Below are 56267 nucleotides of genomic sequence, written 5' to 3'. Positions count from 1 at the left end.
CCGGCGGCAACGGCGGCGACGCCGGCATGATCGCTCCGGTTCCGGCCGCGTACTTCCACGTGCCGTTCGGCGAGAAGGACAACATGCACTTCGGCGTGTCGCTGACCGTGCCGTTCGGCTTCAAGACCGAATACGACCGTGACTGGGTCGGCCGCTACAACGGCGTCAAGACCGAACTGCAGGCCATCGACCTGGGTGCGGCCTTCTCCTACGACGTCAACCCGTACCTGTCGTTCGGTGCGTCGGTGTTCGCCGAGCGCCTGAATGTCGACCTGACCAGCGCCGTCGACGGCGGTACCGCCATCAACGCCAGCGCCCAGCAGCGCGCTGCCGCCGCTGCACTGGCCGCTGGCCGCACCCCGGCACAGGCCCAGGCCGCTGCCCAGGCCGCTGGCCGCCAGGCCGCACAGCTCGGCTTCTCGCCGGGTACCGCTGATGGTTACCTGCGCATTAAGGGCGACGAAGTGTCCGTCGGCTACACCCTGGGCATGACCGTCAGCCCGGTGGAAGGCACCAACATCGCCTTCAGCTACCGCTCGGAAGTCGAACACAAGATCACCGACGGCAAGGCCGACTTCACCATGACCCCGGCTGCTGCCGCGTTCCTGGCGCAGGCTGCCCCGGGCACCTTCGTTGACAGCAACGGCCGGGCGACCATCACCCTGCCGGCCAGCGCCACCGTCAGCTTCACGCACCGCGTGAACGACCAGTGGAAGATCATGGCCGACGTGTCGCGCACCGCATGGAGCAAGTTCGACGAAGTGCGCGTCGACTACGACTCCAACCAGCCCGACAGCGTGCTGCCGTTCCACTACCGCGACACCACCTTCGCTTCGATCGGTACCGAGTACCGTCTGAACGAGCAGCTGACCCTGCGTGGCGGTCTGGCCTATGACCAGACCCCGACCACCGACGCCCACCGTGACGTCCGCGTGCCGGATACCACCCGCAAGTGGCTGTCGCTGGGCCTGACCTGGGCGCCGTCGGAGAAGATGGAATACAGCGTGGGCTACACCCACCTGTTCACCAAGGATCCGAACATCAACTCGACCTCCGCTACCGCCAACAACGTTGTCGGCAAGTACAAGGTCACCGGCGACGTGCTGGCTGCGTCGATGCAGTACAAGTTCTGATTCCGGCGATTGCCTGAAGCAGTACGAAGGAGGCCCCGCGCAAGCGGGGCTTTCTTTTTTCCGGGGATCTGCATCCACGCATGGCGTGGATCTACGCGACAATGGCCTGATGGCCGATCGCCGATACCTGAAGAAGATGACCCGCTACTGGGCCGCCGAAGAGGCGAGGGCCACCGTGGCGCTGCAGGATGCGCTCGCATCGGAATGGTTCGACTACTGGCACACCCACTTGGACTGGAAGGGGCGTGGCAATCGCCATGGCAGTGATCGCACCGCCGTTGCCGCCGCGTTGCTGCGGCTACTCGAGCGCGCGGTGGCCTGCAGGCGGCAGGACACCCAGTGCTGGGTGGTGTTGGCGCCGGATAGCGGCCAGAGCGCGCTGTTCCTGCATTCGCCGAATCCGCAGGGTACGCCTTGGCCGCATCCGTTCGATGGCGTGACCTGGGATATCGAAGCACCGGATTGGCTCGCGCCTGTGATGGCGCCGCACCATCAACTGGGCCGCTGGGGTAGCGCAGAGCCCCGGCTGCTGGTGCGCGTGCGCGCTTGATTTCCATCCACGCATGGCGTGGATCTACTGGCTCAATCCCGCGGGGCGTGGATCTACGCGACAATAGCGCGATGAACCTGTCCGACCCGAATTTCCAGCTGGAGCTGGCTGCCAACATCGCCGTTGCCGGCTCGATCCTGCTGGCCGGCCGCAACAACGTGCATACGTGGTGGCTGGGCATCGTCGGCTGCGCGTTGTTCGCTGCGGTGTTCGAGCGCTCCCACCTGTACGCGGACATGGTCCTGCAGTTCTTCTTCGTGGTCATCAGCGTGTTCGGCTGGTGGCAGTGGCTGCGTGGTGACCATGGCGCGCCGTTGCCCATCACCCGCTTGCCAGCACGCGCGTGGAGCTGGCTGCTGCCGTTGGCGGTGCTGGCGACCTTCGGTTACGGCTGGATGCTGACCCGGCTGACCAACGCGTATGCGCCCTACATCGACTCGGCGGTGCTGGTGCTGAGCGTGATCGCACAGATCCTGATGATGCGGCGCAAGCTGGAATCGTGGTGGGTGTGGCTGCTGGTCAACACCATCGCGGTGCCGCTTTACTACAGCCGCGGGCTGCACCTGACCTCGATCCTGTATGTCGGTTTCTGGATCAACGCGCTGGTGGCGCTGCGTCACTGGCGGCACCTGATGCGCGCCGAAGCGGATACGGGCAGGGCGGCCGATGGCATTGCCTGAGCGGGTACCGCGCGGGTTGGTGGTCGGCAAGTTCTGCCCGCTGCACCTCGGCCACGAGCGCCTGATCGAATTTGCTTCTGCCCGCTGCATCCAGCTGCTGGTGATCGGCTGGTCGCAGCCGGGCTTTGCCGGCTACAGCGCAGAGCGCCGCGAGCGCTGGCTGCGCGCGCGCTTTCCGCAGGCGACGGTGGCGGTGCTGGATGATGCGCGGCTGGCGGCGTTGTGCAGGCAACAGGGTGTTCCCGTACGTGCGCTGCCGCAGGACAAGGACAGTGAGCAGGTGCAACGCGCGTTCACCGCATGGCTGTGCGTGGCGTTGTTTGGCGGACCGGTGCAGGCTGTTTTCACCGGTGAAGACTACGGCGATGGTTTCGCTGCAGCCCTGGCGCAGCATTTCAATGCGCCGGTGCAGCACCATCGGCTGGAGCGTTCGACCGACATCGGTCAGGCCAGTGGTACCGAACTGCGCGCCGATCCGCATGCGCATCGACAGGGCCTGAGCCGGTCGGTCTATGCCGACCATGTGCAGCGGGTGGCCTTCATCGGCGGTGAGTCCACGGGCAAGAGCACGCTGGCGCGGGTGCTGGCCGAACGCCTGGGTACGGCATGGGTGCCGGAGTTCGGGCGTACGTTGTGGGAGCAGCAGGGCGGCGAGCTGCAGGCGCAGGATCTGCTGCGTATCGCTGCGACCCAGCCGCAGCACGAGCACCAGGCCGCGCAGCATGCGCATCGCTGGTTGTTCTGCGATACCACGCCGTTGGTGACGCTGGGCTACAGCGGCTGGATGTTCGGGACTGCGCCCGAACCACTGCAGCGGGCCGCGGCGCGTGCGTACGACCTGCTGTTCCTGTGCGCCCCGGATATCCCGTTCGAGCAGGATGGAACGCGTGTGGGCGAGGAGTTCCGCATGCGCCAACACGCGTGGTATCTGCAGCAGTTGCAGGCGCGTGGAATGGCGCATGTGCTGCTGGAAGGCGACCTGGAGATGCGTATCGCGCGGGTGCTGGAGGAATTGGTGAGGCGTGCGGACAACCGGTTCAGTGTGGTGGCGGAATGAGCTGCCAGGGGCTGGCAGGCCCGCATCCGCCCAACATGAAAAAACCCCGCTTTCGCGGGGTTTTTCGTTTACTGCATGACGCCTGGGATCAGTCGCCCAGGGTCAGCAGCGAGGCATTGCCGCCGGCAGCGGTGGTGTTCACCGTCACCGTCTTTTCGGTGGCGAAGCGCAGCAGGTAGTGCGGGCCGCCGGCCTTGGGGCCGGTGCCGGACAGGCCCTGGCCGCCGAACGGCTGCACGCCGACCACCGCACCGATCTGGTTGCGGTTGACGTAGACGTTGCCGACGTGGACGCCGTTGCTGATGCGGTCGACGGTTTCGTCGATGCGCGAATGCACGCCCAGGGTCAGGCCATAGCCGGTGGCGTTGATCTGGTCGATCACCGCGTCGAGCTGGTCGCCCTTCCAGCGGATCACGTGCAGGACCGGCCCGAAGATTTCCTTCTGCAGCTGGCCCAGGTCCTTCAGTTCGTACGCACGCGGTGCGAAGAAGGTGCCGTTGGCCGCTTCGGCGGACAGTTCGGCCGCAGCGATCAGGCGCGCTTCGCGGTCCATGCGCACGGCGTGGTCCTGCAGGATCTTCAGTGCATCGGCGTCGATCACCGGGCCGACGTCGGTGGACAGCAGGCCGGGGTTGCCGACCTTCAGTTCCTTCATCGCACCGGCCAGCATGGTCATCACCTTGTCGGCGATGTCGTCCTGCACGAACAGCACGCGCGCGGCCGAGCAGCGCTGGCCGGCCGAGGTGAAGGCCGAACCGATGGCGTCCTTGACCAGCTGTTCCGGCAGTGCCGAGGAGTCGGCGATGAAGGCGTTCTGGCCGCCGGTCTCGGCGATCAGCACGCCGATGGCGGCGTCACGTGCAGCCATCGCGCGGTTGATCGCACGGGCGGTGTCGGTAGAGCCGGTGAAGGCCACGCCGGCCACGCGCGGGTCGGCGGTCAGCGCGGCGCCGACGGTGGCGCCATCGCCCGGCAGGTACTGCACCACGTCAGCCGGCACGCCGGCATCGTGCAGCAGCTTCACTGCGTAGTAGCCGATCAGGTTGGTCTGCTCGGCCGGCTTGGCGATCACGCTGTTGCCGGCGGCCAGTGCGGCAGCCACCTGGCCCAGGAAGATCGCCAGCGGGAAGTTCCACGGGCTGATGCAGACGAACACGCCGCGGCCATGCAGCTGCAGTTCGTTGGATTCGCCGGTCGGGCTGGGCAGCTTCTCGGCGTGACTGAACTGCTCGCGTGCCTGCTTGGCGTAGTAGCGCAGGAAGTCCACGGCTTCGCGTACTTCGGCGATGCCGTCGGGCAGGCTCTTGCCGGCTTCCTTCACGCACAGCGCCATGAATTCGGGCATGCGCGCTTCCAGCTGGTCAGCGGCGTGCTCGAGGATGGCGGCGCGGCTGGCGGCCGGGGTGCGGTTCCAGGCCGGCTGTGCGGCCACGGCATTGGCCAGCGCCTTCTGCACGGTGGCGGCATCGGCGGCCTGCCACTGGCCGACCACTTCACGGGTGTCGGCCGGGTTGGTCACCGGCAGCGAGGCACCGGTCGGGTTCGCGCCCGGCACCAGCGGTGCGGCCTGCCAAGGCTTCACTGCAGCGTTGAGCTGCTCGGCCAGGGCGCGCAGTTCGTTGTCGTTGGCGAGGTTGGCGCCCATGGAATTCTTCCTGTCGTGGTTCTGGCTGCGCAGCAGGTCAACCGGCAGCGGGATCTTGGGATGCGGAATCGATTCGAACGAGGACACCATCTCAACCGGATCGCGGACCAGGTCGGCGATCGGCACGCGCTCGTCGGTGATGCGGTTGACGAAGCTGGAGTTGGCGCCGTTTTCCAGCAGGCGACGCACCAGGTACGGCAGCAGGTCTTCATGCGAACCGACCGGCGCGTACACGCGGCAGGGCAGGCCAAGGCGATCGGCCGGCACTACTTCGGCGTACAGGTCATCGCCCATGCCGTGCAGCTTCTGGTGTTCGTAGACGCCACCGTTGGCGATGCTGCGCACTGCGGCGATGGTGTGCGCATTGTGCGTGGCGAACATCGGGTAGATCGCGTCGGCATGGGTAAACAGACGCTTGGCACACGCCAGGTAGGACACGTCGGTGTTCTGCTTGCGGGTGAACACCGGGTAGCCGGCATAGCCTTCGATCTGCGCGCGCTTGATCTCGGCGTCCCAGTAGGCGCCCTTGACCAGGCGCACCTGCAGGCGACGACCGGCGCGACGCGCCATGTCGGCCAGGTGGTCGATCGTGTACGGCGTACGCTTCTGGTAAGCCTGCACGACCACGCCGAAGCCATCCCAGCCGGCCAGCGAGGCATCGCCGAACACCTGCTCGATGATGTCCAGCGACAGTTCCAGGCGATCGGACTCTTCGGCGTCGACGGTGCAGCCGATGCCGTAGCTCTTGGCCAGCTGCGCCAGTTCCAGCACGCCGGGCACCAGGTCCTTCAGCACGCGCGCGCGCTTGGCGTGCTCGTAGCGCGGGTACAGCGCCGACAGCTTGATCGAGATGCCCGGTGCGTTGTTGACGTCGCCATCGGCACGGCCACCGCGCGACTTGTGGTCACCACCGATGGCGTGGATCGCACGACGGTAGTCTTCCAGGTAACGCAGGGCGTCCTTCATGGTCAGCGCGCCTTCGCCGAGCATGTCGAACGAGTAGCGGTAGCTGGCGCTGTCGCCCTTGTGCGAGCGTGCCAGCGCTTCGCCGATGGTGCGGCCCATGACGAACTGGTGGCCCATGATCTTCATTGCCTGGCGCACGGCCAGGCGTACCACCGGCTCACCGACGCGGCCGACCAGGCGCTTGAACGCGCTGGGCGCATCGGCGCGGGTGGCGTCGTTCATCTGCACCAGCTTGCCGGTCAGCATCAGGCCCCAGGTGGAGGCGTTGACCAGCACCGAGTCGCTGCCGCCCAGGTGTTTTTCCCAGTCGGCATCGGCCAGCTTGTCGCGGATCAGCTTGTCGGCGGTCTCCTGGTCCGGAATGCGCAGCAGCGCCTCGGCCACGCACATCAGCAGCACGCCTTCCTCGCTGCCCAGGTCGTACTGGCGCATGAAGGCTTCGATCGCGCCCTGGTCCTTGGCGCGCACACGCACCCGGGCGACCAGGTCGGCGGCCAGCGCCTGCACCTTGGCCTGCTCGTCGGCCGGCAGGCGCGCCTGCGCCAGCAGTTCGCGCACATGGCTGGCCTCGTCCTTCAGCCAACCATCGGTGATGGCCTGGCGGAACGGGTTGGGGGACGCCGGCAGTTCCGGCGACAGCAGCGCCGAGTGACGCGGGGCGTCACTGGCGGCAATGGGAGAGGAGGGTGCGTTCATGCCGGTCCGGCCAGTGGAAAACTTGGCGATTTTAATCATTTTTTCGACTTCAGGAAGGCCCGCGCAGCCACCTTCATGAATGCTGATAGCCCCTAGCGGTGGTGGATTCAGCGTGTTCAGCAAAGTCGGGCCGTTTTGTGCCGAATTCGTCATTCGCGCCGCTGGGCCCATGCTGTATTGCAGCATCGGAAAAAGTGTGAATGCACCCTTGCTACCGGCGAGAGGGCAGGGCTACCATCGAGACGTTTCCCGCGGCAGGAACGCGGTTGCGACATGATCGAGGTGCTTACAGCTCCGGATGGGTCAGGTACGCAGCTGCGACTGCGTCCCCCACGGGCGCTCGATGCCCGGCAGTTCGTCCTGTTGTTTGCTGTGTTGTCGGGAGTGATGTGGCTGGTGTCCGCCTTCGGGTGGGTGGCCGGCAATGCATTCGCCCCCCTGTTCGCGCTGCTGTACAGCCTGTTGCTGGCAGCTGCGTTGCGCGCGTTGTGGCGCAGTGGTGAACGGCAGGAGGAAATCCGGGTAGTGCCGGCGTGCGTGGAGGTCATCCCCGTGCCCGGTGGATCGCCGGTGTTCCGGGCTCATCCGCACTGGGTGCGCCTGCTCACCGACGACCAGAGGGTCCGGCTGGCATCCAGCGGCCGGCAGGTGGAGGTGGGGAGTTTCCTCGCGCCGGCCGAACGTCAAACGCTTGTTGAAACGCTTGAAGATTTGCTCGCCGCCAGCGATGGCGGCAACCGACGACGCTAAGGGTCTAGGCAATGAAGCAAAGCAGAGGGTGGGGCACGAAGTGCGTTGCAATGGCCGCCGCGATGGGGGCCCTGCTGTCGATGACGGGGACGGTGCTGGCCCAGGCGGCCGATCCAAAGCCGTGGCAGTTGAACATGGGCAAGGGGGTGACCCAGACCTCGCGCCTGGCCTGGGAATCGAACAACCTTTCGCTGATCGTCTGTACGGTGATCGGCGTGATCGTGTTCGGCGCGATGGCCTACGCGATGTTCAAGTTCCGCAAGTCCAAGGGTGCGGTCGCTGCCACCTTCAGCCACAACACCAAGGCCGAAGTCATCTGGACGGTGATCCCGGTGATCATCCTGGTGGTGATGGCGTGGCCGGCCACGGCCAACCTGATCAAGATGTACGACACCCGCGATGCCGAGATGACGGTCAAGGTCACCGGCTACCAGTGGATGTGGAAGTACGAGTACCTGGGCGAGAACGTGACCTTCACCAGCCGCCTGGACCGCGAGTCCGACCGCATGCGGCAGAGTGGCAAGGTGCCGACCCGCGAGAGCCATCCGCACTACCTGCTGGATGTCGACAACCGGCTGGTACTGCCGGTGGACACCAAGGTGCGCTTCGTCATCACCTCCGACGATGTGATCCACGCCTGGTGGGTGCCGGCGCTGGGCTGGAAGCAGGACGCCATTCCCGGCTTCATCAACGAAGCCTGGACCAGCATCGAGCAGCCCGGTGTCTACCGCGGCCAGTGCGCGGAGCTGTGCGGCAAGGACCATGGCTTCATGCCGATCGTGGTCGAGGCGGTGTCCAAGGAAGAATTCAAGCAGTGGCTGGCGCAGCGCAAACCCGCGCCTGCACCGGCAGCCCCTGCCGCGCCTGCCGAACCCACTGCACCTGCCAGTGAAACGCCGGCGCAGCCGGCGGCACCGGCAGCCGCCGAGGCCGGCAACACGCCTGCGGCGGCGGCCAGCGGAGCCTGATGTAACTGCCCGCGGCCGTATCGCGGCTGCGGCGACAACCGATCCTGAGAGGTGTTTTGCAATGGCGCACTCGGCAGTTGGGCACGACGATCACCATCACCCGCAGAGCTTCTTCGAGCGTTGGTTCTTCTCGACCAACCACAAGGACATCGGCACGCTGTACCTGGGTTTCAGCTTCATCATGTTCGTCATCGGCGCGTTCATGAGCGTGCTGATCCGGCTGGAACTGGCCCAGCCCGGCATCCAGTACATCCGTCCGGAAATCTTCAACCAGCTGACCACCGTACACGCGCTGGTGATGATCTTCGGCGGGGTGATGCCGGCCTTCGTCGGCCTGGCCAACTGGATGATCCCACTGCAGATCGGCGCGCCGGACATGGCGCTGCCGCGCATGAACAACTGGTCGTTCTGGCTGCTGCCGGTGGCCTTCAGCCTGCTGCTGCTGACCTTCCTGCTGCCCGGTGGCGCGCCGGCCGGTGGCTGGACGCTGTACCCGCCGCTGTCGCTGCAGGGCGGCTACAACGTGGCGTTCACCGTGTTCGCCATCCACGTGGCCGGCATCAGTTCGATCATGGGCGCGATCAACATCATCGCCACGGTGCTGAACATGCGCGCGCCCGGCATCGACCTGCTGAAGATGCCGATCTTCTGCTGGGCCTGGCTGATCACCGCGTTCCTGCTGATCGCGGTGATGCCGGTGCTGGCCGGTGCGGTGACGATGCTGCTGACCGACAAATTCTTCGGCACCAGCTTCTTCAATGCGGCCGGTGGTGGCGACCCGGTGATGTTCCAGCACATCTTCTGGTTCTTCGGCCATCCCGAGGTCTACATCATGATCCTGCCCGCCTTCGGCGTGGTCAGCGAGATCATCCCGACCTTCAGCCGCAAGCCGCTGTTCGGCTACCAGGCGATGGTCTACGCCACAGCGGCGATCGCGTTCCTGTCGTTCATCGTCTGGGCCCACCACATGTTCACCGTGGGCATGCCGCTGGGCGGTGAGATCTACTTCATGTTCGCCACCATGCTGATCTCGATCCCGACCGGGGTGAAGGTGTTCAACTGGGTCAGCACGATGTGGCGCGGCTCGCTCACGTTCGAAGCCCCCATGCTGTGGTCGGTGGCGTTCGTCATCCTGTTCACCATCGGTGGGTTCTCCGGCCTGATGCTGGCGATCGTGGCCGCCGACTTCCAGTATCACGACACCTACTTCGTGGTCGCCCACTTCCACTACGTGCTGGTGACCGGCGCGGTGTTCGCGCTGATCGCGGCGGTGTACTACTGGTGGCCGAAGTGGACCGGGCGCATGTACAGCGAGAAGTGGGCCAAGGTGCACTTCTGGTGGTCGATCGTGTTCGTCAACCTGCTGTTCTTCCCGCAGCATTTCCTGGGCCTGGCCGGCATGCCGCGCCGCATCCCCGATTACTCGGTGGCGTTCGCCGACTGGAACCTGATCAGCTCGATCGGTGCGTTCGGCATGTTCGCCACGCCGTTCATGATGGCTGCGATCCTGCTGTCCTCGCTGCGCAATGGCGAGAAGGCCGAGGCCCGCTCCTGGGAAGGCGCGCGCGGTCTGGAGTGGACGCTGCCGTCGCCGGCACCGGCGCACACCTTCACCACGCCGCCGACCATCCGCCCGGGCGACCTGGCCCACGACGATATCGGTCATTGAGGTGATGCATGCATAACGAGAGCCCGATCACCCCGGCCAGAGCCGAGCCACGCCTGGCCGCAAGCGCATCGCCAAGCCAGCGGCCGGGCACCGCGCCGCTTTATGCGGAGCAGCGCCAGCGTGCCAGGCGCACCGCGCTGTGGGTGGGCGCGATCGCCGTGCTGGTGTACGTCGGCTTCATCCTCAGCGGCGTGATCGGTCGATGAGCGAAACACCGGCCACCGCTCCGTCACGCAGCGCCGGCCTGCCGCGCCTGATCGGCGTTGCGGTGGTGGTGTTCCTGCTGACGTTCTCGCTGGTACCGCTGTATCGCATCGCCTGCGAGAAGGTATTCGGCGTGCGCCTGGAACGTGGCCCGGGCAGCGAAGCCAGTACCGGTGCTGCCACCGGCAAGCGTACCGTGCGGGTGGAATTCGATGGCGGGGTCAATTCGCGGCTGCCGTGGTCGTTCCATCCCGAACAGCTGACCATGGATGTGGTGCCCGGCGAGCTCAACGAGGCGCTGTACTTCGCCCGCAACGACAGCCAGCAGGCCGTGGTCGGCAGCGCGGTGCCGTCGGTGGCGCCGGCACGCGCATCCGGGTTCTTCAGCAAGACCGAGTGCTTCTGCTTCACTGCGCAGACCCTGCAGGCCGGCGAGAAGCGTGACATGCCGGTGCGCTTCATCGTCGATCCGGACCTGCCGCCGGAAATCCGCACGATCACCTTGTCCTACACCTTCTACCGCAACGATGCGTTGTCCGATCGGCTGGCGCCCGCCGCCACGTCGGAAGGCGCCCACGCTGCTCCCTGACCCGGATACCGACCATGGCCCAGACACCTACCGACGCCAACGTGTACTTCGTCCCGGCCCAGAGCAAGTGGCCGTTCGTCGGTTCCATCGCGATGATGGTGACCATGGTCGGCGTGGCCAGTTGGCTCAATGACGCCAGCTGGGGCCGCTGGACGTTCTACATCGGCGTGGCGATGCTGGTGCTGACCCTGTTCTGGTGGTTCAGCGATGTGGTGCGCGAGTCGCAGGCCGGCAACTACAACCGGCAGGTGGATGGTTCGTTCCGGATGGGGATGGTCTGGTTCATCTTCTCCGAAGTGATGTTCTTCGGTGCCTTCTTCGGTGCGCTGTTCTACACCCGCCACCTCGGCCTGTCGTGGTTGAGCGGCGAAGGGCGCGGGGTGATGACCAACGAGCTGCTGTGGCAGGGCTACTCGGCCGGCTGGCCGACCAATGGCCCGGCAGCGATCGGTGGCGCGTTCCAGACGATCCCGGCCTGGGGCCTGCCGCTGATCAATACGCTGATCCTGCTGACCTCGGGCGTGACCCTGACCATCGCCCACCATGCGCTGAAGGCGGGCAACCGCCGCCAGCTGTTGATCTGGCTGGGCCTGACCGTGCTGCTCGGCCTTGGCTTCCTGACCCTGCAGGCCGAGGAGTACATCCACGCCTACAAGGAATTGAACCTGACGCTCGGCTCGGGCATCTACGGTTCGACCTTCTTCATGCTGACCGGCTTCCACGGCGCACACGTGCTGCTGGGAACGATCATGCTGATCGTGATGTGGCTGCGGTCGGCGAAGGGACACTTCACCCGCGACAACCATTTCGGCTTTGAAGCGGCCGCGTGGTACTGGCACTTCGTCGACGTGGTGTGGCTGATGCTGTTCCTGTTCGTCTACGTGCTTTGACCGCGCAGGCGTCGGCAGCGTCAGCCGCCGGCGCTGCCTGGTCTGATGGGGCGTCAGCCGCCGATGCCGTGCGGTTTGATCCAGCCCATGTAGATGCTCACGATCACCAGTACGATCAACGCCACCGACACTCCGATGCGGCGGGTCAGTGCATTGACCGTGCGCTTGGTCTGGCCGCGGTCCACCAGCAGGTAATACAGGCCGGCGCCCAGATTCCAGACGATGACGATCAGAAACGCGATTACCAGCAGGGTCTTCAGCGAATCACTCATGCGCGGCTCGAGGGCAGGGTGGATGTGCCTATCTGACCGCGTTTGTGCGGACTTGTCATGATGCGCCAGCACACGCGCCTGATCGGCTGGCTGATGGCGTTGCTGGCGATGGCCGGATTCACCGCGCTGGGGCTGTGGCAGCTGCAGCGGATGCAGTCCAAGCAGGCGTTGCTGGATGCACAGGGGCCAGCCGTGGCGCAGGCGCTGCCGTTGGCGCAGGCGCTGGCGGCGCAGGGCGCGCTGCATGGCGTGGCCGATCACGGTCGCTTCCTGCCGGGCGTGGTGCTGCTGGACAACCAGACCCGCCACGGCCGCGCCGGAGTGAAGATCTATCGTCCGTTCCGCAGCGATGCGGGCAGCGTGTTGCTGGTGGACCTTGGCTGGCGCGCGCTGCCGCCGGACCGCAGGTTGCCGGTGGTGCCGGCACCGCCGTCGCCGGTGGCCGTGCGAGGCCTGTTGGCGCCGCCCCCTTCGTCCGGGCTGGCGCTGGGGCCGGCGTTCACTACCACCGATGTTGCAGGGCGCTGGCTGGCCAGTCGCCTTCCCGCCGATGGCCTGGCTGCGGCACTGGGCCTGCCATCGTTGCCCGAGCGCGTGCTGCGGCTGGACCCGGCGCTGCCGTTCGGCGATGAGCGCGATCTCGACCTGCTGCCGAACACGCTGCCGCCGCAGCGCCACCTGGGTTACGCCGTGCAGTGGTTCGGGCTGGCGCTGACCGTGCTGGTGGTGGCGCTGGTACTGGAATGGCGCAGAAGACGGCCCGTTGCCCGGTAGTGCCGGCCGCTGGCCGGCATCCCTTTCCCAACCATGAGAAAATGCCCTGCATGAACACTGCTACCTCCCCGCAGGCGCGCGGCAACGGCCGCCGGACCCTGGTGCTGCTGTTCGCCGTTTTCTTCGGGGCGATGGCGCTGGCCGCCCTCCTGCGTTTCTCCGGATGGCAGCCGACCGCACATCGCAACAGCGGGCAATTGCTGAAGCCGCCGGTGGATCTGCGCCAGCAACCGCCGACGCTGGCCAATGGCGCGGCCTACCCCTGGAACCCCGAGGCGCGCACATGGCGCCTGCTGGTGGCCCCGGCCGGAGCCTGCGACGCGCAGTGCGTCACTTTGTCGCAGGGACTGGGCAAGGTGTGGCAGCTGTTCGGCCATAACGCCGATAATGTCGAGATCCTGTGGCTGGGAACGCCACCGGCGTCGATCGCCTCGCTGCCCGCGCTGCGGCCGCTGGCCCCGTCGCCAGCCCTGCGCGCGGCGCTGCCTGGCGTCGATGATCCGGCGGGCCTGCCGGTCTACGTGATCGATCCGAACGGCTTCGTGATCATGCGTCATGCCCCCGGGAGCGATCTCGGCGGCCTGCGCAAGGACATGGCCACGTTGCTGAAACTGAAGTGAGTCCCGTTTGATGAGCCTTTCCGCGCGTCCGGCGCTGCACCGCAATTTCCACCGCCTGGCGTGGTTCGCCATGATCATGACCGCGAGCACGATCATGTTCGGTGCCTTCGTGCGCCTGTCCGATGCCGGCCTGAGCTGCCCGGACTGGCCGACCTGCTATGGGCAGGCGACCTGGCCGCAGCACGTGGAAGAGACCATCGGCCACCCGGCAGCGGAGATCCGTCCGCTGGAAACACACAAGGCCTGGCGTGAGCAGGTGCACCGCTTCCTGGCCGGCGCGCTCGGCATCGAGATCCTGACCCTGGCCCTGCTGGCCACGCGCAAGCGGCGTTTCGGAAGCACGGCGGTAGTCACCGCCTGCGTGCTGGTGGCCGCGGGCATACCGCTGTACATGATGGGCTGGCATGGAACCGCCAGCGCACTGGCGCTGGTCGGCGAGGCCATCCTGCTGATCGCGGCGCTGCGCTGGAGCAACATCGACCTGGCGCGCGCTGCGCTGCTGACATTGGCGGTGGTGATCTTCCAGGCACTGCTGGGCATGTGGACGGTGACCCTGCTGCTCAAGCCGATCGTGGTGATGGGTCATCTGCTGGGCGGCATGCTGATGTTCGGCCTGCTGGTGTGGATGGCCTGGCGTGCCACGCACATGCCGATCACCCTGGCTGAGGCGCCGAAGCTGAAGTGGCTGCTGCGCATTGGCGTGGCGGTGCTGGTCACCCAGATCGCGCTCGGTGGCTGGGTCAGCGCCAACTACGCGGCGCTGGCGTGCGGCGGCGGCAGCGCCTCGCTGGACAACTTCCCGCGCTGCGCCAACCAGTGGTGGCCGCAGCACAACTTCGCCGAGGGCTTCACCCTGTGGCGCGGTATCGGCGTGGACTACGAAGGCGGCGTGCTCGACGGTGCCTCGCGCATCGCCATCCAGATGGCCCATCGCCTGTTTGCCATCGTCGTTGCCGTTTACCTGCTGTGGCTGGGCCTGCGCCTGTTCCGGCTGCCGAGCATGCGCGGCTGGGCTTCGGCCCTGGTCGCGCTGCTGGTGCTGCAGGTCACCCTCGGCATCCTCAACGTGAAGCTGGCGCTGCCGCTGGAAGTGGCAGTAGCGCACAACGGCGTTGCCGTTGCCCTGTTGTTTGTATTGGTCAGCCTGCTGGCCCGCCTGCGTGCCCCGGACTGATCCCATGTTTTCCAACTATCGCCAGTACTGGGACCTGACCAAGCCCAAGGTCGTCGCCCTTATCGTCTTCACCGCCCTGGTCGGCATGGTCCTGGCCATTCCCGGCGTGCCCAGCTGGGAGCAGGTGCGTGCCGGTCTGCTCGGCTTCCTCGGCATCTGGCTTGCCGCGTCCGCCGCTGCAGCCATCAACCAGCTGCTGGATGCGCACATCGACGCGCAGATGGCGCGCACCTCGTGGCGTCCGCTGGTGGTGGGCAAGGTCAAGCCGTGGCAGGTGCTGGTATTCGCCGGCGTGCTGATCGTGCTGTCGATGGCGATCCTGGTGCTGTGGGTGAACTGGATCACCGCGGTGCTGACCTTCGCCTCTCTGATCGGTTATGCAGTGATCTACACCGTCTACCTGAAACGTGCGACCTCGCAGAACATCGTCATCGGTGGTCTGGCCGGTGCGATGCCGCCGATGCTGGGGTGGGCGGCGGTAACCGGCATGCAGGGGCAGTCGGACTGGGCGTACTCGTCGCTGCTGGTGCTGGTCATCTTCATCTGGACGCCGCCGCACTTCTGGGCGCTGGCGATCTTCCGTCGCGAGGATTACGCCAAGGCGGAAATCCCGATGCTGCCGGTCACCCATGGCGTGGTGCACACGCGCAAGCAGATCATGGCGTACTCGGTGGTGCTGGCGCTGGTCTGCCTGCTGCCGTACCTGGTTGGCATGAGCGGAGCGTTCTACCTGGGCGGGGCGATCGTGCTCAACGCGGTGTTCCTCTGGTACGCCTGGCGCATGCTCAACCCGCCGGACGAGCTGTTCTCGATGAAGATGTTCAGTTACTCCATCGTCTACCTGATGGCGCTGTTCGCCTTCCTGCTGGTGGACCACTGGATCCTGCCCTGGTTGTAGCGGCTGGATCCGCCGGGCATGGCCCGGCGCTACCACCGCGTCCGGTAGCGCCGGGCCATGCCCGGCGATGTTCCACAGGTCAGGGCGCGCGCTTGGCATACCGTTGCGCGATCACCCCGCAGACGATCAGCTGGATCTGGTGATAGATCATCACCGGCAGCACGATCGCGCCGAGGCTGCCCCCGGCGAACAGCACCTTGGCGATCGGAACGCCGGTGGCCAGGCTCTTCTTCGAGCCGCAGAACACGATGGCGATCTCGTCTTCGCGGTTGAAGCGCAGGCGGCGGGCGATGAAGGTGATCAGCGGCATGGCGATGCCCAGCAGTACCGCCGCCACCACCGCCACCGCGAACAGCGACAGCAGCGGTGTCTTGCTCCACAACCCCTCGGTAACCGCTTCGCCGAATGCCGAGTACACCACCAGCAGGATCGTGGCCTGGTCGGTGTAGCGCAGCAGCGCGCGCTGCCTCTCAACCCAGCCGGCGATCCACGGGCGCAGCAGGTGGCCGGCCACGAACGGCACCAGCAGCTGCAGCATGATGCCGCCGATGGCATGCAGCGGGTCGTGCACGCCGCCGGAGGTGCCGGCCAGTGCGGTCAGCAGCAGGGGCGTGAGGAACACGCCGAGGATGCTCGACAGCGAGGCACTGCACACGGCTGCCGGCACGTTGCCGCGCGCCATCGAGGTGAACGCGATGGACGACTGCACGGTGGAGGGCAGGGTGCACAGGAACAGCACGCCCAGGTACAGCTCAGGTGTCAGCAGCCAGCCGGACAACGGCTTGAACAACAGCCCCAGCAGCGGGAACAGGATGAAGGTGCAGGCGAGGATCGTCAGGTGCAGGCGCCAGTGCAGCATGCCGCCGATGATCGATTCGCGCGGCAGGCGCGCGCCGTGCAGGAAGAACAGCGCGGCGATGGCGACGGTGGTGACATCGTCGAGCACCAGGGCGGCGGCGCCTTTCATCGGCAGCAGCGAGGCCAGGCCGACGGTGCACAGCAGGGCGAGGGTGAAGTTGTCCGGTCGCAGGCGCGACCACCAGCGGGTCATGGTGGATGGGCTCCTTGGTGCGGGGGGATTACCCCGGGAATCAGGGGGTGGGAGAAGGGATCGCCAGACGCTCGCGGGTGGCCGCTTCCAACGACTTCAAGCCGGCTCGCTGGCCCAGTTGCAGCGCCTGTTCCGGGCTGGCGTGTTCGTAGCGTGCGTTGACCAGGCCGAGCACGGCACCGGCGCGGTTGCCGGAAGCGCAGTGCAGCAGCACCGGCCCCTGGCTCTGCTGCAGCGCCTGGTGCACGGCGCGCAGGTTGGTGGCATCCAGGCCCTCGGCGCCGGCTACCGGGATGCGCACATAGCGCAGGCCGAGCGCTTCGGCCTCGCGTGTTTCATCGAAGCCGCGATCTTCATCGGGTTGGCGCAGGTCGATCACCGTGCGCACGCCTTGGGCAGCCAGTTCGTGCAGTTGCGCGGCCGTGGGCTGGCCACCGGCGTAGAGGCCGGGGCGGACTTCAGCAAGAACAGGGTCCGCAGCCCAGGCCGGCAGGATCGGGCAGAGCGACAACAACAACAGCAGGCAGGTCAGGCGCAGCAGCATGCTCTCTCCGGGAATGTGTTCTGCCGCTACAGGCGCAGATTGGCGCGTGCCTTCAGCAGCTCGCGCATCTCGTACTTGTCAGTATCGTCCAGACCCTGTTGTCGCTGCTTGCCGTTGAGGTCGTCGATCCGCTGGAACAGCAGCTGCTTCTCCAGCTGGCCGACCGCGTCATGCAGTTCCACCGTCCACATCGCTTCATCGCCCGCCAGCGTCTGCGCGGCCAAGGTGTGCAGCGAGGCCTGTTCTTCGCGGCCGTCGAAATGCTCCAGCAGGGCGCCGGTACTGATGTCCGGGCGCTGCTCGACCAGCCCCAGAAGCTCCAGCAGCAGCTCCACGCCCGGCAGGCGCAGGCCCTGGAAGTGGTGCTTGCCGCCCAGGGTCAGGGCCAGCGACGGCTGCTGCAGCAGGACGGCGATCGCGCCACGCACCAGGCTGCGCTTGGCCGCCGGCTGGATCGTGCGCGGAGCGGCGCGTTGCGGCATCTGCGGCCGGCCCGCCTGCGCGTTGCCGCCCAGGCCGGTCAGCTGTGCCAACTGCTGCTTCATCAGGTCGCCGAAGGCACCATCGGGAATCTGCGCCAGCATCGGCTTGGCGCGCTCGGCCAGCCGTGCCTTGCCATCCAGCGTGCCCAGGTTGATCTCGCGGGTCAGCTCGTCGAAGAAGAACTGCGACAGCGGCGTGGCCTGCTTCAAGCGTTCGTCGAAGGCCTCGGCGCCTTCCTTGCGCACGATGCTGTCCGGGTCTTCGCCGTCGGGCAGGAACAGGAAGAAGGCCTGGCGGCCGTCCTTCATGCGTGGCAGCACCGATTCCAGCGCCTTCCAGCCGGCGCGGCGGCCGGCGGCGTCGCCATCGAAGCAGAAGAACACGTCCGGCGCGTTGCGGAACAGCAGCTCGGCATGGTCCGGCGTGGTTGCCGTGCCCAGCGTCGCCACCGCCTGGGTGACGCCGAACTGGAACAGCGAGACCACGTCCATGTAGCCCTCGACCACGATCAAGCGCTCGATCTTCTGGTTGGCCTGGCGCACCTGCCACAGGCCGTACAGCTCGCGGCCCTTGTGGAACAGCGCGGTCTCGGGCGAGTTGAGGTACTTGGGGCCGTCATCCTTCTCGAACACGCGCCCGCCGAAGGCGATCACCCGGCCACGGCGGTCGAAGATCGGGAACATCACCCGGTCGCGGAACTTGTCGTAGACGTGGCCGCGGTCGTTCTTGGAGAACAGGCCGGCGCGGTCGAGCAGCTTCATCCGCCGCTCGTCCTTGCCCAGTGCGTCGCGCAGGCCGCTGTAGCCATCAGGTGCATAGCCGATCTGGAAGCGCGCGCGGTTCTCTTCATCCACGCCGCGGCCATCGAGGTAGCTGCGGGCTTTCTCGCTGCCTTCCAGGTTCTTCTGGAAGAACTTGGTTGCCGCGTCCAGCGCCGAATACAGCTCGCGGCTGTCATCCTGCTGCTGGGCACTGCGTGGATTCTCGCTGCGCGGCACTTCCATGCCGGCACGCTTGGCCAGTTCATCCACCGCGTCGAGGAATTCGAGGCGGTCGTAGTTCATCAGGAAGCTGATGGCCGTGCCGTGCGCGCCGCAGCCGAAGCAGTGATAGAACTGCTTGGTCGGCGAGACGGTGAACGAGGCCGAGCGTTCGTCATGGAACGGGCAGCGCGCGGCGTACTCCTTGCCCTGGCGCTTCAACGGCACGCGGCTGCCCACCACCTCGACGATGTCGGAGCGGGCCAGCAGGTCGTCGATGAAAGCGTCGGGGATACGGGCCATGGGCAACGAGGCAGGGCGTGGCGGCAGCCACGCGGAAGGGGGAAGTCAGTCCCCCTAGTTTACCCCTTGCCGGCCACGTTCCCGGGCGCGTTCGCCGCAGTGCCAGGGTCGATGCCGGCAGCGAGCAGATGATGGCGTGCGCGCAGGCGTTCATCGATCACCGCGGTCATCAGCGCGCCGACGAAGAAGACCACGGTGGCGTAGTAGATCCAGACCAGCGAGATCACCAGCGCACCCATCGAGCCGTAAGCGCTGCCCGGTGCGACGGTGGCGATGTACACGCCGATGCCATAGCGGCCGAGCGCGAACAGCGCCGAGGTGATGAGGCCGCCGATGAAGGCCTGGCGCCACGCCACGCGCCGGTCCGGCAGGTAGTGATACATGAAGGCGAAGCCGACCGCGTACAGCAGCAGGCTGGTCAGGTAGCCGATGGCCGGCAGGATCGAGGGCAGCTGCGCAAAGGCCACCTGCAGCACGGTGGTGGCGGTCATCGACAGGATCAGCAGGAAGCCCAGCGCCAGCACGACGCCGAAGGAGAACACGCGCTTGCGCAGCCAGGCCTTGATGCCCTCCAGGCGTTCGCCGCTGGTGCGGAAGATCAGGTTCAGTGCGTTCTGCAACTGGGCAAACACCGCAGTGGCGCCAACGAACAGCAACAGCGTGCTCCACAGCCCGGCCAGCGATCCGACGTCGGGCTGGTTGTCGGCATTCTTCAGCACGGTTTCGGCCACGGTCGCGGCACTGCTGCCGGCCACCGAGCTGATCTGGTCGACCAGGGCCTGCTGTGCCGGCGGATACAGCGAGGCGGTCAGCCACAGCAGCAGCACCAGCAGCGGCGCCATCGACAGCAGGGCATAGAAGGAAACCGAGGCGGCCTGGGTCAGCACGTCGATTTCGACGAAGCGCTTGACGACGGCCATCGGGAAACTGTCCTGCAGGCGCTTGATGTACTTGTGCAGGGACGCGGGGCCGCCGTGCGGCGCGCGGTCTTCGGGGGCGTGGGACGTTGGATCAACCATGCCGGAGTTGTAGCAGCACCACGTCGAAGACGCGGTGAAGCAGGTGCGCAGGAGCGCGTCCCGGAGTCCCTTCGCAGTGCGGAAGGGACCCGGGTCTGGCGTTGCTTACGACAGCGCCTGCTTGACCAGCTTGGACACCAGGCCCATGTCGGCCTGGCCGGCCAGCTTGGGCTTCAGCGCGCCCATCAGCTTGCCCATGTCGGCCGCGCTGCTGGCGCCGGTTTCGGCGATGGCCGCCTGGATGGCCGCGACAATCTCGGCTTCGCCCATCTTGGCCGGCAGGTAGGCTTCGATCACCACGATTTCGGCGCGCTCGATTGCCGCCAGGTCTTCGCGGTTGGCCGCTTCAAACTGGCTGACCGAGTCCTTGCGCTGCTTGACCATCTTGTCGAGCACGGCGATCACGGCGGTGTCGTCGAGCTCGATGCGCTCGTCGACTTCCTTCTGCTTGATGGCGGCGTTGATCAGGCGGATGACGCCCAGCTTGTGCTTCTCGCCGCCCTTCATGGCGGCCTTCATGTCTTCGGTGAGCTGCTGCTTCATGCTCATGACGAACCTCGTGGTGGTAGTGGGGCAGGGCGGATGCCCGGGCCCGGAAACGCAAAAAGCCGGCGACGCTCGCGCGTGCCGGCTTCGACTCCATCGCGGCAGGGAATGCCCACCGCAATGAAGATGCGTCCGATCAGTACAGGCGCTGACGCTTGGTAACGTCGCGCGACGAGCGGCGCAGCTGACGCTTCACAGCAGCGGCGGCCTTGCGCTTGCGCTCCTGGGTCGGCTTTTCGTAGAACTCGCGCTTGCGGGTTTCGGCCAGCACACCGGCCTTTTCGCAAGTGCGCTTGAAGCGGCGAAGAGCAAACTCAAAGGGTTCGTTCTCGCGGACTTTGACGCTGGGCATGGAATCTCCGGGACACAGTAGAACCGGGTCACGCCCGGCGAGCCGCACATTATAGTGGCGAATAAACAAACTGCAAGCCACAAATCCTGAATAGGGGCAAGTTGTTGGATTGCAGTGAGGCCTGCCAGTTCCCCGAGGGGTTGGCAGGGGCGTCATAATAGCAGGCATGCGAGTCCTTGGCATCGAATCTTCCTGTGACGAGACCGGCGTGGCGGTGTATGACACCGACCTGGCCGGCAGCGCTGCCCTGCGCGCCCATGCGGTCTACAGTCAGATCGCCCTGCACGCCGAGTACGGCGGTGTGGTGCCTGAACTGGCCAGCCGTGACCACGTGCGCAAGCTGCTGCCGTTGATCCGGCAGACGCTGGCCGAGGCCGGGCTTGGCGTGAACGACATCGACGGGGTGGCCTACACCGCCGGCCCCGGCCTGGTCGGGGCGCTGCTGGTGGGCGCCGGCGTGGCCCGGTCGCTGGCCTGGGCGCTGGAGGTCCCCGCCGTGGGCGTGCACCACATGGAAGGTCACCTGTTGGCGCCGCTGATGGAAGACGATCCGCCGCAGGCCCCGTTCGTGGCGCTGCTGGTGTCCGGTGGCCATACCCAGCTGGTGGCCGTCGATGCCATCGGCCAGTACCGGCTGCTGGGCGAAACCTTGGACGACGCCGCAGGCGAAGCCTTCGACAAGACCGCCAAGATGATGGGCCTGCCGTACCCCGGCGGGCCGCAGCTGGCCGCGCTGGCCAAGCAGGGCACGCCGGGCGTCTACCGCTTCACGCGGCCGATGACTGATCGCCCGGGCCTGGATTTCAGCTTCTCCGGCCTGAAGACCCAGGTCCTGATGGCCTGGCGCGACAGCGACCAGAGCGAGCAGACCCGCGCCGACATCGCCCGTGGCTTTGAAGACGCCGTGGTCGAGACCCTGTGCATCAAGTGCGAACGCGCGCTGGAAGCGGCCGGCACCAATGTGATCGTGGTGGCCGGCGGCGTGGGTGCGAACAAGCGCCTGCGCGCCCGCCTGCAGCAGATGGCCGAGCGCCTCGGCGGCCGCGCCTGCTTCCCGCGGCCGGCGTTGTGCACCGACAACGGCGCGATGATCGCCTTCGCCGGCGCGCTGCGCCTGCTGGCGGGCCAGCACAGCCCCCCGAAGGTGGACGTCACCCCGCGCTGGGACATGGCGACGCTGCCGGCGGTGTAAAGCCCCGCAACCGGTAGCGCCGGGCCATGCCCGGCGGACGCATTATGGACGCCCTGCCAACGGCGAGACCGCCAGCACCGTGGTGGCCCGTTCATGGCGCTGCAGCCATGCCAGCGTGTGCGGGCACCGGGCGTGGATCAGCCGCCCGATCGCGGCCAGGTCGGCGCCGATGTCGCGCTCAAGGATCGGTTCGTGGTGGGCGATGCGGTTGCGCAGGTGGCGGATGCGGTCGATATCTGCGTGGATGGCTTTCCTGGTGACACTGGGATGGGCCGAAGGCGCATGGCGTAGAACACCGCTGAGTGCTGGTATCCACAGCGAAGCGTCGAAGCGGCAGGTGAAGAGCTGCTGCCAGAAAACCATCGGCAGGTTGGCGACGATCTCGGGCGTGTCGGTGGTACGGCCGGTGACCAGTTCCAGTGCGGTTCTCGCCGAAGCGGATGAAGATGCCGGCAACCTGCGACGGAAGGCATCATTCCACGGCCATCGAGGCCCATGTTGCCGGGCCAGCGCCGATGCGGCTGCGTTGCGGATGACCACTTCGCACAGATGCACCGGCATCATCAGCGCACCGCACATCCGCATGTTCCACAGGTACAGGGATTCGGCGGTGACACCCGGGCTGCAGGCCGATGCAATTCTCTCGTAGGTCGACAGGCGCTCCGCTGACAGAGCGCGCCTCAATGCATCGTATGCAGCCATCGTGATGTGCGGTGGTGAAGGAAGGGTCGATGCTGGCCAGAGACGGCGGCGATCACCATCGGGGAACGCCGTTGCCTGCGTGACCGATTTCCTGTGTTTCGGCTCGGACGAATTCCGTGAGTTGCTTTGTCGCAATTGGCCTTGACCGGCGATTGGGTCCTTGCCTAACCTCAGTGCCTGCGCCACCGGGACCCGCGGCTTGAGAAAGCTCCCCCCGGGGACAAAACGGTAGTACCAAAGGGCCCCGCTAGCAGGGCCCTTTGTCTTTTCCAGACCTTGCGAATGCCCGGCGACCCTCCTCCGTTCCGGGCAGGCTCACTGCCGTCCCGTTACCATGGCCGCCTGTTTTCCGGCTGGTAACCGCAATGGACAAGGTTTTCATCGAAGGGCTGACGATCGACGCCCTGATCGGCATCTACGATTGGGAGCGGCGGATCCGCCAGGACCTGGTGTTCGATCTGGAGATGGGGTTCGACAACCGTCGCCCGGCCGCCAGCGATGACATTGCCCACACCCTGAACTACAAGGCGGTCAGCAAGCGCCTGGAGCAGTTCGTGCGCGAATCGGAGTTCGGCCTGGTGGAGACCCTGGCCGAGCGCTGCGCGCAGATCGTGCTGGACGAGTTCGACGTGAAGTGGCTGCGCCTGAAGCTGAGCAAGCCCGGGGCGGTGCGCGGTGCACGTGCGGTCGGCGTGATCATCGAACGCTCGCGGGACTGACACGCCGGTAATGCCGGCCGTCGGCTGGCAACCCCCGGTAGTGCCGGCCGCTGGCCGGCAACCTCAACAGCAATGAAGAAGGAGACAACCGATGGTGGACGCAGTGGTGGCGGTACAGTGGCTGGAAAAGCTGCAGAACACACTGGAACCCTATCCTGGCGCCTACCTGGCGTTGATGATCTCGGCGCTGCTGGTTGCCGCCGGCCTGGCCAACTGGGTGACCAAGCGCATCCTGCTGCGCGGCCTGCGTCGCCTGCTCAACCGCCTGCCCGGCGCCGATACCGGCCGCGGCAGCCATCTGATGCGGGTCATTTCGCGGCTGTCCAACGTGGTGCCCAGCCAGGTGATCGCCTCGGGCATCCGTATCGTGCCGGACCTGCCGCCGGGCCTGGTCGGCTTCATCATCGGTGCCTGCCAGGCGTGGGCGATCCTGACCGTGGTGATGGCGCTGTCGCATGCGCTGGATGCGGCCAACGACCTGTACGAACGTCGCCCCGAGGCGCGCAACAAGCCGATCAAGGGGTACCTGCAGGTCGCCAAGATCATCATCTTCGTGATCGCCGGGCTGTCGATCGTTGCCACCCTCGCCGGTGTCGACCTGCGCTACCTGGTCACCGGCCTGGGCGCGGCCACCGCAGTACTGATGCTGATCTTCCAAGACACCATCCTGTCGCTGGTGGCCAGCGTGCAGATCAGTGGTGATGGGCGTATCCGTATCGGCGACTGGATCGAGATGCCCAGCCAGAATGCCGACGGCGATGTCATCGATATCGCCCTGCATACGGTGACGGTGCAGAACTTCGACAAGACCATCACCACCATCCCGACCAAGAAGCTGGTGACCGAGTCGTTCAAGAACTGGCGCGGCATGCAGGAGGCCGGTGGCCGCCGGATCAAGCGCGCGCTGTTCCTGGACCAGCACAGTGTGCGTTTCATGGAGGAGGACGACCTGGCCTTCCTCGGCCAGTTCGCCCTGCTGGGCGACTACCTGCGCGGCAAGCAGCAGGAGCTGGGCCAGTGGAACGGGCGCCTGCGCGAGCAGGGCGTGGCCGAGGTCAACAGCCGCCGGGTGACCAACCTGGGCACCTTCCGCGCCTACGTGGAGCGTTATCTGGCCAGCCACCCGGGCATCCATACCGATATGACCCTGCTGGTGCGCCAGCTGCAGCCGACCACCGAAGGCCTGCCGCTGGAGCTGTACTGCTTCACCCGCAGCACCGCCTGGGGCGAATACGAGGCGGTGCAGTCGGACATCTTCGACCACCTGCTGGCGATCCTGCCGGCCTTTGGCCTGCGGGTGTTCCAGGCGTCCAGCGACGCGATGTTGATGGCCGGGCAGCGCCAGTTGGCCGGCTCGGAGTAAGCTGCGATGCCCCCGGCCGGACCGTACGGATCCGGCTGGTGGCTGAAACTGAATGACGAAACCTCTCGCCAAATCGTCCGGGATCGCTAGAATGCCGGGCTTGTAAACGTTTTCATCAAGGACTGCCGGTGGCCTCCGATCGCATCGAATCCCTCATTGCCCAGATGACCGTCGAGGAAAAAGTCGGCCAGCTGGGTGTCTTCGCGGACATGGTCCGCCCGTTCGCCCCGGACGTGAACCCGGAAGCCAACGTGCGCAATGCCGACCAGGTGCTGCAGCAGGTGCGCGAGGGCAAGGTCGGCTCGCTGTTCAACGGTGTCGGCGCCGAGCTCGGCCGCCGCATCCAGCAGGTCGCCACCGAGGAGAGCCGCCTGGGCATCCCGGTGATCCTGGCGGCCGACGTCATCCACGGCATGCGCACGGTGTTCCCGATTCCGCTGGGCGAGGCCGCCAGCTTCGAGCCGGATCTGGCCGAGCGCACCGCGCGCGCCACTGCGGTTGAAGCTACCGCTGCCGGCCTGCACTGGACCTACGCACCGGCAGTGGACATCGCCCGTGACCAGCGCTGGGGCCGCGGTGCCGAAGGTGCCGGTGAGGACGTGGTACTGGGCTGTGCCTTCGCCGCTGCCCGCGTGCGTGGCTTCCAGGGCAGCGACCTGCGCGCCGCCGACTCGCTGCTGGCAACGCCCAAGCACTTTGCCGCCTATGGCGCGGTGATGGCCGGCATGGAATACAACATGGTGGACATTTCGCCGCAGACCCTGCGCGATGTGCACCTGCCGCCGTTCAAGGCGGCCTTCGATGCTGGCGCGATCACCGTGATGTCCTCGTTCAACGACATCAACGGCGTGCCGGCCAGCGCCAACGCCGAGCTGCTGACCGACATCCTGCGCGGTGAATGGAAGTTCCCGGGCGTGGTGATCTCCGACTACACCGCCGACATGGAACTGGTCGCGCACGGTTATGCCGCCGACGACCGCGATGCCACCGCCAAGGCGTTCACCGCCGGCCTGGACCTGAGCATGCAGAGCGGCTTCTACGCCGAGCACCTGCCGGGCCTGGTGGAGAGCGGCGAGGTGCCGATGAGCGTGCTGGATGAAGGCGTGCGCCGCATCCTGTGGCTGAAGGAAGCCATCGGCCTGTTCGACGACCCGTACCGTTCGCTGGACCCGGCGCGCGAAGCCGATACCTCCCATATCGACGCCCATGACGAACTGTCGCGTGATGCCGCGCGCCGTTCGATCGTGCTGCTGAACAACCGCGACAACGTGCTGCCGCTGCAGAAGAACGGGCAGAAGATCGCGCTGATCGGCCCGTTCGTGCAGGACCGCGACAACATCGAAGGCTGCTGGACGCTGTTCGGCGACAAGCAGCGCTACGTGGATCTGGAAACCGGCGTGCGCGCGGCCATCGGCGATGACGCGCTGCTGGAAGTGGTGCCGGGATGCGAACTGGAAGCCGCCATTGCCGGTGGCACCGAGGCGGCCGTGGCCGCTGCGCTGCGCGCCGACGTGGTGGTGCTGGCGCTGGGCGAGCCGCAGCGTTACAGCGGCGAGGCGCAGTCGCGCGTGGAGATCACCCTGCCGCCGGCACAGCAGGCGCTGGCCGAAGCGGTGGCGATGACCGGCAAGCCGCTGGTGGTGCTGCTGCGCAATGGTCGCGCGCTGGCCCTGCAGGGCGCCGTGCGCAATGCGCATGCCGTTGCGATCACCTGGTACCTGGGCACGCAGACCGGCCATGCCGTGGCCGATGTGCTGTTCGGCGATTACAGCCCCTCCGGCCGCCTGCCGGTCAGCTTCCCGCAGGTGTCCGGCCAGCAGCCGTACTTCTACAACCACCCGCGCACCGGTCGCCCGGAACTGCCGACGATGTCGGAATTCAAGGCACGCTGGCGCGAGATTCCGAACGAGCCGTTGTACCCGTTCGGCCATGGCATCGGCTACACCACCTTCGCCTACGGCGTGCCGCAGCTGAGCAGTGCGCGCGTCGGCTGGGACGACACCCTGACCCTGACCACCACGCTGACCAATACCGGCAGCGTGGCTGGCGAGGAAGTGGTGCAGCTGTACATCCACGACCGCGTGGCCAGCCGCGTGCGGCCGGTGCGCGAGCTGAAGGACTTCCGCAAGGTGGCCCTGCAGCCGGGCGAGTCGGCCGAGGTGGTGTTCACCCTGACCCGTGAACAGCTGGCATTCACCGGCCGCGACGGCGTGCTGCGTGCCGAGCCGGGCCTGTTCGACGTGTGGGTGTGCGCCTCGTCGATGGCTGGTGACGCGGTGCAGTTCGAACTGCTGAAGGCCTGATCGGTAGAGCATCCACGCATGGCGTGGATCTACTGGCAATGAGTAGCGCCGGGCCATGCCCGGCGTCCTCACCCATGGCGAACACGCCGGGCACCGCCCGGCGCTACCATCGGAGCCTGATCCGATGGAGACCGCGCATGCGCACGATGGCCTACCTTGTTCCTGTCCTGTTGCTGGCAGCGTGCTCGCAGCCGGCACCGCCGCCCGGACCTGCCGCCGATGCGCCTCCGCCGATGACGGGCGCGACGCCGGCCGAAGCGGCCGCCAGCACCACGCCCGATGCGGTCGCCGCGCCACAGGCTGCGGCGGAGCACGCCAAGGATGCGGCTGCGACGCCGGCCGATGCTGCCAACCCCGCAGCACCTGCGGCGGCAGACGACGCCCGCGCGCGCATCGAGACGCTGCTCGGCGATGCGGCGCAGTATGAAAAAGTATTCACTGCCTTCAAGACCGCAGTGGTCGGTGGCGATCGCGCGGCGGTGGTTGAAGAAGTGCGTTTCCCGCTGAACATCAGCGGTGGCAGGAAGATCACCGGGCCCGGTGAATTCCAGCGCAACTACGAAAAGATCATCACCCCGGCGGTGGTCAAGGCGGTGTCCGCGCAGGACTTCGGCACGGTGTTCGTCAACCAGCAGGGCGTGATGGTCGGCGATGGCCAGGTCTGGCTGACCGGCCAGTGCCTGGACAAGGCCTGCACGCGCACCGAGGTGAAGGTCGGCACCATCCAGTAACGAAAACGGCCCCGTATGCAGGGCCGTTCCAGATCGGTAGTGCCGGCCGCTGGCCGGCAACCAGGGCTCCTGCAGGTGCCGGCCAGCAGCCGGCACCACCCGGCCGTCAGGCCTTCGGCGTGAGCTTCAGCAGCCGTGCCTTGCTGCCGTCTTCCAGCAGCCACAGCGCGCCGTCCGGGCCCTGTTCCACTTCGCGGATGCGCTCGCCCATGTTGAAGCGTTCGGCCTCGCGCGCGCTGTCGCCGTCGAAGGCAACCCGCACCAGCGAGGTGGACGACAGCCCGCCGATGAAGGCGCTGCCCTTCCACTGCGGGAACAGGCTGCCGCTGTAGAACATCAGGCCGGCCGGGGAAATCACCGGGTTCCAGGTCACCTTCGGTGCGGCGAACTCCGGGCGGGTGTCATGGTCGGGAATCGGACGGCCGTCGTAGTGGTCGCCGTTGGACACGATCGGATAGCCGTAGTTGGCACCGCGCACGATCAGGTTCAGCTCATCGCCGCCGGCCGGGCCCATCTCCTGCGCCCACAGCTTGCCGTTGGCATCGAAGGCGATGCCCAGCACGTTGCGGTGGCCGAGCGACCACACCTGCGCGGCCACGCCGCCCTGCGAGGCGAACGGATTGTCGGCCGGCAGGCTGCCGTCGTCGTTGAGGCGGATGATCTTGCCCAGGTTGCCGCTCATGTCCTGCGCAGGATCGAACTTCTGCCGTTCGCTCGAACTGATCCACAGCTTGCCGTCCGGGCCGAAGGCCAGGCGGTGGCCGTAGTGGCCTTCGCCGCTGACCTTCGGCGTCTGCCGCCAGATCACCTTCAGGTCCTTCAGCTGGCCGCCACCGTTGGCATCGAGGGCGAGGGTGGCACGGGCCACGGCCGCGCCGCGCGTGTCCAGCGTGCCTTCCTCGGCGTAGCTGACGTACACCACACGGTTGCGGGCGAAATCCGGATGCAGGATGACGTCACCGAACCCACCCTGGCCGCCGTAGGCGACCTTCGGCACACCGGTGATTTCATGTTTCTGGCCGCTGGCCAGGTCCAGATGCTGCAGCTTGCCGCGCTTTTCGGTGACCAGCAGGCTGCCATCGGGCAGGAAGGTCATCGCCCACGGCTGGTCGAACCGGCTGACCTCGGTGGCGGTGAAGGGGCGTTGGTCTGCGCTGGCCGCGGCGGTCGCCGGGACCTTCTGGCCAGACGCATCAGGGCCGGCCGCGTTGCAGGCGGTGGTGGCGAGGATCGGCAGCAGGCCGAGGGCGAGCAGCAGGGGCGTGCGGGTCATGGGTATCTCCAGCGGAAGGGGATGCGGATGGCCAGGCTCTCCCTTGTATACCACCGGGGCGGTGACGGTCGTGGCCCGAAGGTCCTGCTCCCCCCTGTGCGGCATGGCGCGGATCGTCTAGGGTGTTGTCGCCCGGGCAAAGCATTGCCCGCCTGTCTGCCAAGGACCTGCAATGAACGCACCCCTCATCCATCGACCCTCGCCCGCCTTCATCGCCGCCTCGTGGGTGGCCCTGCTGCTGGGCGCGGTGGCCTACCTGGTCGGCCTGTTCAATGCCGAGATGCCGCTGAACGAGAAGGGCTATTACCTGACCCTGCTGCTGTTCGGCCTGTTTGCAGCGGTATCGCTGCAGAAGAGCGTGCGCGACCGCGTCGAGGCCATTCCGGTGAGCGGCCTGTACTACGCGCTGTGCTGGTTCGCACTGCTGTCGGCGCTGTTGCTGCTGCTGGTCGGCCTGTGGAACGCCACCCTGGTGCTGAGCGAAAAGGGCTTCTACGGCATGGCGTTCGCGCTGTCGCTGTTTGGCGCGGTGGCGGTGCAGAAGAACACCCGCGACCTGATTGCCGCCAACGCGGCCGAGCCCAAGCGCGCTTCGTCGATCCCGCCGCTGCCGGAACAAGAATGACCGGCTGAGGCAGCGCCTAGCGCCTGCCCGGCCCAGGCCTGCAACGCAGAAGGCGCCGAGCAGGGGCTCGGCGCTACTGGGCCTGCATCAGTCAACTGCTGGAGGGGTCAACCGTGGCGCGTCAGCCGCGGATCGGCTACATGGGCTTCATCCCAACCGCGGCGGACAGCGGCGCGGGCCTGATCCCATTCCAGGCGGCTCTTGCCGCGCTCCGTCGCCCAGCGGGACTGCAACTCCGCTTCGACCTGTTCGTAGGCGCGGATCACCTGATCGGCGCGGGTTTCGTTGAAGCGCGCTGCGTGGCCGATCTGATAGGCCGGCTCGTAGTCATCGAACAGCAGGCTGGCGTCGTAATACGGTTCGGCGCTGTAGCGGTCGCGCCAGTAGTCGGAAATGGCCTCGCGCGGGGTGCTGTCTTCCGGCACGCGACCGGGGATCTGGTAATCGGGGCTCATGGACAGAAGGCTCCGTAGTGGACGAAGCCTGATCGTGCCCATCGGCCGGTTAACGCGCCGGACCGGCAGCGTGATCGGCAGGTCAATCAGCAGCGGCATCCTTGCGCGGCAGCTTGTAGATCACCGCGCCAACGGCGAAGGCGACCAGCGCCGCGACGATGTTCTGCCAGCTGGCACTGGCAAACAGGGCCACGCACAGCAGCAGGGCCAGCACCGGAATCAACGGGCCGCCGGGCAGCTTCAACGCGCCGGGACGGTCGGCATAGCGCTTGGCCAGTACCAGCACTGCGGCGGCCGTGCCGATGTAGGCGAACAGGCGTGTGGTCATCGACAGCAGTGCCAGCTGCACGAACGACCCGGACAGCGCCAGGCCGAGGGCGATCAGGCCCTGGCAGAAGATCGCCGCGGCCGGGGTACGGAAGCGCGGGTGCACCTGCGCCAGCACCTTCGGGCCGTAGCCATCGCGGGCCAGGGCGAACAGGAAGCGCGGGCCCATCATCATCGTGTTGCTGTTGGTGCCGAGGATGGATATGGTCGCGCCCACGGTGAGGATCAGCGCCAGCGCCTCGCCGCCGAAGCTTGAGGCCGCATCGGCCAGCGGCGTGGCCGAGCCGGCCAGGCCGGGCAGCGTGCCCTGCGCCACGATCTGCACCGCCGCGTAGATCACGGTGACGGTGACGATCATGGTGATCAGCGCGAACGGGATGTCGCGGCGTGGGTTGCGGTATTCACCGGCTGCGGCCGGAATGTTCTCGAATCCGGCGTAGGCATACAGCAACAGCAGCGCCGCCTCGCCCATGCGCTGCAGGTCGTGCGGGTCCGGGCGCTGGCCGGAGAAGGCCAACTGCGGGTCGATGTAGAACGCGCCGATGGCCACGAACAACAGCAGCGGCAGCATCTTGCCGATCACCAGCACGATGCCGGTGCGGGCGGCCGAACGCACGCCGATGATGTTCACCCCGGTGAGGAAACCGAGCGAGACAACGATGATCGCGATACGGCCCATGCCTGCGCCTGCCCACGGCCAGAACCGCGCCACAGCGTCGGCCAGCGCATTGCTGAGCGCTGCGGCCGAGCTGATGCGGGTCAGCCAGATCATCCAGCCGATCTCGAAGCCGGCGAAGCGGCCAAAGGCTTCGCGCGCGTACAGGTAGCTGCCACCGGGCTCATCGAAATAGCTGGCCGCCTGCGCGTAGCACAGCACCAGCAGGGCGACGAGGATGCCGGCGGCGACCACGCCCCACAGGCTGAAGGGACCGAGCAGGGCGACCGTGGCCGCCGGCAGCAGGTAGATGCCGCTGCCGACCACATCGTTGATGGACAGGCCGACGATCTGCCAGCGGCTGACCGCGCGCTGCAGTTGGGGTTCGTCGGCGGCGCTCAACGTACGGCTCCTTCAAGCGCGGGCAGCTTCCACTGTGCCTGCAGGCGCTGGTATTCGGCCCTTGGCAACAGGACGAAGCGTGGCGTGTCCTGCGGGCGCAGCCAGTCCAGCAACGCCTGCATGCGCATCTCTGGCATCGCAGTGCAGCCAGCGGTGGCCTCGCCGGGCTGGCGCCACAGATGGGCGAAGATGCAGCTGCCCTTGCCGGGTTGGTTGTCCGGGTTGTGCGCGATCACGAAGCCTTCCCGGTAACGCACGTCACCCTGGTTGTGCAGGTCCAGCCGCATCGGTTCGGTGGAACCGGCTATGGCGGCGCTGCCCACCTTCTTCGCATCGACGATGCGGTTGTAGAACGGCGATGCTGGCACGTCCATGCAGTAGCTGCTCTCGAGCATCGGCTGATAGGTCATCGCCGTGCCGGGCCGGGTGATGGCATAGCCGAACGCGCTGCCCAGCGCGAACACACCGGCCGGACTGCGGCCATCGCCCTCCTGTTTCTGCGGACCGCCGGTCTGGGCAGGATGCAGGCCCAGGCCCCAGGCACTGCCGGTGCGACCCAGCGCCACCGGGAAGGCCTGGCCGTGCCTGCGCCAGTGCTTGCCGTCGCGCACGAAGGCCTGCAGCTGGCCCTGCGTGCTGTCCCAGGTCTCGCTGGTTACCACGATCAGTTGGCGAGCGTTGTCCAGCGGGGCAGCGTGGAGAGCAGCTGCGGCAACGAGCAGCAGCGCGGCAGATGCAAGGCGGGCCAGCAGCAGGTTCATCGGGCGCTCCGGTCAGGAATCCAGCAGGTGGTCGATCCGTTCCAGGTTCACCGCCAGCTGCTGCTGGCGATCCGGATTGGCGTGGCAGAGCAGCACGAACAGGAAATCGAGCAGGGCATGCATGGCGCTACGGTACAGCAGCTGCGCCACCTGCGGCGCGCGGTCGTGCGCGCACACCACCAGTGCCGCATCGGCATGCGCACGCAGCGGGTTGGCGGTGTGGCGGGTGATCGACACCACCTTGCCGCCCATGTCCTGGAACTGGCGCGACAGCTGCGAAAGCTGTGGCAACTTGCCGAACTCGGAGAACATCAGCAGCACATCGCCCGGGCGCGCGGCGGACAGGTTGGCCAGCATCAGGATCGGATCGGTATGCGGCACCACCAGCAGGCCGAGCAGCGACAGCCGCATGGCGAATTCGCGCGCGTACAGGCCATCGTCACCGAGGCCATGCACAAACAGCTTGGGCGCGCCGTCGAGCAGCTGCACGATGCGCTCGATCTCCTCGCGTGGGTTGGCCTGGCGGGTTTCTTCCTCGGCCTGGGCCTTGCTGCGGCGCAGGGCGTCGCCCAGGCGCAGGTAGTCATCGCTGATGTCCGGTTCGGCGGGCGCCTGCTGTGGGTCGGCACCGGCGCGGGCGACGTCCTCGCCGATGGAATATTTCAGGTCCGGGTAGCCCTTGAAGCCGAGCTTCTGGCTGAACTTGACCACGCTGGACTGGCTGATGCCCAGCGCGCTGGCCAGCTGCTGCGAGGAGTAGTCGCGCAGCAGGTGCGCGTTGTCGAGGATGAAGTCGGCGATGCGGCGTTCGATGGCCGACATCTGCCCGCGCTCGGTGCGGATTTTCAGCAGGGGCGGCATGCGGGGCGTCCGGGCATGTGTAGGCGCGTTGCGGTTGGCGGCGTAGAGCAGAGTATGTGGTGGCTCGGGCGGGTGCCAGCCGCGAAGGGGGCACGGAGTGGGGCAAAAGCAGGAGCAAGGACATCCACGCATGGCGTGGATCTACCCGGAGCTGCAGTTGAGTCCGCCTTCAAGCGAGCCGAGCACCGCAGGTCCGGCGAGGGCGAAGAGGCGCGGGTGTCTGAGCGCAGCGAGTTCCGCGCCGTCCCTCGGCGGACCGAGGAGCGCAGGGCACCGGCGTGCGCAGCACGTCGGCTCGCGGCCGGCGGAGCGTTTCCTTTGGTTACTTTTCTTTTCGCGAAAAGAAAAGTAACGCCCGACCCAACGTCAGTTGTACGCCAAGCCAGCCGCAAGGCAGAAATCAACCCAGCATCTCCAGCCCCCGCACTTCGGTAATGCCCAACCCCGGCACATCGCTGATGCTGATCTCCGACTCGTTGAAGCGCACCCCGCCGCTGACCGGATCGAACTGCCCCAGTGAGGGGCCATCCAGGTCGACCTTGGTGATCACATCGCTCTTGGCTACCGCCAGGTGCACCGCTGCAGCCACGCTGATGCTGGATTCGATCATGCAGCCGATCATGCACGGCACGCCGTAGATGCCGGCGATGTCGGCAATGCGGATTGCGTTGGACAGGCCACCGGTTTTCATCAGCTTGATGTTGATGATGTCGGCGGCGCGCTGCTGGATCAGGTCCATCACCTGGCTCGGGCTGAACACGCTCTCGTCGGCCATCACCGGGGTGTTGACCCGATCGGTCACGTACTTCAGGCCGCTGATGTCGGCGGCCTTGACCGGCTGCTCCAGCAGTTCCAGCACCACACCTGCATCTTCCAGCGTGCGCATCGCATGCACCGCCTGCTTGGCGGTCCAGCCCTGGTTGGCATCCAAGCGCAGCAGCGCACGGCCTTCGACGGCGGCATGGATCGCCTTGACCCGTTCGATGTCCACGCCGATGTCCTTGCCGACCTTGATCTTCAGCGACTCGAAGCCGCGTTCGATCGCCGACAGCGAATCGGCCACCATCTTGTCGATGTAGTCCACGCTGATGGTGATGTCGGTGGTGATCACCGGGTCGCCACCACCGAGCATCTGGTACAGCGGCGCGCCATGCAGCTGCGCCCACAGGTCGTACAGGGCGATCTCCACCGCCGCCTTGGCGCTGGTGTTGCGCTCCATCGCGGTCTGCACCAGCGTGCACAGGCGGTTGAGGTTGACCACCTCCTGGCCGATCAGGCGCGGGGCGATGAAGTGCCGGATCGCTTCGATGATCGAGCCGTGGGTATCACCGGTGATCACCGCGGTGGCAGGCGCCTCGCCGTAGCCGGTGTGGCCGCTGTCGGTGCGGATCAGCACCACCACGTCCTCCACGGTTTCCACCGTGCGCAGCGCGGTCTTGAAAGGGGTCTTCAGCGGCACGCGCAGCATGCCCAGTTCGATGGCGGTGATCTTCATTCAGGGGTTCTTGGCACGCAGGCGTTGGATGTTGGTGATGCGATCGATGTAGCGGACGCTGTCGCTGGCCATCATCGGCTCCAGCGGGGTGACCGATACGCCATTGAGGTGGGCCTGCACACGCTTGCCGTCGGCGCCGAACCAGCTGCCGCCCGCGGTATCGTGGATCACCCAGGTGCGGCCATCGACGTGGCCGATGGCCATCATCACGTGGCCGGGGATGTAGACCAGGTCACCCACCTGCAGATCGGTGACGGCGCGGTCGCGCACGGCCTTGCCGTCCTTGGCGGTGAACGGCAAGCGGTCCAGCGCGGGACTGACCGCCTGTGCGCTGGTATTGCGTGGCAGCAGCACGCCGAAGCTGCGGTAGATCTCCGATACGAATCCACTGCAGTCGCGGGTGTCGTAGTCGTGGCCCCAGCCGTAGCGCTCGCCGAGGAACTTGAACGCTTGCTGCAGCAGCAGGCGCGGAGTCAGCGGCAGGTAGTCGGCGGCGGTGTCCTGTGAGCGCGGCAGCAGCGCCGGCACCAGCTTCAGGCGGCCATCGGCCTCGCGCACCGGCAGCTGCACCACCCACGAGGCGTGCGCTTGTTGCCCGTTCACTGGCTCAGCGACGGGCCAGTCGGCCAACACCGGCAGGCGCACGCCCATGTCCAGCTGCAGGCGCGATACGCGCGGTTCTTCGGGTGTGTAGGCGGTGTGCGCTGTGGCGGCGGTGACGACGCGGTACGGGCCCTTCGCGCCGTAGCCGAGCACCGTGGCCTTGTCACCGCTGGCCACCGCGTCGGCTTCGATCCATGCGCTGTAGCGCTCGCTGTGCACGAACAGCCAGCGGCCGTCGGTGCTGCGGTGGACGATGGCAACCCTGTCGCCGGGGAACAGTGCCGATTCCTGGAAGCGGTCGATGTCGGTATCGCCGACGGTGCTGAAGACACGCTGGCGGGTGGGGAAGGTGCGCAGCGCGGCGCGCTTCACCACCAGAGCGTAGTCCGGCGACACCTGCGCCGGAACTGCGTCGAGACCGAGGTTGGTTTCGATCGCACTGCGCACGTCCGGTGCGATGGTGCGGCCCTTGTCGTCATACAGCGCCCGCGTGGGCCAGCTCGACAGCGTGGTGATGCTGTCACGCACCTGTCCCGCGCTCAGCTGCGCAGGCAGGGTGGCGATGTCCTGGATGTGCTTGTCCTGCGCGCGCATCCGTGCGTTCTGCGCCTCGATCTGCGCGCGGTCCAGGATAGGTGCGTCGGCATTGTCCAGCCGTGCCGCCCAGTAGTCCGCGGTGAGATAGGCCTCGTGCAGGCCGATCACGTAAGGCAGCGGGGCGCCGGGGTCGGGTACAGGCGTGGCCGCCTGGGTGAATGCGGGTGCGCCCAGCAGGCCCAGGGCCAGTGCCAAGGTCAACCGGTGCGGCCAGTGCCGACGCGGTTCGCGGGAAGCCAGGATCATGCGCTGCACACCCTCCTCGAATGCCTGTTGGAATATTTATTCCTTTCGGCCCCGAAAGCAAGAATAAATTATTGACCGGTCTTCCGGCCCGTGTTACACAGCCGTTACCACCCGCGCTTGGGAAGTGTCGCTGTGGATCCTGCCGTTCGCAAACCGTCTCTGCCTGCCGCTGCCGGCCTGTGTGCCGCGCTGCTGCTGTGGGCGTCGGCGACACCGGCCGCGGATCCGCGCAGCGCCATTGATCGCGAACGGGAAACGCAGCTGATCGATCTGGTCGACAGCGGTCGTTTCAGCGATGCCGATGCGTTGCTGGCGACCGCAGGCGATGCTGCCGAAAGCGCGTTCCAGCGCGAGCGCATGCGCCGCATCAAACTGGATTTCTCCCTTGACCAAGCCGCTGCCAAAGCAGCGGTACGCCGCTGGATTCCCGACCTGACCAACGAGGAATTCGCGCGCTGGGACCAGCTTGGCCTGATCGAGCATCTCGACATCGATGGCACGCGCTGGTACTTCAAGCGCGCACCATCGAACCTGTTCCTGCTCAGCGATGAAGCGCGTGCACGCCGCCGCGCGGATGCGCCGATGCCGGCGCCGGGCCCCAACGAGGTGCTCAACGCGCATCACGCGCGCGTGGTTGCCGCCGCCGAACAGAGCGGCATGGCATCCGTGCTGCCGCAGCGCATCGAATTCACCCAATCGTTGACGGTCAAGGCGGATGCCGTACCGGCCGGCGAAACCGTACGTGCCTGGATTCCGTACCCGCGCGAGATTCCCGGCCAGCAGGAGCGCGTGCAGTGGATCGGCAGTGCACCAGGCAAGGCTCGAGTCGCCCCGGCCAGCACCCAGCAGCGCACCGCCTACCTGGAAGCCAAGGCGGTGGCCGGGCAGCCGACGTACTTTGAAATCCGCTACGCGGTGACGATCTTCGCGCGCCGCACGGCAATCGATGTGACAAAGGTGCAGGCTACGCCGGATGATCCAGCATTGAAGCCCTATCTGGCCGAGCAGCTGCCGCACGTGCGCTTCACGCCGGCGCTGAAGCTGTTCTCCGAGCAGGTGCTGCAGGGCGAGACGCGCCCGTATGAAGTGGTACGCAAGCTGTTCGCCGCGGTCGACCGCATTCCATGGGCCGGTGCGCGCGAGTACTCGACCCTCAGCAACATCAGCGACTACGCGTTGCGCGCCGGTCATGCCGATTGCGGGCAACAGACACTGCTGTTGATCGCCCTGCTGCGCATGAACGGCATTCCCGCGCGCTGGCAATCGGGCATGGTGTTCTCCGACGATGGCAGCGGCTACAACAACCTGCACGACTGGGGCCAGGTCTACCTGGCGCCCTATGGCTGGCTGCCGATGGATGTGACCACCGGTGCGCTGGCCAGCGACACGCCCGCGCTGCGTGACTTCTACCTCGGCGGCCTTGATGGCTACCGCATCGCCTTCAACGACGATTTCGGCCAGGCGTTCGTGCCGGCCAAACAGCACTACCGCTCGGAAACGGTCGACTCGCAGCGCGGCGAGGCCGAGTGGTCAGGCGGCAACCTGTACTTCGACCAATGGAGCTACGACTTCCAGTGGCGGGTACTGCCAGCCGGGCAACGCTAGCGCGACACACCACCCCACCACCATTCAATTCTTGCAGGAGAGAGCAGGGGATGAAGGCTTACAACATCAAGCGGGCGGCCTTGTGCGTCGCCCTCGGCGCGTGCATGGCCACGCTGGCGCCCAGCGCATTCGCACAGGACGGAGCCGTGGTCGGCCGCCTGACCAGCGATGCCGGACAGGTGCCTGCCGGTGCCACCGTTACCGTGCGCAACCCCGCCACTGGCTTTGTGCGTTCGGTGCAGGCCGACAGCAAGGGCAGCTACCGCATTCCGTTGTTGCCGGTCGGCACCTATGACATGGAGGTCAGCCTGCCGGGTGGTGCTGCCAGCCGCGTCGGCCAGGTCACCGTTAGCCTGGGCAGTGCAACCACGGTGAATGTGCCGCTGGGCGCGGTCAGCACGTTGGGCACCGTTGAAGTACGCGCGCCGCAGGTGGTGTCGATGGTGGACGTGAAGTCCACCGAGTCGGCCACGAACATCACCCGCGAGGAACTGTCGCGGCTGCCGGTGGACCGTGACATCACCGCGGTAGCGCTGCTGGCGCCTGGCGCGGTGAAGGGCAAGGGCTCGCTGGGTGGACAGGGCATCTCCTTCGGTGGTTCGTCGGTGGCGGAGAACACCGTCTACATCAACGGCCTGAACGTCACCGATTTCTACAACCGGGTCGGGTTCTCGTCGGTACCGTTCTCGTTCTACCAGGAGTTCCAGGTGAAGACCGGCGGCTACTCGGTGGAGTTCGGTCGCAGCACCGGCGGCGTCATCAACGCCGTCACCCGCTCGGGCAGCAACGACTTCAAGGCCGGTGCCGAACTGGTGTTCGAGCCGCGCGCTTGGCAGTCGCAGGCGCGCGACCGCTATGACGGCGACGGCAGCCGTTACATCACCGCCAGCCGTGACGACTACTCGCGCAGTGCGCTGAATGTGTTCGCCTCCGGTGCGCTGGTGCAGGACCGGCTGTTCTTCTTCGGCATGTACGAAGCGCGCGACTACAGGCCCAATTCGACCAATGATGCCGGTACCGTGTTCAACCGGGGTACCGCCGATGATCCGTTCTGGGGCGGCAAGCTGGATTGGCAGATCACCGACAACCAGATGCTGTCGCTGTTCGGATTCTCCGACAAGAGCGACACCGTCACCGACGTCTATCGCTACGACCATGACACCGGCACTGTCGCAGCCGAGCGCAACAACCAGATCTACAACACGGTGGGCGGCAGGAACTGGTCGGGCACCTACAGCTGGCAGGTCAACAACGATCTGACCATGAAGCTGATGTATGGCGAGAACAAGCGCAACCGCACGCAGAGCTCGTTGATGGACGAGAACTGCAACCGCGTGTTCGACAACCGCACTGCCAGCCAGGGCGTGCCTTCCAACCTGCAGGGTGACCGCAGCTGCACCAGCAGTTCGCAGCTGGAGTCGGCGCTGGATACGCGCAAGGCCGCGCGCGCCGACTTTGAATGGTCCATCGGCAACCATCTGCTGCGCTTTGGCCTGGACCGCGAAGAAAACACCTCCGACTACGAGCGCGCCTATCCCGGTCCCGGTGGCCTGCGCTACGACATCTACTACCGCACGCCGGGCAGTTCACTCAACGGCGGCACCGTGCCCGCCAGCGGCCTGGTCGCGCGTACCCGTCGCTACGAAGTGGCCGGTTCGTTCGAGACCATCAACTCAGCCTACTACCTGGAAGACAACTGGCAGGTCACCCCGAACTTCCTGCTCAACATCGGCGCGCGCGTGGAAGGGTTCGACAACAAGGGCGGCGACGGCGACAGCTACATCAAGATCGACAACATGATCGCACCGCGCCTGGGCTTCGCCTGGGACGTTCGTGGTGATGGCACCACCAAGGTGTTCGGCAACCTGGGTCGTTACTACCTGCCGGTGGCCAACGTCATCAATATCAAGCAGGCCGGTGGCTTCCTCGATGAGCGCACCTGGTATGAGTTCCTGGGCTACACCGGCGCCGCCAACAACGTGCCGAACCTGGGCGGCCAGATCGGTCCGGTCGACAATTCGCAAGGCGATGGCAGCGTCCCGGACCTGCGCGCCGAAGTGAACCGGGACATGGATCCGGTCTACCAGGATGAGGCGATTCTAGGCTTCCAGCACATGCTGAGTGAATCGTGGTCGGTTGCCGCAAGCGTCACCTACCGGCGCCTGAGCAACGCCATCGATGACATGAACATCACCGCCACCGGCCAGTGTGGTGCGATCGACGGCGTCTGGATCATGGGAAACCCCGGGCGCACGAACACAGTCTGGGGGGACACCAATTGCGATGGCAGCAACGATGGCTGGATCGACATCGACACCTCCAAGGAAGGCTGGGCGTTGTATGACGACGACGGCAATTACGTGGGGCAACGCGGCTGGGTGAAGCCCAAGCGTGACTACAAGGCGCTGGAACTGCAGGTCGATCGCGCGTGGGATGGCAAGTGGGGCTTCAATGCCTCCTATACGCTGGCCTACGGCCGCGGCAACGCCGAAGGCCCGGTCAACTCCGATACCGACTTCGCCGACGCTGGCCGCACCGAGAACTTCGACAACCCATGGGTGAACTACCGCGGTTATGGCTATCTGGCCAATGACCGCCGCCATCAGTTCAAGTTCCGCGGCAGCTACGCGTTGACCGAGAATCTCAGCGTGGCCGCCACCCTGGGCGTGCAGTCGGGCAGCCCGATCACCCGCTTCGGTGCGGGCAATCCCTTCGACGACACCGACTTCCACAGCTATTACGTGTGTGTGTCCAACTGCCAGTCGACGGTCCCCTCCGAACGTGTGTTCGTGCATTCGCCGCGCGGTGGCGATGGCCGTACCCCGTGGACCTACGATCTGGACGTCAGCGTTTCCTACAAGGTGCCGATCCCCACTGACCTGCGCCTGAAGCTGGCGGTGTACAACGTGCTCAACCAGCAGCGCGTGGTCACCGTGGACCAGGACTACGAACCGCAGGACAGCATCGGCACGCCGAACCCGATGTATGGTTATGGCATGGGATTCCAGTCGCCGCGCTATGCGCAGTTGACGGTGACCTGGAATTATTGAGGATGCATCTGCGCGCCGCCCTGCGGGGCGGCGTGGCTTGATGAACGCCGTACCTGCCTGCGCGCTGCCTGACGGAGACTGACTTGCATCGTCTGTTGCTACTGGCTGCAGCACTGGCCAGCCCCACCGCCCCAGCAGGGGCGGTGGACACCGCACGCCTGGACGCCGACATCGCCTTCGTGGGCCAGCACGAGCACCTGCCGGGGCTGGCGATGGCGGTGGTCGAGGATGGCCAGGTGGTCTATCGCCACACCGAAGGGGGGCGCGGTGACGGCGGCCGCATCGATGAAGACACGCTGTTCAAGATCGCCTCCAACAGCAAGGCGATGACCGCCGCGCTGCTGGCCACGTTGGTGGAGCAGGGCAAGCTGCGCTGGGACGACCCGGTACGCCGCCACCTGCCGGCGTTCGGCATGCATGACCCGTGGGTGGGCGAACACCTGCAGGTGCGCGATCTGCTGATTCACAACAGCGGCCTCGGCCTGGGTGCCGGTGACCTGATGCTGTGGCCCGAGCCCAATGCCTTCACCCGCAGCGATGTCATCGCCGGGCTGGCACACCTGAAGCCGGTCACCAGTTTCCGCAGCGGCTACGCCTACGACAACCTGATGTACGTCGTTGCCGGTGAGGTGGCTGCGGCCGCCGGTGGCAAGCCGTATGACCAGCTGATGCGCGAGCGGGTGTTTGAACCGCTGGGGATGACCCGTTGCCAGGTGGGCGCATGGTCGGTGAAGCAGGTCGGCAATGTCGCCCAACCGCATATGCGTCGCGATGGCCGCAATGTGGTGGCCGGTGCCGATGGAACGCTCAGCCCCGATCTGACGTCGATGGCGGCCGGTGGCATCCGCTGTTCGCTGCGCGACATGACGCGCTGGATGCAGGTGCTGCTGGACCCGGCGCTGGCACCGGCGTGGTTGAGCGCCGAGCAACGCCGCATGCTGTGGACGCTGCACATGCCGATGCCGTTGGGCGAACGCCAACGCAAGTGGGACAACGCCCACTTCTATGGCTATGGGCTGGGCTGGCGGGTGTCGGACATGGACGGGCACTGGAAGGTCGCGCACACCGGTACGCTGTCGGGCATGTATTCCTCGCTGGCGCTGCTGCCGGATCGCAAGGTCGGCGTGGTGATGCTGATCAACGGCGAGGCCGAAGAAGCCCGCACCGCGTTGATGCAGTCGACGCTGAAACAGTTCACCGCGCCGGATGACGCGCAACCTGTGGGGTACTACCTGGCCGAGCTGAAGGCCGAACGGGCCGCGCGTGCCGCCACGGGAAGTCGTGCACCCTCTACCCGGGCTGCCCGACCGGCTGCAACCACCGATCTGGCGCATTGGCAGGGGCGTTACCGCGATCCCTGGCTTGGCCCCGCGTCGCTATGCCCCACCAGCAATGGCCTGCGCTTCAGCGTGGACAAATCGCCCGCGCTGCAGGCAACAGTGAAGCAGTTGGAAGGGCGCTGGCTGTTGCAGTGGGATACGCTGGAACCCTCGGCGCAGGCGTGGCTGAATCCCGATGCAGGCACGCCGACGCTGGAACTGCGCGCCATCGATCCGGAGATCGACTTCAGCTATGACTTCCAGGACCTGCATTTCACTCGTACTGGCGATTGCCCTGGCAGCGGCGGCCCACGCCGCTGAGCCACCACGCATCTCGCCCGCCACCGACGCCACTGCGGCGGGACTGGTGGAGATCCGCACGCTGTCACCTCGCATCGAGATGGACATCCGCTACGCCGGTGCCAACAACTTCACCGCTGCGCGCGTGCCCGGCTATGAGGCGCCCGCGTGTTATCTGCTGGCGCCGGTGGCAAAGGCGTTGGCTGCTGTGGAAGCCGACCTGCGCGCGCAGGGTTTTGGCTTGCGTCTCTACGATTGCTATCGCCCGGTGCGCGCGGTGCAGGCGTTCATGGCCTGGATAAGTGATCCGCAGGAACAGTCGCGCAAGGCGCTGCAGTATCCGGATCTGGACAAGCCGCAGCTGCTGAGCGACGGCTACATCGCCGAGCGCTCCGGCCACAGCCGTGGTGCCACCGTGGATCTGGGCCTGCTGGATTGCCGCAGCGGGCGCTGTACGCCGATGGACATGGGCACCGATTTCGACTTCTTCGGCCCGCGCGCGCATACGCAGACGCCCGGCCTGAATGACGCGCAGAAGGCCAACCGCCAGCAGCTGGTACAGGCGATGGCACGGCGAGGTTTCGCCAACTATGCGCAGGAGTGGTGGCACTACACGCTGCAGCCCGAGCCGGACTCCGGTACCGCCTACGACGTGCCAGTGCGGTAGGGGGGTGTCGGCAGGGCTGCGCCCTGCACCCGCCGAATCGACGGCAACAGCAACAGCAGCAGCAACAGCTGGCATTCCGTGGGATGGCGGGGTGGGTCCGGTTGCGGGGGACGCTGCAAGTACGTCCCTGTAAGCTCGGTCGCGCCATCCATGGCGCTCACGCCCCCGCAACCGGACCCACCCCGCCTTCGACAGATTTCCGCGATCTGTCGGAATGGCTTGGCATGCTCCTGGTGGGTGTCGACCTTGGTCGACACAGTAGATCCACGCCATGCGTGGATGTTCTTCGTTCAATTGTCGAAATATTCGATTCGATGGAAATCCATCCACGCATGGCGTGGATCTACCACATACCGGGAACCTGTCGAAGGCGGGGCGGTGTCGGATTGCGGGGCATCCGCGCCATGGATGGCGCGGCTGAGCCTACAGGGACGTACTTGCGGCGTCCCCGCAATCCGACACCACCCCGCCATCCCACGGAACGCCCGCTGTTGCTTTGGCGGTTGCCGTTGCCCTGGCTTCGGCAGGTACAGGGCGCAGCCCTGCCGATACGCCTTACACTGGCCGCCTTCTCCTGCGTCCCCGCCTGATGAACCTTCCCCTGCATTTCGGCCTGCTCGGTACGCTTGAGGCGGGCCTCATCGCCCTGCTGGTCGGCCTGCTGGTGTATTTCCTGTGGCACCACCTGTGCCGGCTGCTGCACTGGACAGTGGGCCATGCCATCGGCTGGTCGTGCGTGATCGCGGTGATCATCTCCGCCGGCATCGACGCCTGGAAGCTGTTCTACATGGGCATCGTGCGGCTGGAGTCGCCGCTGTATGCGCGCCTGTTCCTGTCCACCATCCACGATCCGAACGAACTGGGCAGCCGCGTGGTGCTGGAGATCGCCGGTGCGCTCTCCGGTGTTGCATTGGGATGGGTGTTGTTCAGTTCGCGGTCATCGGAAAAAACCGTCGACTGACGCAGGTTTTTCGTTCGCTGCCGGTTAAATCCTGCAGCGCTGAATGCTCGTCTTACTACCTGCTCACTTCGCACTAACTATCGCGCTAACGCATGCGTCTGCGCCAGTGGTTAACCATGCGTGTTCGAGGGAATCGCGGCGCAAAATCGATTCAGAAACGCGGTGGCAGGGTAGGTGCCGTGCGGAGACAACGACCGCGCACTACCACCCTTCAGGAGACACCCCAGATGACTATTCGCAACCGCAAGCCCCTGATCGCCCTGATCGTCGCCGCCGGCAGCGTGTTGGCCATCCCGGCGATGGCGCAGTCGGCCAAGCAGCAGGCCGCGCATGCACAGAACGAAGCGGCACAGGCCCAGCAGGCGGCGGCACAGGCAGGCCAGGCGGCCGATCAGGCTACCGACGCGGCCGCAGCAGCCTCCGCGCAGGCAAACGGCGGTGGCCAGACGTGGGCCAGCATCGATACCGATGGCAACGGCACCATCAGCAAGAGCGAGTCGCAGGTGAATGCGGGCCTTGCGCAGGTGTTCGACCAGGCTGATGCCAACAAGGACGGCCAGTTGAGCGCCGACGAGTACAAGGCCTACGTGGCCGCCCAGCAGTCGGGTGCTGGCGCGGGTGGCACGGCCGCAGGCCAGGGTCGCTGATCCACGGTTGAATTCGGGACAACCGGTGCATGGGCAACCCGGGTGGCTTCGGCCACCCGGGTTTTTTTCGTCATCGCCGCGCCTGTATCCTAGGGCGATGAACACCTCTACGCCTGCGCCCTCGCGCGCCATCGGCCTGGTCGGTTTTGACGGTGACGACACGCTGTGGAAGAGCGAGGACTACTACCGCAAGGCCGAGCAGGATTACCTGGACCTGCTGTCGCGCTACATCGACGTCCACGACACCCAGACCGCCCGCCACCTGCTGGAAGTGCAGCAGCGCCACCTCGGCGTGTTCGGTTACGGGGTGAAAAGCATGACGCTGTCGATGATCGAAGCGGCCATCGAGATCACCTCGCAGCGGATCGAAGCCAAGGACATCCAGCGCATCCTCGACATCGGCCATGACACCCTGCGCCACCCGGTCGAACTGATCGACGGCGTACGCGAGTCGGTGGCCGCCATCGCCGCGCAGTACCCGGTGGTGCTGATCACCAAGGGCGACCTGTTCCACCAGGAAGCCAAGATCAAGGTCGCGGCGCTGGCGGACCTGTTCCCCCGCATCGAGATCGTGTCCGAGAAGGACCCGGAAACCTATGCCCGCGTGCTGGCCGAATTCGACCTGCCGATGCAGCAGTTCGTGATGGTCGGCAATTCGCTGCGCTCGGACATCGAACCGGTGATCACCCTCGGCGGCTGGGGTATCCACACCCCCTACGCAGTGACCTGGGCGCACGAGACCCAGCACGGCGTGGCCGACGACGAACCACGCATGGTCAACGCCGATACCGCCTGGGACTGGCCGGCGGCGCTGGCGACGATCGAGGCCAAGGCCGCTGCCGCGGCCTGACACGGCGCGGCGGCTGCGGCAGAATCGAAGGATGAAACTGCCACTGCGCGCACTGCTGTTGTCCCTGCTGCTGGCGCCGGCCATCGTGCAGGCGCAGCAGACCGCCGAACGTTCGGCGACCCATGAGGTGGATACCGGCGATGCCTGGGTCGACAGCCAGCTGGCCGACATCAACCACTACGCCGAGCGTTACCCCGATGCCTTCCTCGACGAGGTATCGCGCTACGCCGGTGTACCGCGCGGTTACATCGCCGCGCTGGCCACCACCCACCGGTGGCAGGCCGGCGACATCTATTTCGCCTGTTTCTGGGCCAAGGCCAGTGGCCAGACCTGCCGCGACAGCGTGCGTGCCTTCAGCCAGGATCCCGACGGCGGCTGGGCCGAGGTGGTGAAGCGGATGCCGGCCAAGCCCCAGAACCTGCACTACCGCGCCGTACGCCACGCCATCGTGGCCAGCTACGAGCACTGGGATCGGCCGATCACCCTCGATGCCACGCTGAAGCGCCAGCTCAAACGGTAGTGCCGGCCGCTGGCCGGCAACTGCATGCCCCCGCCGCACGGAGGTTGCCGGCCAGCGGCCGGCACTACCCATCGCAGGTCATGTTGCTCTGCGTATCGCCGCCGCCGCGCGCTCCGGCGACAATACGGGTCCGAGCTGTTCCCCGTTCCCGTAATCGAGTGACTGATGAGCGCCTCTTTCGTTTCGCCTGATGTGATCCGCCGCCTGTTCGCCCAAGCCATGTCCCGCATGTACCGCACCGAAGTGCCGTTGTACGGCACGCTGGTGGAACTGGTGGAGCGGATCAACACGCAGGTCCTGGCGCAGGACCCGGCGCTGGCCGCGCAGCTGCTGCGCAACGACGAGCGTGCCCGCCTGGATGAAGAACGCCATGGCGCGATCCGCGTCGGCACCCCGCAGGAACTGGCGACCCTGCGCCGCCTGTTCGCGGTGATGGGCATGTACCCGGTGGGCTACTACGATCTGTCGGTGGCCGGCGTGCCGGTGCATTCCACCGCCTTCCGCCCGCTGACCGCCGCCGCGCTGGCACTGAACCCGTTCCGCGTGTTCACCTCGCTGCTGCGCCTGGAGCTGATCGAAGACGAGGCGCTACGCGCACAGTCGGCCGAGATCCTCGCCCGCCGCCGCATCTTCACCGACGACGCACTGGCGCTGATCGACCAGGCCGAGCGTGACGGTGGCCTGACCCAGGCCGATGCCGAGCGCTTCGTTGAACAGGCGCTGGAGACCTTCCGCTGGCATGGCGACGCCACCGTCGACCTGCCGACCTACCATGCCCTGCACAAGGCGCACCGGCTGGTGGCCGACGTGGTCAGCTTCCGTGGCCCGCACATCAACCACCTGACCCCGCGCACGCTGGACATCGACGCTGCGCAGGCGGCGATGATCGAGCACGGCATGGCCGCCAAGGCGGTGATCGAGGGCCCGCCGCGCCGCGCCTGCCCGATCCTGCTGCGGCAGACCAGCTTCAAGGCGCTGGAAGAGGCGGTGCACTTCCCGGGCAACGAAGGCGGCGACGCCGGTACCCATACCGCGCGCTTCGGCGAGATCGAACAGCGTGGCCTGGCGCTGACTGCGAAAGGCCGCGCGCTGTACGACCAGCTGCTGACGCAGGCGCGCGATGCCGACGGCGCGGGCAGCACCGGTGGCGACTATGGGCAGCGCCTGCAGGCGGTGTTCGCCAGCTTCCCGGATGACCACGACACCCTGCGCCAGGAAGGCCTGGGGTATTACCGCTACCAGCTGACCGACGCTGGCCGCGCCGCGCCGGAGCGCGTGGCCGATCTGCCGGCCGAAGTGCTGGTTGCAGCGGGCCTGGCCACGGCCGATCCGATCGTCTACGAGGACTTCCTGCCGGTCAGTGCCGCAGGCATCTTCCAGTCGAACCTGGGCGGAGGTGAGCAGCGCGCGTACGCCGCCCATGCCAATCGCGAGGCCTTCGAACAGGCGCTGGGCGCGGCGGTGAACGATGAGTTCGAGATCTACGAGCGCATCCAGGCCGAATCGCTGGCGAGCCTGCGCACCTGATGTGGCACACCCGCCGGGCATGGCCCGGCGCTACCAAGGTGCGATGCGGGGTAGCGCCGGGCCATGCCCGGCGAACCGGCAATACTCAGGCCTTCATGGTGCCCGTATCCAGCCACCGCTGGTGCCACGACAGCGCCTCCGGCAGCAGGTGCGGGGTGTGCTTGCCGTAGCTCTCGCGGCTGGCGCGGTCGAAGTAGTTCTGCAGCTGCGCGCGGAAATCCGGGTGCGCGCAGTTGTCGATCAGCACCTGCGCGCGCTTGCGCGGGGTCAGGCCACGCAGATCGGCCAGGCCCTGTTCGGTCACGATCACCGACACGTCGTGCTCGGTGTGGTCGACATGGCTGGCCATCGGCACGATCGCCGAAATGGTGCCGTTCTTCGCCGTCGACGGGCTCAGGAACGCAGACAGGAAACCATTGCGCGCGAAGTCGCCCGAACCGCCGATGCCGTTCATGATCCGCGTGCCCATCACGTGCGTCGAATTGACGTTGCCGTAGATGTCCACCTCGATCATGCCGTTCATGCCGATGCAGCCCAGGCGGCGCACCAGTTCCGGATGGTTGGAGATTTCCTGCGTGCGCATGATGATGCGCTCGCGGTAGAAATCGATGTTCTCCTTGAACGTCTCGTTGGCCTGCGGGCTCAGTGCGAAGCCGGTGCACGAGGCATAGCTCAGCACGCCGTCGCGCAGCAGGTCGAGCATGCCGTCCTGGATCACTTCGGTGAACGCGGCCAGGTCGCGGAAACCACTCTTGGCCAGGCCGGCCAGCACTGCATTGGGGATGTTGCCCACGCCCGACTGCAGCGGCAGCAGGTTGGCCGGCAGGCGGCCGCGTTTCACTTCGTGCTGCAGGAACTCGATCAGGTGCGCGGCGATCTGCTCGCTGGTCGCATCGATCGGGCTGAACGGGCTGTTGCGGTCCGGGCCATTGGTGCGCACCACGGCCACGATCTTGTCCGGGTCACAGCGCAGCGCGGTCTCGCCGATGCGGTCGTTGGCATTGACCAGCGGAATCGGCTTGCGGTGCGGCGGCAGCGCGGTGCCGTAGTAGATGTCATGCATGCCATCCACGCCGGCCGGCTGCCACTCGTTGACCTCGATGATCACCTTCTTGGCCAGGTCCAGCCAGGTCTTGTTGTTGCCCAGCGAGGTGGACGGCACCAGCGAGCCATCCTCGCGGATCGCCGAGACCTCGACCACGGCGGTATCGATCTCACCGTAGAAGCCGAACCAGACGTGCTGGGCGACGTGGCTGAGGTGGATGTCGATGTAATCCAGCTTGCCCTCGTTGATGCGGTTGCGCGCATCCGGGTCGCTCTGGAACGGCATGCGCATGGCGATGCCATCGGCCTTGGCCAGCGCGCCATCGAGTTCCGGCGCGGTGGAGGCGCCGGTCATCAGGCTGATCTGGAAGGGCAGGCCCTGGGCATGCACCGATTCGATGCGGCGGGCCAGCTCAACGGGAACGGCCTTGGGGTAACCGGAGCCGGTAAAGCCGCTCATGGCCACGGTTTCACCGGGCTGGATCAGCGCGGCTGCGGCCTCGGCGGAGACCACGCGGTCACGAAGACGCGCGTTGGCGATGCGATCAACAGTCATGACGACAGCGTTTCTGGGGGGAATCCCGATTATCGGCCATCCCCTGCCGTACGGGGGGTTCTACCTTCGTGGAATGGTGTTTCCGGCAAGGCCTCTCCCATACCCGTCAGTTTTGTTTTGCAGTGCAGCGTGCAAAGTACTTTCGTACACCGCACGATGGCCCTGCATCCCGACGTGGGGGAGGGAGCAGAGCCCGCTGGCAGTTCGCTGCAAGCGGGCTTTTTTATTGCCTGTCGCCCAAGATGAATGCGCGGATTCCATTTTCGGTAGTGCCGGCCGCTGGCCGGCAACCCCAGCAACCTCCGGCGATATCGCAGCAAGCGGTCACAGCCCTTCGCCGTTGGCAAAGGGATGCGACCCCGCGAGAATCAGTGCATGACCCTCGCCCCCGCCGAATTGCCCGCCACCCTGCAGCCCCTCGTCCACCGCGCGCTGGCGCGCCTGGCCCAGGCAGTGCCCGATCCCATCCCGGCCGAACTGCAGCCGATGCTGGTGCAGCTGGCCATCAGCAGCGACTTCGCCCTGGACACCCTGGTGCGCCAGCCCGGCCTGCTGGCGCAGCTGGCCGCGCCGGGCTGCCCGCCGCTGCCGGCGCCGGTGCTCGACCCGCTGCAGCCCAGCGACTGGCCGGCACAGCTGCGACGCTGGCGCACGGCGATGTCCACCCGCTTGATCTGGCGCGACCTGGCCGGGCTGGATGACGTGCCGCAGACTCTGGCGGGCGCCACCTCGCTGGCCGAGGACTGCCTGCGCTTGGCGCTGGACGCCCTGCAGCAGGAGTTCGCCCAGCGCCACGGGGTGATCACCGATGACCACGGCCAACCGCAGCAGCTGGTGGTGTTCGGGCTGGGCAAGCTGGGCGGTGGCGAGCTCAACTTCAGTTCCGATGTCGATCTGGTCTACGCCTACGTGCAGGGCGGTGAATCCGACGGTCCGCGCGCGCTGGCGGCCGAAGAGTATTTCGCCCGGCTCGGCCAGCGCCTGGCCAAGCTGCTGGATGAAACCACCGTCGATGGCTTCAGCCATCGCGTCGACCTGCGCCTGCGCCCGTTCGGCAGCGCGGGCCGCGTCGCGCTGTCATTCGCTGCGATGGATCAGTACTTCCAGCGCGAAGGCCGCGACTGGGAGCGCTATGCCTGGTTGAAGGCGCGCGCGGTGGCGGGCGATATCGCCGCTGGCGAGGCCTGGCTGCAGACCCTGCGTCCGTTCGTGTACCGCCGCTACCTCGATTTCACCGCGCTCGACGGCCTGCGCGAGATGAAGGCGGCTATCACTGCAGAAGTCGCCCGGCGCGAGATGCACGACGACATCAAGCGCGGTGCCGGTGGCATCCGCGAGATCGAATTCCTGTGCCAGGCGCTGCAGCTCATTCGCGGTGGCCGTGAGCCGGTGCTGCGTGAGCGGCGGTTGCTGGTCGCGCTGGATGCCTTGGTGGCTGCCGGGCAGATCGCTCGCGATGATGGCGCCGCACTGCGCGAGGCCTATCTGTTCCTGCGCCGGCTGGAAAACCGCCTGCAGATGCTGCGCGATGCGCAGACCCATGTGCTGCCCAGCGATGCGCTGGATCGCGAGCGGATTGCCGTCGGCCTGGGCTATGCCGATTGGGATGCGCTGCGCGACGCACTGCGTGTGCAGCAGCAGCGCGTCAGTACCGAGTTCGGTGCGCTGCTGGCACCACGCAAGGGCCAGGCAGCGCCGGATGCGCTGGCCAACTACTGGCGCAGCCTGCCCGAAGGCAGCAACGCGCCGCTGCTGGCCGAGGCCGGTTTCCTCGATGCCAATGGCGCCGATCAGTCACTGCGCGATTTCGCCCAGGGTACGGGCGTGAAGTCGCTGTCCGATGCGGCGCGTGCGCGACTGGACCGCGTACTGCCGGCACTGCTGCACGCGGCCACCCGTTCACCGCAGCCCGATGCCGCACTCAAGCGCGTGCTCGGCCTGCTGCAGGCGGTGCTGCGCCGCACCAGCTACCTGGCGCTGCTGGACGAACAGCCCAGCGCACTCGCGCGACTGGTCGACGTGCTGGCACGCAGCGCGCTGCTGGCCGAGCGCCTGGCCGCGTATCCGCTGCTGCTGGACGAACTGCTGGACGTACGCGTGTCCGGGCCGATGCCCGACGCCGCCGGCATGCTGGCCGAATGCCGGCAGGTGCTGCCGGTGGAAGATCCCGAATCGCAGCTGCGCTGGCTCAACGAAACTCGCCTGGCGTTGAGCTTCCGCATGGCCATGGCCACGCTGGATGGCCGCCAGGGCGCGGTCGACAGCACCCGGCAACTGGCCGAACTGGCGCAGGCGGTGGTCATCACGGTGTTGGCGATGGCCGAGGCCGATATGCACGCCGCGCACGGCGCTATCGCCGGCGGCCGCTTCGCGATTATCGGTTACGGCAGCCTGGGCGGCTTGGAGCTGGGTTTCGGCTCGGATCTGGACCTGGTGTTCCTGCACGATCACCCGCCGGGTGTGGAAGCCAGTGACGGCGCGCGCCCGCTGGAGCCGGGCCGCTGGTATGCGCGCCTGGCCCAGAAGGTGATGGCGCTGCTGGCTGCAGTCACCGCCGCCGGCCGCCTGTACGACATCGACGTGCGCCTGCGTCCGGATGGTGGCAAGGGCTCGCTGGTGTCTTCGCTGGCCAGCTACACCGAGTACCAGCGCGATCGCGCATGGACCTGGGAGCACCAGGCGCTGGTGCGCGCACGCGGCGTAGCCGGCGATGCCAGCCTGCTGCAGGATTTCGAACAGGTACGTGCGCAGACCCTGGGTCGCGAACGTGATCGCGCAACGCTGTATGCCGATGTGGTGAAGATGCGCGGGCGCATGCGCACCGAACTGGACCGCAGCGATGCCGCGCGACTCGACCTGAAGCAGGGCGCGGGTGGCGTGGTCGACCTGGAATTCCTGCTGCAGACCGGCGTGCTGGCATGCAGTGCGCAAACCCCGGCATTGCTGCAGCCGCGTGCCACGCCTGCATTGATCGACGCGCTGGCGGCGGCGGAGTTCCTGCCCGAAGCCACCGCACAGGCGCTGCATCGCGCGCATGCCACGCTGCTGGAGGTCGGGCTGGCCTGCACGCTGGATCGCCGGCCGCGCTTGGCACCGACCACGCCGGCCATCGAAGAGGCGTGTGCGGCGATCCGCGCCGCGTGCATCGCCGCGGAGCTGCCGTTCGCCTGACCGCCTGCAATGGCGGTAGCAGCTTTGGGTAGGTGCCGACCTCTGGCACCCACCGGGTCAATGGCTCGGCGATGGCTTTTCATTGGTAGGTGCCGACCGTTGGTCGGCACAATCTCTCAGCTGCGATGAACACTGAAGAAGCGTGCCGACCAACGGTCGGCACCCACCGGGTTCAGGGAGTGCGCCAACCAAGGTTGGCAGCTACCGGATCAATGGTCTGGCGATGGCTTTTCATTGGTAGGTGCCGACCGTTGGTCGGCACCCACCGGGTTCAGGGAGTGTGCCAACCAAGGTTGGCAGCTACCGGGTTCAGAGAGTGCGCCGACCAACGGTCGGCACCCACCGGGTTCAAGGAGTGTGCCAACCAAGGTTGGCACCCACCGGTGAGGTGGTCAGCCCGCTGTACGCAGCGGCGCCATCTTCCACAGCAGCGCGCGGAACGGGGCCAGCAGGCACACGCCGATCGCCAGCTTCACCGCCAGGTCGCCCGCCGCCCAGCTCACCCACGGCAGGGTGGAACCGGCGAAGGCGATCGACCAGAAGATCGTGGTGTCCACCGTGGCGCTGCAGGTGGTGGCCACCATCGGTGCGCGCCACCAGCTGCCGCGGCGCAGGCGATCGAATACGGTGATGTCCAGCAACTGGGCCACGATGAAGGCCGAGCACGAGGCGATTGCAATGCGCGGCGTCGCCACCCACACCGACAGCAGCACCGCCACCGCAAACCCGATCCACGCCACGCGGCGGGCCGGGCCCGGGCCGAAGCGGCGGTTGATCAGGTTGCTGACCAGAAAGGCCACCGGGTAGCTGAAAGCACCCCAGGTCAGCCAGTCATTGATCGGGTACTGCACCAGCACGTTGGACAGCAGCACCACCGCGCCCATGGCCAGCACCGCCAGCACCAGGGCGCGGGCGGTCAACGGGGCAAAAACAGGCGCAGGACGCACGGACATGGCGAGCCAGGGGACAAAGGGGATCGCCCATTATCCGCCCGGCCCGCCGCAAAGCCAAAAACGGCCGTTCAGTTTTACAGCTGCTCGCTCAGCGCGTCGCCGGCGGCGTAGGCGGTCGGCACATAGGCCAGGGCCTTGCCGTCACTGTTCTTCACTGTCCAGCCGGCACCGGCATCGGTCGGGTCGAAGCGCACCTGCTGGCCCACTACGAAACCGGCCACCGGGTCTTCGCCCTCGATCGCCGGCCACTGCAGGGTGGCGGTCTGGTCGGCCTTGTCCGGCACCTGCAGCTGCACCTGGCGCTCGCCAGCGGCGGTGGTCGCCACCTGCTTCACTTCCATCGGCGGCAGCGGTACTGCCGGAGTGCGCTCGGCCACCCGGCCATTGCGCTCGCTGGCCTTGAACGGCGCCTTGGACAGCGCGGCCAGGCCCATCGAGGTGGCCAGCGGAACCGATACCACGATCAGCGAAGTGACCAGCACGCTGGCCTGGCCGCTGTTGATGTGCGGGGCGGCGCCAGCGTGCACGGTCGGCACCGTCAGGGCCGAGAGCAGCAGGGCGGCGGCGGGGGCGCGCAGGGAACGAAGCATGGTGACCTCCTGGTCAGGATGAAGGCAGCGGCTCAGCGCTGCGTATCGAAAATGTCGCGTGGGCCGGTGGCCTCGGGCAGGTATTCCAGTGGGCGGCCCTGGTTGTCGCTCACCCGCCAGCCGTTGCCCGATTCAGCAGGCTCGAAATTCACGGTCTGGCCCACGTTGAACTGCACGGCCGGGTCACCGGGGCGCTTGGGCCATTGCATGGACGCGGTGTTCTGCGGGTTGGCCGGGTCCTGCAGCAGCACCTCACGGCGACCATCGACGGTGGTGGAGATGGCGCTGACCTGCATCTGCGGCAGCGTCACCCGCGGGCCTTGGCCCGGAGGCATGCCGGCGACGGCGTTTTCCTTGGCGGCCATGGCGCGCGCCCGTTCCACCATCGGCGCGGACATCTCCAGGCTCGGCCCCTCGGGCACGCTGTTCTGGATGATCACGATGCGGCGCTCGGCATGTGCCGGCGCTGCAGACAACAGGCTGCCGCACAGAAGCACGGCCAACGCGGAAAACTGCAGGTTGCGCATCATCTTCTCCTTGCCAGGTCAGGGCGCAGCGGCGGCAGTGCCGGCCGTCGCATGCGCAATGGTCAGTTCCTGCTGCAGCTGGCTGCGCTGGTGCAGGAAGTCGAATACCGATTCCACCGTCACCACCGAGTAGTTGCCGGAAATGCGTTCGCTGGCCGGATGGTCGGTGGTGGTGGCGTTGGCCACGAACAAGCGCGCACCCACGCGCTTGCCCAGGCCGATATGCAGCACGCTGGGCTGGTACTTCTGCGCGCGCAGCCATTGCTGCGCCTGCTCGCGCTTGACGATGACCGGGCCACCTTCGGCCTGCGCCATCGCTGCGGCCAGCACTTCCAGGATCCACTGGTTGGAATTCTGGAAGTCGGTAGCGAACGGATAGGCCACCACGTTGTAGTTCGATTCGTGCAGCGCCTTGGGCTGGATCGCCGGCGCTGCCAGCATCCGCTTCAGTGCAGCCTGCAACGCCGGGGGCGGCACGCCGATGCGCAGATCGGTATGGGTGCCGCTTTCACCGACGAAATTGCCCAGGCCCTCGCGGTACAGCTGCGAGCTGTCGGTCTTGCAGCGGTTGAGCAGGTGCATCGCACGCCAGCGGCCGTCGTCCTCGCGCAGCAGGAAGGCCAGGTGGCTGTGGCGCAGGCCGTAGCGGCTCAGGTCCTGGCCGCCACGCGCGGCGATCACCACGTCCACGTCGGGCAGCGCATCCAGGCGCTCGGCCGCGGTCCAAGCCACATCGAACATCGCCGCCTGCGCGGCCACGCTGGGGTAGCGCTCGCGGCAGGTGCCGCTGTCGGCCCATGCCGGCACGGTGGCCAGCAGGCCCATCGACAGCAGCAGGGCGCAGCGCAGGCGATGCAGACGTTCCATGTAAACCGCTCCAGACGCGGGCAGGCCCGCGCGCCGATCATACCCGCATCGCTGGAATCAGCGCTCCACGCCCTTGCGCCGCAGTTCCTTGTCGCAGGCATCGCTGATTGGCGCGATCGGCAGCGGCGGGCGCTCGTTGCGCGGATTGCGCAGGGCCGGCTGCTCGCGGTAGGCATCCAGTTGCTGCTGGCAGGCGTGCGAGAGCGGGTCCAGTTCGGTAGGGGTGGTGGAGCAGGCGGCCAGCAGGGCCAGCGGCAGCAGAAGCAGGGTACGCATGGGGGACGTCCAGTCCGAGGGGGAGGCTGGACTCTAACCGCGCTGCGGGATCGAAATGTTCAAAAAACGCTGGAGGGGGTCGTGCCGGCCGTTGCCCGGCAACCCCATGATCTTCGGCCACGTGCACCTGGTTGCCGGCCAGCGGCCGGCACTACGGTGATGCCAGGCGCGCTTTGACCTCGGCGGCAATCCGCGTGGTTTCGCGCAGCGGTTCGATGCGGTCGTACTGCCAGTCCAGCCAACGCGGCTGCAGGCGCCCGCGTTCGCGCAGCTGCTGCTGGAAGCGCGCCAACCGTCCCTGTGCGGTATCGGCCAGGGCCACCATCACCGGCATGCGGGTGGCGCTGGCCTCGGACAACAGGTTCACCGAATCGGGCGACACCACCACGCGGTTGGCCCAGCCGAGCAGGCCGGCATACGGGTTCACGCCATCGCCGCCATCGCCCCAGATCACATGCGGCAGATCGGCGAACTTCGCGCGCAGGATCTCGGCCAGGGCTGGCGGCGTGCGCCGCGACGTCGTCGCCAGCAGGCTGCCGCCCTCGCTGCGGATCTGCTCGGCCAGCGCCTGGAATACATGCACCATCGCGGTTTCGTCCCACGGCGCCAGCGGCGTCGGGCCGCCCACCAGCAGCGCAGTGCGCGGGCCGGGCAGGGTGCTGAAGCTGGCGAACGCCGCGCGACCCCAGGCCAGCCAGTCATCGTCCACCGGGT

At 66.8% G+C, this 56267-nt stretch carries 53 protein-coding genes (2 of these 53 running past the window's edge); 30 read left to right on the top strand and 23 right to left on the bottom strand.

What is annotated here, in order from left to right; genetic code table 11:
• The 4 genes from BW38_RS14160 to BW38_RS14170 all read left to right on the top strand — a co-directional run.
• On the top strand, positions 1 to 1133 hold the 3' portion of the coding sequence (locus tag BW38_RS14160; protein ID WP_025878303.1) for an outer membrane protein transport protein. 295 nt of this gene lie to the left of the window's left edge; the window shows 1133 of its 1428 coding nt (coding positions 296-1428); its start codon lies beyond the left edge, outside the window; its stop codon occupies positions 1131 to 1133.
• Between the two features lie 109 nt (positions 1134 to 1242).
• The gene (locus BW38_RS21195) at positions 1243 to 1683 is read left to right on the top strand and encodes a hypothetical protein (protein ID WP_051501537.1); all 441 of its coding nucleotides are present in this window, start codon (positions 1243 to 1245) and stop codon (positions 1681 to 1683) included.
• A gap of 71 nt (positions 1684 to 1754) precedes the next feature.
• Complete coding sequence (gene pnuC / locus BW38_RS14165; RefSeq protein WP_025878300.1) at positions 1755 to 2363, top strand: nicotinamide riboside transporter PnuC; 609 nt, start codon at positions 1755 to 1757, stop codon at positions 2361 to 2363.
• Positions 2350 to 3420, top strand: a complete 1071-nt coding sequence (locus BW38_RS14170; RefSeq protein ID WP_032975635.1) for an AAA family ATPase — start codon at positions 2350 to 2352, stop codon at positions 3418 to 3420. The genes pnuC and BW38_RS14170 overlap by 14 nt, the downstream gene beginning before the upstream one ends.
• 88 nt (positions 3421 to 3508) lie before the next feature.
• Here BW38_RS14170 and putA read toward each other — a convergent pair whose 3' ends face one another.
• Positions 3509 to 6727 (bottom strand): bifunctional proline dehydrogenase/L-glutamate gamma-semialdehyde dehydrogenase PutA, encoded by a 3219-nt coding sequence (gene putA / locus BW38_RS14175; protein ID WP_032975634.1) that lies wholly within the window; start codon positions 6725 to 6727, stop codon positions 3509 to 3511.
• Positions 6728 to 7000: 273 nt separating this feature from the next.
• On the opposite strand from putA, the gene BW38_RS14180 reads away from it, so the two are divergent.
• The 6 genes from BW38_RS14180 (at position 7001) to BW38_RS14205 (ending at position 11797) form a co-directional block, all read left to right on the top strand.
• Entirely contained in the window at positions 7001 to 7477 is a 477-nt protein-coding gene (locus BW38_RS14180) for a DUF2244 domain-containing protein (protein WP_025878297.1), read from the top strand.
• Between the two features lie 50 nt (positions 7478 to 7527).
• Positions 7528 to 8445, top strand: a complete 918-nt coding sequence (gene coxB, locus BW38_RS14185) for a cytochrome c oxidase subunit II (protein WP_229290603.1) — start codon at positions 7528 to 7530, stop codon at positions 8443 to 8445.
• A gap of 61 nt (positions 8446 to 8506) precedes the next feature.
• Positions 8507 to 10114, top strand: a complete 1608-nt coding sequence (ctaD, locus tag BW38_RS14190; RefSeq protein ID WP_025878294.1) for a cytochrome c oxidase subunit I — start codon at positions 8507 to 8509, stop codon at positions 10112 to 10114.
• An 8-nt stretch (positions 10115 to 10122) separates the two neighbouring features.
• Positions 10123 to 10320 carry a hypothetical protein gene (locus BW38_RS14195; protein WP_032975632.1) on the top strand — a complete coding sequence of 66 codons (198 nt, stop codon included), beginning with the start codon at positions 10123 to 10125 and terminating at the stop codon, positions 10318 to 10320.
• Positions 10317 to 10907 carry a cytochrome c oxidase assembly protein gene (locus BW38_RS14200; RefSeq protein WP_025878292.1) on the top strand — a complete coding sequence of 197 codons (591 nt, stop codon included), beginning with the start codon at positions 10317 to 10319 and terminating at the stop codon, positions 10905 to 10907. The genes BW38_RS14195 and BW38_RS14200 overlap by 4 nt, the downstream gene beginning before the upstream one ends.
• 14 nt (positions 10908 to 10921) lie before the next feature.
• Positions 10922 to 11797, top strand: coding sequence for a cytochrome c oxidase subunit 3 (locus BW38_RS14205; RefSeq protein ID WP_025878291.1), 876 nt, complete (start codon positions 10922 to 10924; stop codon positions 11795 to 11797).
• A 53-nt stretch (positions 11798 to 11850) separates the two neighbouring features.
• Here the strand turns inward: BW38_RS14205 and BW38_RS14210 are convergent, their stop codons facing one another.
• Complete coding sequence (locus tag BW38_RS14210) at positions 11851 to 12069, bottom strand: twin transmembrane helix small protein (protein WP_010484233.1); 219 nt, start codon at positions 12067 to 12069, stop codon at positions 11851 to 11853.
• A 57-nt stretch (positions 12070 to 12126) separates the two neighbouring features.
• Here BW38_RS14210 and BW38_RS14215 point away from each other — a divergent pair, with 57 nt between their 5' ends.
• Genes BW38_RS14215 through cyoE form a run of 4 tightly spaced genes read left to right on the top strand, consistent with a single transcriptional unit; the run spans position 12127 to position 15535 of the window.
• Entirely contained in the window at positions 12127 to 12843 is a 717-nt protein-coding gene (locus BW38_RS14215) for an SURF1 family protein (protein ID WP_032975630.1), read from the top strand.
• Positions 12844 to 12893: 50 nt separating this feature from the next.
• Positions 12894 to 13463, top strand: a complete 570-nt coding sequence (locus BW38_RS14220) for a hypothetical protein (RefSeq protein WP_032975628.1) — start codon at positions 12894 to 12896, stop codon at positions 13461 to 13463.
• 10 nt (positions 13464 to 13473) lie between these two features.
• Entirely contained in the window at positions 13474 to 14637 is a 1164-nt protein-coding gene (locus BW38_RS14225; protein ID WP_025878285.1) for a COX15/CtaA family protein, read from the top strand.
• A gap of 4 nt (positions 14638 to 14641) precedes the next feature.
• Positions 14642 to 15535: a heme o synthase gene (cyoE, locus tag BW38_RS14230; protein ID WP_032975627.1), complete on the top strand. Its 894-nt coding sequence runs from the start codon at positions 14642 to 14644 to the stop codon at positions 15533 to 15535.
• A gap of 79 nt (positions 15536 to 15614) precedes the next feature.
• On the opposite strand, the gene BW38_RS14235 is transcribed toward cyoE, so the two are convergent.
• The 6 genes from BW38_RS14235 to rpsU form a co-directional block, all read right to left on the bottom strand.
• The gene (locus BW38_RS14235) at positions 15615 to 16586 is read right to left on the bottom strand and encodes a bile acid:sodium symporter family protein (protein WP_025878282.1); all 972 of its coding nucleotides are present in this window, start codon (positions 16584 to 16586) and stop codon (positions 15615 to 15617) included.
• 40 nt (positions 16587 to 16626) lie between these two features.
• Positions 16627 to 17130, bottom strand: a complete 504-nt coding sequence (locus tag BW38_RS14240) for a protein tyrosine phosphatase family protein (protein ID WP_032975626.1) — start codon at positions 17128 to 17130, stop codon at positions 16627 to 16629.
• Positions 17131 to 17156: 26 nt separating this feature from the next.
• Positions 17157 to 18896, bottom strand: a complete 1740-nt coding sequence (gene dnaG / locus BW38_RS14245; protein ID WP_032975624.1) for a DNA primase — start codon at positions 18894 to 18896, stop codon at positions 17157 to 17159.
• Between the two features lie 59 nt (positions 18897 to 18955).
• Positions 18956 to 19915: a YihY/virulence factor BrkB family protein gene (locus BW38_RS14250; RefSeq protein ID WP_051501539.1), complete on the bottom strand. Its 960-nt coding sequence runs from the start codon at positions 19913 to 19915 to the stop codon at positions 18956 to 18958.
• Positions 19916 to 20020: 105 nt separating this feature from the next.
• The gene (locus BW38_RS14255) at positions 20021 to 20464 is read right to left on the bottom strand and encodes a GatB/YqeY domain-containing protein (RefSeq protein WP_032975623.1); all 444 of its coding nucleotides are present in this window, start codon (positions 20462 to 20464) and stop codon (positions 20021 to 20023) included.
• 133 nt (positions 20465 to 20597) lie between these two features.
• Positions 20598 to 20813, bottom strand: coding sequence for a 30S ribosomal protein S21 (gene rpsU / locus BW38_RS14260; protein WP_002808376.1), 216 nt, complete (start codon positions 20811 to 20813; stop codon positions 20598 to 20600).
• A 166-nt stretch (positions 20814 to 20979) separates the two neighbouring features.
• Here rpsU and tsaD point away from each other — a divergent pair, with 166 nt between their 5' ends.
• The gene (gene tsaD, locus BW38_RS14265) at positions 20980 to 22005 is read left to right on the top strand and encodes a tRNA (adenosine(37)-N6)-threonylcarbamoyltransferase complex transferase subunit TsaD (protein ID WP_032975622.1); all 1026 of its coding nucleotides are present in this window, start codon (positions 20980 to 20982) and stop codon (positions 22003 to 22005) included.
• 42 nt (positions 22006 to 22047) lie between these two features.
• Here tsaD and BW38_RS14270 read toward each other — a convergent pair whose 3' ends face one another.
• Positions 22048 to 22707, bottom strand: coding sequence for a hypothetical protein (locus BW38_RS14270; protein ID WP_032975621.1), 660 nt, complete (start codon positions 22705 to 22707; stop codon positions 22048 to 22050).
• A 365-nt stretch (positions 22708 to 23072) separates the two neighbouring features.
• Here BW38_RS14270 and folB point away from each other — a divergent pair, with 365 nt between their 5' ends.
• The 4 genes from folB (at position 23073) to BW38_RS14290 (ending at position 27823) form a co-directional block, all read left to right on the top strand.
• Positions 23073 to 23426, top strand: a complete 354-nt coding sequence (gene folB / locus BW38_RS14275) for a dihydroneopterin aldolase (protein WP_025878255.1) — start codon at positions 23073 to 23075, stop codon at positions 23424 to 23426.
• A 91-nt stretch (positions 23427 to 23517) separates the two neighbouring features.
• A complete protein-coding gene (locus BW38_RS14280; RefSeq protein ID WP_032975620.1) occupies positions 23518 to 24789 on the top strand; it encodes a mechanosensitive ion channel domain-containing protein in 1272 nt (423 codons plus the stop codon).
• Between the two features lie 128 nt (positions 24790 to 24917).
• The gene (locus tag BW38_RS14285; RefSeq protein ID WP_032975619.1) at positions 24918 to 27092 is read left to right on the top strand and encodes a glycoside hydrolase family 3 N-terminal domain-containing protein; all 2175 of its coding nucleotides are present in this window, start codon (positions 24918 to 24920) and stop codon (positions 27090 to 27092) included.
• Positions 27093 to 27229: 137 nt separating this feature from the next.
• Positions 27230 to 27823 (top strand): hypothetical protein, encoded by a 594-nt coding sequence (locus BW38_RS14290; protein ID WP_032975618.1) that lies wholly within the window; start codon positions 27230 to 27232, stop codon positions 27821 to 27823.
• A 106-nt stretch (positions 27824 to 27929) separates the two neighbouring features.
• On the opposite strand, the gene BW38_RS14295 is transcribed toward BW38_RS14290, so the two are convergent.
• A complete protein-coding gene (locus BW38_RS14295; RefSeq protein WP_032975617.1) occupies positions 27930 to 29096 on the bottom strand; it encodes a PQQ-dependent sugar dehydrogenase in 1167 nt (388 codons plus the stop codon).
• A gap of 172 nt (positions 29097 to 29268) precedes the next feature.
• On the opposite strand from BW38_RS14295, the gene yiaA reads away from it, so the two are divergent.
• Positions 29269 to 29721, top strand: a complete 453-nt coding sequence (gene yiaA, locus BW38_RS14300; RefSeq protein WP_025878247.1) for an inner membrane protein YiaA — start codon at positions 29269 to 29271, stop codon at positions 29719 to 29721.
• A 107-nt stretch (positions 29722 to 29828) separates the two neighbouring features.
• Here the strand turns inward: yiaA and BW38_RS14305 are convergent, their stop codons facing one another.
• From BW38_RS14305 to BW38_RS14330, 6 genes are all read right to left on the bottom strand, one after another.
• On the bottom strand, positions 29829 to 30176 hold the full coding sequence (locus tag BW38_RS14305; RefSeq protein WP_025878246.1) for a hypothetical protein: 348 nt from the start codon (positions 30174 to 30176) through the stop codon (positions 29829 to 29831).
• Positions 30177 to 30258: 82 nt separating this feature from the next.
• Positions 30259 to 31560, bottom strand: a complete 1302-nt coding sequence (locus tag BW38_RS14310; RefSeq protein WP_032975616.1) for an amino acid permease — start codon at positions 31558 to 31560, stop codon at positions 30259 to 30261.
• Positions 31557 to 32321: a L,D-transpeptidase family protein gene (locus tag BW38_RS14315; RefSeq protein ID WP_032975615.1), complete on the bottom strand. Its 765-nt coding sequence runs from the start codon at positions 32319 to 32321 to the stop codon at positions 31557 to 31559. The genes BW38_RS14310 and BW38_RS14315 overlap by 4 nt, the downstream gene beginning before the upstream one ends.
• A 12-nt stretch (positions 32322 to 32333) precedes the next feature.
• Positions 32334 to 33182, bottom strand: a complete 849-nt coding sequence (locus BW38_RS14320; RefSeq protein ID WP_032975614.1) for a MurR/RpiR family transcriptional regulator — start codon at positions 33180 to 33182, stop codon at positions 32334 to 32336.
• Positions 33183 to 33582: 400 nt separating this feature from the next.
• Positions 33583 to 34677 (bottom strand): dipeptide epimerase, encoded by a 1095-nt coding sequence (locus BW38_RS14325; RefSeq protein WP_025878242.1) that lies wholly within the window; start codon positions 34675 to 34677, stop codon positions 33583 to 33585.
• A complete protein-coding gene (locus tag BW38_RS14330; protein WP_032975646.1) occupies positions 34678 to 36123 on the bottom strand; it encodes an SH3 domain-containing protein in 1446 nt (481 codons plus the stop codon).
• Between the two features lie 132 nt (positions 36124 to 36255).
• On the opposite strand from BW38_RS14330, the gene BW38_RS14335 reads away from it, so the two are divergent.
• The 9 genes from BW38_RS14335 (at position 36256) to BW38_RS14375 (ending at position 47569) form a co-directional block, all read left to right on the top strand.
• Complete coding sequence (locus tag BW38_RS14335; RefSeq protein WP_032975611.1) at positions 36256 to 37728, top strand: transglutaminase domain-containing protein; 1473 nt, start codon at positions 36256 to 36258, stop codon at positions 37726 to 37728.
• Between the two features lie 50 nt (positions 37729 to 37778).
• A complete protein-coding gene (locus BW38_RS14340; protein WP_032975609.1) occupies positions 37779 to 40778 on the top strand; it encodes a TonB-dependent receptor in 3000 nt (999 codons plus the stop codon).
• Positions 40779 to 40861: 83 nt separating this feature from the next.
• Entirely contained in the window at positions 40862 to 42418 is a 1557-nt protein-coding gene (locus BW38_RS14345) for a serine hydrolase domain-containing protein (protein WP_032975608.1), read from the top strand.
• Positions 42351 to 43064 (top strand): M15 family metallopeptidase, encoded by a 714-nt coding sequence (locus tag BW38_RS14350; protein WP_032975606.1) that lies wholly within the window; start codon positions 42351 to 42353, stop codon positions 43062 to 43064. Before BW38_RS14345 ends, BW38_RS14350 begins: the two co-directional genes overlap by 68 nt.
• Positions 43065 to 43653: 589 nt before the next feature.
• Entirely contained in the window at positions 43654 to 44025 is a 372-nt protein-coding gene (locus tag BW38_RS14355) for a hypothetical protein (RefSeq protein ID WP_025878234.1), read from the top strand.
• Between the two features lie 227 nt (positions 44026 to 44252).
• A complete protein-coding gene (locus BW38_RS14360; RefSeq protein WP_032975605.1) occupies positions 44253 to 44672 on the top strand; it encodes an EF-hand domain-containing protein in 420 nt (139 codons plus the stop codon).
• 97 nt (positions 44673 to 44769) lie between these two features.
• Positions 44770 to 45522, top strand: coding sequence for an HAD family hydrolase (locus BW38_RS14365; protein WP_032975604.1), 753 nt, complete (start codon positions 44770 to 44772; stop codon positions 45520 to 45522).
• Between the two features lie 31 nt (positions 45523 to 45553).
• Entirely contained in the window at positions 45554 to 46042 is a 489-nt protein-coding gene (locus BW38_RS14370; protein ID WP_032975603.1) for a hypothetical protein, read from the top strand.
• Positions 46043 to 46207: 165 nt separating this feature from the next.
• On the top strand, positions 46208 to 47569 hold the full coding sequence (locus BW38_RS14375; protein ID WP_032975602.1) for a VOC family protein: 1362 nt from the start codon (positions 46208 to 46210) through the stop codon (positions 47567 to 47569).
• 85 nt (positions 47570 to 47654) lie between these two features.
• Here the strand turns inward: BW38_RS14375 and BW38_RS14380 are convergent, their stop codons facing one another.
• Positions 47655 to 49169, bottom strand: coding sequence for an acetyl-CoA hydrolase/transferase family protein (locus tag BW38_RS14380; protein WP_032975601.1), 1515 nt, complete (start codon positions 49167 to 49169; stop codon positions 47655 to 47657).
• Positions 49170 to 49544: 375 nt separating this feature from the next.
• Here BW38_RS14380 and glnE point away from each other — a divergent pair, with 375 nt between their 5' ends.
• Positions 49545 to 52340 carry a bifunctional [glutamate--ammonia ligase]-adenylyl-L-tyrosine phosphorylase/[glutamate--ammonia-ligase] adenylyltransferase gene (glnE, locus tag BW38_RS14385; protein ID WP_032975600.1) on the top strand — a complete coding sequence of 932 codons (2796 nt, stop codon included), beginning with the start codon at positions 49545 to 49547 and terminating at the stop codon, positions 52338 to 52340.
• A gap of 392 nt (positions 52341 to 52732) precedes the next feature.
• On the opposite strand, the gene BW38_RS14390 is transcribed toward glnE, so the two are convergent.
• From BW38_RS14390 to BW38_RS14415, 6 genes are all read right to left on the bottom strand, one after another.
• The gene (locus BW38_RS14390; protein WP_025878224.1) at positions 52733 to 53293 is read right to left on the bottom strand and encodes a queuosine precursor transporter; all 561 of its coding nucleotides are present in this window, start codon (positions 53291 to 53293) and stop codon (positions 52733 to 52735) included.
• A 74-nt stretch (positions 53294 to 53367) separates the two neighbouring features.
• Entirely contained in the window at positions 53368 to 53883 is a 516-nt protein-coding gene (locus BW38_RS14395; RefSeq protein WP_025878222.1) for a hypothetical protein, read from the bottom strand.
• A gap of 32 nt (positions 53884 to 53915) precedes the next feature.
• On the bottom strand, positions 53916 to 54410 hold the full coding sequence (locus BW38_RS14400; RefSeq protein ID WP_032975599.1) for a hypothetical protein: 495 nt from the start codon (positions 54408 to 54410) through the stop codon (positions 53916 to 53918).
• 18 nt (positions 54411 to 54428) lie between these two features.
• Entirely contained in the window at positions 54429 to 55277 is an 849-nt protein-coding gene (locus BW38_RS14405) for a DUF2145 domain-containing protein (RefSeq protein ID WP_032975598.1), read from the bottom strand.
• 57 nt (positions 55278 to 55334) lie between these two features.
• Positions 55335 to 55553, bottom strand: a complete 219-nt coding sequence (locus BW38_RS14410) for a hypothetical protein (protein ID WP_032975596.1) — start codon at positions 55551 to 55553, stop codon at positions 55335 to 55337.
• A 151-nt stretch (positions 55554 to 55704) separates the two neighbouring features.
• A protein-coding gene (locus BW38_RS14415; RefSeq protein ID WP_032975594.1) for a mitochondrial fission ELM1 family protein crosses the window boundary here: on the bottom strand, positions 55705 to 56267 show its 3' portion. Its footprint extends 397 nt past the window's final position; only the last 563 of its 960 coding nucleotides appear in the window; its start codon lies beyond the right edge, outside the window; its stop codon occupies positions 55705 to 55707.

The organism is Stenotrophomonas sp. RIT309 (assembly GCF_000632045.1).
In the GTDB taxonomy this organism is placed as follows: Bacteria; Pseudomonadota; Gammaproteobacteria; order Xanthomonadales; family Xanthomonadaceae; genus Stenotrophomonas; species Stenotrophomonas indicatrix.
This window is presented reverse-complemented; position numbering and strand designations above follow the sequence as displayed.

Bases quoted from the DNA above. Each gene is read 5' to 3' on its own strand.
- BW38_RS21195 (WP_051501537.1), top strand. From the start codon at position 1,243: ATGGCCGATCGCCGATACCTGAAGAAGATGACCCGCTACTGGGCCGCC.
- pnuC (WP_025878300.1), top strand. From the start codon at position 1,755: ATGAACCTGTCCGACCCGAATTTCCAGCTGGAGCTGGCTGCCAACATC.
- BW38_RS14170 (WP_032975635.1), top strand. From the start codon at position 2,350: ATGGCATTGCCTGAGCGGGTACCGCGCGGGTTGGTGGTCGGCAAGTTC.
- putA (WP_032975634.1), bottom strand. From the start codon at position 6,727: ATGAACGCACCCTCCTCTCCCATTGCCGCCAGTGACGCCCCGCGTCAC.
- BW38_RS14180 (WP_025878297.1), top strand. From the start codon at position 7,001: ATGATCGAGGTGCTTACAGCTCCGGATGGGTCAGGTACGCAGCTGCGA.
- coxB (WP_229290603.1), top strand. From the start codon at position 7,528: ATGGCCGCCGCGATGGGGGCCCTGCTGTCGATGACGGGGACGGTGCTG.
- ctaD (WP_025878294.1), top strand. From the start codon at position 8,507: ATGGCGCACTCGGCAGTTGGGCACGACGATCACCATCACCCGCAGAGC.
- BW38_RS14195 (WP_032975632.1), top strand. From the start codon at position 10,123: ATGCATAACGAGAGCCCGATCACCCCGGCCAGAGCCGAGCCACGCCTG.
- BW38_RS14200 (WP_025878292.1), top strand. From the start codon at position 10,317: ATGAGCGAAACACCGGCCACCGCTCCGTCACGCAGCGCCGGCCTGCCG.
- BW38_RS14205 (WP_025878291.1), top strand. From the start codon at position 10,922: ATGGCCCAGACACCTACCGACGCCAACGTGTACTTCGTCCCGGCCCAG.
- BW38_RS14210 (WP_010484233.1), bottom strand. From the start codon at position 12,069: ATGAGTGATTCGCTGAAGACCCTGCTGGTAATCGCGTTTCTGATCGTC.
- BW38_RS14215 (WP_032975630.1), top strand. From the start codon at position 12,127: ATGATGCGCCAGCACACGCGCCTGATCGGCTGGCTGATGGCGTTGCTG.
- BW38_RS14220 (WP_032975628.1), top strand. From the start codon at position 12,894: ATGAACACTGCTACCTCCCCGCAGGCGCGCGGCAACGGCCGCCGGACC.
- BW38_RS14225 (WP_025878285.1), top strand. From the start codon at position 13,474: ATGAGCCTTTCCGCGCGTCCGGCGCTGCACCGCAATTTCCACCGCCTG.
- cyoE (WP_032975627.1), top strand. From the start codon at position 14,642: ATGTTTTCCAACTATCGCCAGTACTGGGACCTGACCAAGCCCAAGGTC.
- BW38_RS14235 (WP_025878282.1), bottom strand. From the start codon at position 16,586: ATGACCCGCTGGTGGTCGCGCCTGCGACCGGACAACTTCACCCTCGCC.
- BW38_RS14240 (WP_032975626.1), bottom strand. From the start codon at position 17,130: ATGCTGCTGCGCCTGACCTGCCTGCTGTTGTTGTTGTCGCTCTGCCCG.
- dnaG (WP_032975624.1), bottom strand. From the start codon at position 18,896: ATGGCCCGTATCCCCGACGCTTTCATCGACGACCTGCTGGCCCGCTCC.
- BW38_RS14250 (WP_051501539.1), bottom strand. From the start codon at position 19,915: ATGGTTGATCCAACGTCCCACGCCCCCGAAGACCGCGCGCCGCACGGC.
- BW38_RS14255 (WP_032975623.1), bottom strand. From the start codon at position 20,464: ATGAGCATGAAGCAGCAGCTCACCGAAGACATGAAGGCCGCCATGAAG.
- rpsU (WP_002808376.1), bottom strand. From the start codon at position 20,813: ATGCCCAGCGTCAAAGTCCGCGAGAACGAACCCTTTGAGTTTGCTCTT.
- tsaD (WP_032975622.1), top strand. From the start codon at position 20,980: ATGCGAGTCCTTGGCATCGAATCTTCCTGTGACGAGACCGGCGTGGCG.
- BW38_RS14270 (WP_032975621.1), bottom strand. From the start codon at position 22,707: ATGGCTGCATACGATGCATTGAGGCGCGCTCTGTCAGCGGAGCGCCTG.
- folB (WP_025878255.1), top strand. From the start codon at position 23,073: ATGGACAAGGTTTTCATCGAAGGGCTGACGATCGACGCCCTGATCGGC.
- BW38_RS14280 (WP_032975620.1), top strand. From the start codon at position 23,518: ATGGTGGACGCAGTGGTGGCGGTACAGTGGCTGGAAAAGCTGCAGAAC.
- BW38_RS14290 (WP_032975618.1), top strand. From the start codon at position 27,230: ATGCGCACGATGGCCTACCTTGTTCCTGTCCTGTTGCTGGCAGCGTGC.
- BW38_RS14295 (WP_032975617.1), bottom strand. From the start codon at position 29,096: ATGACCCGCACGCCCCTGCTGCTCGCCCTCGGCCTGCTGCCGATCCTC.
- yiaA (WP_025878247.1), top strand. From the start codon at position 29,269: ATGAACGCACCCCTCATCCATCGACCCTCGCCCGCCTTCATCGCCGCC.
- BW38_RS14305 (WP_025878246.1), bottom strand. From the start codon at position 30,176: ATGAGCCCCGATTACCAGATCCCCGGTCGCGTGCCGGAAGACAGCACC.
- BW38_RS14315 (WP_032975615.1), bottom strand. From the start codon at position 32,321: ATGAACCTGCTGCTGGCCCGCCTTGCATCTGCCGCGCTGCTGCTCGTT.
- BW38_RS14320 (WP_032975614.1), bottom strand. From the start codon at position 33,182: ATGCCGCCCCTGCTGAAAATCCGCACCGAGCGCGGGCAGATGTCGGCC.
- BW38_RS14325 (WP_025878242.1), bottom strand. From the start codon at position 34,677: ATGAAGATCACCGCCATCGAACTGGGCATGCTGCGCGTGCCGCTGAAG.
- BW38_RS14330 (WP_032975646.1), bottom strand. From the start codon at position 36,123: ATGATCCTGGCTTCCCGCGAACCGCGTCGGCACTGGCCGCACCGGTTG.
- BW38_RS14340 (WP_032975609.1), top strand. From the start codon at position 37,779: ATGAAGGCTTACAACATCAAGCGGGCGGCCTTGTGCGTCGCCCTCGGC.
- BW38_RS14350 (WP_032975606.1), top strand. From the start codon at position 42,351: ATGACTTCCAGGACCTGCATTTCACTCGTACTGGCGATTGCCCTGGCA.
- BW38_RS14355 (WP_025878234.1), top strand. From the start codon at position 43,654: ATGAACCTTCCCCTGCATTTCGGCCTGCTCGGTACGCTTGAGGCGGGC.
- BW38_RS14360 (WP_032975605.1), top strand. From the start codon at position 44,253: ATGACTATTCGCAACCGCAAGCCCCTGATCGCCCTGATCGTCGCCGCC.
- BW38_RS14365 (WP_032975604.1), top strand. From the start codon at position 44,770: ATGAACACCTCTACGCCTGCGCCCTCGCGCGCCATCGGCCTGGTCGGT.
- BW38_RS14370 (WP_032975603.1), top strand. From the start codon at position 45,554: ATGAAACTGCCACTGCGCGCACTGCTGTTGTCCCTGCTGCTGGCGCCG.
- BW38_RS14375 (WP_032975602.1), top strand. From the start codon at position 46,208: ATGAGCGCCTCTTTCGTTTCGCCTGATGTGATCCGCCGCCTGTTCGCC.
- BW38_RS14380 (WP_032975601.1), bottom strand. From the start codon at position 49,169: ATGACTGTTGATCGCATCGCCAACGCGCGTCTTCGTGACCGCGTGGTC.
- glnE (WP_032975600.1), top strand. From the start codon at position 49,545: ATGACCCTCGCCCCCGCCGAATTGCCCGCCACCCTGCAGCCCCTCGTC.
- BW38_RS14390 (WP_025878224.1), bottom strand. From the start codon at position 53,293: ATGTCCGTGCGTCCTGCGCCTGTTTTTGCCCCGTTGACCGCCCGCGCC.
- BW38_RS14395 (WP_025878222.1), bottom strand. From the start codon at position 53,883: ATGCTTCGTTCCCTGCGCGCCCCCGCCGCCGCCCTGCTGCTCTCGGCC.
- BW38_RS14400 (WP_032975599.1), bottom strand. From the start codon at position 54,410: ATGCGCAACCTGCAGTTTTCCGCGTTGGCCGTGCTTCTGTGCGGCAGC.
- BW38_RS14405 (WP_032975598.1), bottom strand. From the start codon at position 55,277: ATGGAACGTCTGCATCGCCTGCGCTGCGCCCTGCTGCTGTCGATGGGC.
- BW38_RS14410 (WP_032975596.1), bottom strand. From the start codon at position 55,553: ATGCGTACCCTGCTTCTGCTGCCGCTGGCCCTGCTGGCCGCCTGCTCC.